Below are 57,671 nucleotides of genomic sequence, written 5' to 3'. Positions count from 1 at the left end.
CAAAAAGTAATGCCTAACAGATAGCATGAAGCTAAAAGCATAAAGTTAAAACAGCCCCTCCTGATTTCCAGAAAGAACGAGTAATGCATCTTTGCACGCTCTTTTCAAGGGGAAGGAGCAATTTCGGAAATCAGGAGGGCCAAAAATATAGCCATGAAACAGGACTTCAAACGCACCTTCACAGCCTTACTCCTACTGCTCAGCGCAAGTGCCCTGCACGGGCAGACCTACTTCAGCCTGCGGCTGGGTGGAGGGTTGACGGATATAAAAGGAGGGGATTATCACATAGCAGAGCCTCGTTCAGATTTTTACATTGTGGAGGAGCAGTTTCTGCCACACTGGTCGGTTGGTTTGAGCGTAGAACAACAAATATATAAAGCGCTTTTTCTTTCGTGGACAAATAGTTATTACTTCAATCGGGTATTTAGAATGGATGTATTATCATTAACTCACGTTCCTATTAGTTTTCACCGCTTCAATAGCTGGCGTACGGATTTTGCTGTCAAGCGATCATTTGCTGATGCATTCTTAATCGGGGCTGGGCTCGGTCTGAATTACATCCATAACCCTGAGATAAGCGTAAATGGTGAAGATTACTGGGAAGTCAGGAATTTGGGGGGCAACGCTCCTGATCATCGTTATTTCGAGTACACTTCACACCTGTCGCTCGCCTACTGGTACAAAAGGTATATGGTAGAGCTTTCCTACATTCATGGCCTGGGGCTGAGGAACAGGGAGCGGGAAATGCTCCGCCCCATCAATGAGCTCAACCTCACGCTGATTGTTCAGTTCAAGGCGCCGTGGTCTGGCAAGGGGCGTAGGGGGATGGAGCTTCGGTTTTGAGGTGTAGCATAAAAAGTGTGCCTGCTGTATTCAGCAGTAGTTTATATGCTTTTTCACAATGCATGCTTGTCTTTTTGGTAGCATTGTTGTAATTTAGAAGCATTATCGTATCTCTTTAAACCAAATAACACTTATGAACCATTCAATAAACGGTAGTGTGACTGTACACACACACATTACATCCGCCGAAGCCAATAGGCGAAGGAGGGCACACACACATTCCATCCGCCGAAGCCAGAGGTCATTCCGGATTTTTATGGCGTTCTGGAAGCCGGAGAGCCGGTGCCGGCTGTAACGTATCAGGTCCTGGAAGACCTGGTTGTCCCTCCCTACGGAACCCCATTGACCGCTCGTGCCTTTGAGCAGGTTGGCGGCCTTTCATCCTATTTTGAAGGGTTGGGCGGCACCGGTGTCGGCGCCATACCGGACCCCTGCGGGCAGGAGTGCCCGAATTACCCCAATTGTTTTTACTTCCCGCAGCACTTTGGCTGTTCTGGCCCGCCGACTTACAACGGGGACTGCACGCCAGACAGCCCGGACTGGCCTGACTGTTTGGTGATTTACGACGATGAGGAAGAGGAGCTCAACGATTGCGGCTGCCCGGTGCCGGGCGATGTACGGATGCCTGCGGGCTGTATACAGGTGCAGGATGTTGAGCGCAACGGGCTATTTCCGGTAGAAGCAGTGCGGGTGGTCTGGTGGAATGGCTGGTTCACTTTCAAGACGGCCGAAACAGATGCACGGGGCTGCTGGCAGATCAAAGACCACCGGGAGCATGGCAAAGCCTATATGTGGGTCAGCTTCCGGAACGACCGGGCGAGGCTGCGGGGCTTTGTAGGAAATACGGTGCAGGTTTGGCGCCTGTTGGCGACCGTGACCGATTACGGCGGGGAGCTCGGTGGCGGCTCCTACAACAACATTCAAACTGAATACAACCTCTGGAACAATCAGGGCGGGCGGGACCACCGCAACTGGTCGGCAGCCACTGTCATGAATGCCCTGCACCATTTCCATACGGAATCCCAAAATGACGGCATCAATCCACCGCCGATGGGGCTGGATATTTACCTGACGGCGTATCGGACAGACGGCATTGCGCTGATGACCTCGCAGATACCCGTGCAGCTATTAGAACAGTGGATCAACCAGGGATTATTCAACTCCCAGCTGCTTCCAAATGTTATAAATAGCCTTCTTGTAATACCGGACGTGGCCATAGGCTGCAACTTTCAAAACTCTGACGAGCAATGGGCCATTGCGCAGCATGAACTTGCCCACACCTCTCATTTCACCAATGTAGGAGCAGAGTATTGGTTTCAGCTAGGCTTGGCTACGATTACTGCGTGGTACGTAACTGAAGATAATGACCCCTGGGGTGATGAAACTGTGCCCGATGCCGGCCGCCTCGCCATTTGCGAAAGCTGGGCTTCTCATCTGGAGCATGTGTATACGGATAGGGCGTATGGGGGGAACTTTAGTGGAGCATTTAGTTGGTTAGACAGGTTAGATAGATGGAGGAACCACCGGCCCAATCACGTGCCAATTGGACTTCATTTAGATTTAATCGACAACGTAGAACCGATGGTTTCATTTGATAGAATTGGAGGAGGCAGTGGCGCAGTAATTGATAATGTTACGGGCCTTACAAACGGGCAGCTGTTTTCCGTTTTAGATGCTTCAACTGATAATCCTCAGGTATACCGACAGCGGATTATCAATGATTTGTTGCCTGGCTCAGGGATCGCGGTTGGCGATGTCGACGCACTTTTTAACAGCTATTAAAAAATAACGGGCGGCATTGATTGCCGCCCACTTTTCTTCTGCTTATGAGATATTTAATCATTTTACTCCCTTTCATCCTGCTCCTCTGCTGGGGCTGTCCCCGCAAAGAATGCCGCGATGCCGACTTCGGCGGTGCCTATCAGTTCGTTATCCCGGCTACGCTGAGCCCGGCGAGGGACACCTTTCGGATAGGGGACACGATCCACATTTCTTCTGTGTTTAGCGACGAAGTATACGAGCGGCAGACGCAGCAGTACTATAAGCTAGAGAACTGGCGGTTTTATCCTGGTACCGCCATTGACCGAATTGATTTAGCTGATACTCCACTTGTTCGAGACGCGCTGCTAAGTTTTGATGTAATTGTACCGGAAGGTTTTGACTATAGCATTTATAACTTTATATCTGGTACCGTGGGGCTGATAGGGCAGTATAACTACGAAAACGGAGTGTATTCATTAGAATACAATATTGTACCAAGAGACACTGGACTATTCTATTTTTTTCACGGAGCAGAACAGTCATTCGACGACGACCAAGACTTCCCTGGTCGCTGCCCTCGAGTACCTTCTAATACCAATGTGGAGTTGAATGGAGGTGAAGGGAATAACATTGAGTTTTTGTCTGCCAGCCCTGACCCACACTACAACGATTGGGTGTTGCAACGCCCGCAGCAAAGGTTTCATGATAATGGCGGCTACTGCTTCTACGTGGTAGAGTGAGATGGAATCTTCATGGGGCGGCAGCGTCATAATCGGTCATCCGACGCTGGCCGCATCGCCATCTGCGAAAGCTGGGCGGAGCACCTGGAGTTAGGTGTATACGGATAGGGCGTATGGGGGGAATACGAGTATTAATGAGCCTTGGGTAGACAGATTGGATGGATGGAGGAACCACCGTCCCAATCATGTACCCATTGGGCTGCATTTAGATTTACTCGACAATGCTGAGCCAGTGATTTTAGATGATAGATTTGGAGGAGGCAGTGGCGCAGTAATTGATAATGTAACGGGCCTGACAAACGGGCAGCTATTTTCCGTTTTATACCGACGACGAAGTAGTTTGGGACCAACCATGACTTCGTGTCGGCATATACTCGTGCGTCGGGTTTGTGCATTACGCCCAAACCTCTCCGTTCCGAGTATAGATGCAGCCACTGATGATCCTCAGGTATACCGACAGCGGATTATCAATGATTTGTTGCCTGGCTCAGGGATCACGGTTGGCGATGTCAACGCACTCTTTAACAGCTATTAAATAAGAACGGGCGGTACCTATTGTCGCCCACTTTTCTTCTGCTTATGAGATATTTAATCATTTTACTCCCCTTCACCCTGATTGTTTGTTGGGGCTGTACCAGTAAAGAATGCCGGGATGCTGACTTCGGCGGTCCCTATCAGTTCGTTATTCCGGCTACATTGAGCCCGGCGAAGGACACCTTTCGGGTAGGGGATACTATTTACGTCTCCTCCGTTTTCAGCGACGAGGTGTTTGAACGGCAAACGCAGCAATACTACAAGCTAGAAAACTGGCAATTTTTTCCAACAACCCGAATGGATAAGATTGATGTAGTCGACTCCAATTTTGTGCAGGATGGCTTGGCTGATTTTGAATATATTATCCCTGTACAATATGACTATGACCGCTTTGATTATGGGTCAGGATCAATCGGTTTACTTGGTGAGTACATTTATCAAGATAGTGAGTATTACCTTGAATTCAAACTAATTCCTCAACAGCCGGGGCTATATTATTTCACTCAGTTCGCAGCGCAGGGTATTGATGATGACCAAGACTTTCCTGGGCGTTGCCCTCGAGTACCTTCTGATACCAATGTAGAGCTAAATGAGGGAGAAGATAATAACATCGAGTTCTTGTCTGCCAGCCCTGATCCTCACTATAACGACTGGATACTGCAACGCCCGCAGCAAAGGTTTTATGACAACAGCAGCTACTGCTTTTACGTAGTGGAGTGAGATGAAACCTTTATGGTACAGCAGCGTCATAATCGGTCATCCGACGCCGGCCGCCTCGCCATCTGCGAAAGCTGGGCGGAGCACCTGGAGCATGTGTATACGGACAGGGCGTATGGGGGGAACTTTAGTGGAACAATTAGTTGGGTAGACAGATTGGATGGATGGAGGAACCACCGTCCCAATCATGTGCCCATTGGGCTGCATTTAGATTTACTCGACAATGCTGAGCCAGCGATTTTAGATGATAAATTTAGGCGATGAGGGTTTGGTGTTAAGAAAATAAATACTCGATTAAAAATGTCTTTTATTGCTACTCCGGCGACGATTGTGGAATCGTAGCCTGAGAACGTGGTCCAGAGTTGCTTGTCCGGTCGCCCCGTATAGCTATCGGACTAAAGTCGCCACCTGACTAGAAATGGAAACCGGGCTTAGCATCAACAACCCGCCCTGCCAGGCAGTTATTCAAAGTAAAAGCTTATGGATAAATGGTCAACTTCCCGCCGCCACTTCCTCCGGCAGTCCGCTATGGCAGCTGGTAGCCTGCTGGCGGCCCCTGCACTCCTAGGCTGCGAGGCTCCGAAAAAACGCCTGGGCATTGCCCTCGTCGGGCTGGGCAGCTACTCCCGCGGACAACTCGCGCCGGCCCTCCAAATGACGGAGCACTGCTACCTCGCTGGTATCGTGACGGGCAGCCCGGAGAAAGTTCCCACCTGGCAGCAGCGGTACAGCATTCCGGATAAGAATGTCTATTCCTACGATACCATGCACGAAATTGCGGATAACCCGGATATTGATGTGATCTACATCGTGGTGCCAACCGGGCTTCATGCCGAGTATGCCATCCGCGCGGCCAACGCCGGCAAGCATGTCTGGTGCGAAAAGCCCATGGCCATGAATGTGGAGGAGTGCCAGTCGATCATTGACGCCTGTAATCAAAACGGGGTGAAGCTCAGCATCGGCTACCGTATGCAGCACGAGCCCAATACGCAGACGGTCATTGAATATGCCCGAACAAAACCCTATGGTGCTATCCAATCCGCTGAGGCACTGGCGGGTTATGCGGGGTCCGGGCAGGGCAGCGGCTGGCGCTTTCAGGCCGATATGGGCGGTGGCGCACTCTACGATATGGGCGTGTACACCATCAACGGGCTCCGCTACGCCACAGGCATGGAGCCGGTGCAGGTGCGTTCGGCTTCCCGCAATATCCCCAATGAAGTCGATGTGACCACCACCTTTGAGCTCGTTTTCCCGAACGGGATCAAAGGTTCCGGTAAAACCAGTGTGGTGGAAACGATAAACCGCCTGCGGGTAGACTGCGCCGATGGCTGGTATAAGCTGGAGCCTATGCAGTCCTACAGTGGCGTGCAGGGTGTCACCAGCGATGGCAAGCGGCTGGACAAACCGATCAAAGACCAGCAGGCCCGGCAGATGGACAACGATGCCCTGGCTATTCTGAATGGTACGCCGGTGCTGGTCCCGGGCGAGGAGGGGCTCCGGGACATCCGTATCGTGCAGGCGATTATGGAGGCGGACCGTACGGGAGAAGTAGTGGATTTGTAGGATGGTGCCGGGGGCAGTGGCAATGCGTGAGACTAGGAAAAGGCTGAGGATAAGGTTGAGGTTGAGACCACCCGGGGTCCTCCGCAGGGAGCGACAGTTCACTGTCGCCGCCAGGGAGACCATGCAAGGTCCTCAACCTTAACCTCAGCCTCAACCTCCCCCGGGACAGCACCCGTCAGCCCTCCACCCGGTGCCGTTCCAGTTCTTCCAGCGTAGCACGGATGTTCTCCTTTCTGCGGTGATGCTGCAGTACGGTTGGCGGCACTGCCCGCGCGCCGCAATCCGAAATGCCGCAGCGCTCGCAGGTAGTGTGCACGTCTTTGGTGACCAGTTTCGGGTCATTCAGAAAGCGGAACAGGCGTTTGAGCTTGTCATTCACCAGCAGGCCGATAGTGACGCTTGAGCTGTTGTCGGCGTGGTTGTGGCCGGGCTTGGCAATAGTAATGCACAGGTAAGCATTGGGCGTGCCCCAGTAACGCGAAATCTGCGCCCCTGCAATAGGCCCTTCCGTATTGCTAATGCCCTGCTGCGCTTTCAGCTGACGGATGAGGTTGATGCTGATCCAGCGGCGGCAATAGTGCTCGTCCAGTTGATTGGCATGGGGGTTATGGAGCTGAGAAAGGTGCATCTCCTTGGTCATTTCAAACTTCTGCAGGTCGGGGCGTGCGAAAAAACGCAGGAAGAACAAATCCTGAATGTTGAAGTGCCGGGGCAGGAGATTGGTCAGGCGCTGTATGAGCATCTCAGAAGTCACATCGTACTTGGCAAACAGCTCCAGGAATGCTTCTGCGTCCCAGGTCCGCCAACGGGCCATCGTTTCAATATCCTCGATCATTTCCTTTTCGTCCATCAGCAGTGCAACGGAGAAGTAGGAGGCCTTGAAGTTATTGAGGAGTTTGTCGAAGGAGTCGACCTCCATCATGCGGGTCTCGTAGGGGCGTTCCTCCAATTTTAGGAACTGAAAGCCGATTTCCTTGCCCAATAAGGCCTTTTCCTGAGCAGAACTCAGCCCGCCGTTGAGGTACAGCACTTTGTTTTTCACAGAATAGTAGGAACGCACTTCCGTCAGGTCCGGCCGGCTGCTGAGGAAGTCACGGTCTACCCTGACCTCGAAGTTTTTGTGCAGGAGGTGCTCCAGTTCCGGCGTTTCGAACCCGGGCTGTTGCTTCAGCGTGTTTTGGGATTTGAACTCCCGGACGGCCAGTTCCAGGTCATCAAAGTAGTTGTCATGCAGATCCTGATAGGAGCGAAGGGCGGCTTTGTAGAAGTCCTCGCCCTGCAGGTGGTGGTTGCGCACAATCTTGATCACGGTGCTGATGAAGGCGTTCACCTTGTCCGGCGTAACCGAAAGCAGTTCAATCAGCTTGGGGGTATTGATGCCAAAGAGCTCAAGAGGGAAGATTTTGAGAAAATCCGAGTGGATCAGGTCAATGATGGGCTTCAGCCGCTTGTCTGCATCCAGAGAAACGAGGTAGTTATATTCCGTATTCAGGGCACGGGCGAGGGCCAGAATTTTGTCGGCCTTGGGGTACTTTTTGCCTTTCTCGATGTTGTGCAGGTAAGAAATGGCCAGCCCGGTGCGGTCGGACAGTTGCTGATAGGATAAGTCCTGCTCCTGCCGCAACTGATGCACCTTGAGCCCAAAAATGAGTTTTACCGTGTCGATTTCTCTTAACATAGGTGCAAATTTAAGCATTTGAAAAAAAATCTGTTAGAGAAATTTTCTCTAAATGCGAAAAACATCTTTCTTTGCCCCAACGTTTCAAGTTTGTACTGCCAACAGGCAACGCAAATTTTTCCCGAATAGCAAAACTAACCTTCCTACAATGGAGAAGTTTGAGATTAAAAACCCTGCTGCAACATTGGAAACACTGGGCATCAAGCAGGTCAAAAATGCCCACTGGAATCTAAGCCCGGAGGCGCTCGTACAGGAGACGATCCGGCGCGGACAAGGCTTCCTGACTGATCTGGGCGCTATCGCTATAGAAACCGGTGAATTCACCGGCCGCTCTCCTCAGGACCGTTTCATCGTGGAGGACGCCGAAACGAAAGATACGGTCGATTGGGGCAACATCAACAAGCCTATTGACAACCGGTACTTTCAGCAGCTCAAGGGCAAAATCATCGACTACTTCGCAGACAAAGATGTATTCGTACGCGATGCCTACGTTTGCGCAGATGATGACTACCGCATGAACCTGCGCCTGGTAAGCGAATATCCATGGAGCAATCAGTTTGCCTACAATATGTTCCTGCGCCCCACCGGAGCTGAGCTTGAAAACTTTGAGCCGGAGTGGAGCATTCTCTGTGCGCCGGGCTTCCACGCCGACCCGGAAGTGGACGGTACCCGTCAGCACAATTTTGCCATCATCAACTTCACAGAAAAGCAGATCATCATCGGCGGTACGGGCTACACCGGAGAGATTAAGAAAGGCATTTTCTCTGTCCTGAACTATGTCCTGCCCAAGCACCGTGATGTATTGTCCATGCACTGCTCTGCCAACGTAGGGCAGGAGGGCGACACCGCTGTCTTTTTTGGGCTGAGCGGCACCGGCAAGACCACCTTATCTGCCGACCCTAACCGTAACCTGATTGGCGATGATGAGCACGGCTGGTCTGAAAACGGCATTTTCAACTTCGAGGGCGGCTGCTACGCCAAAACGATTGACCTGTCGGAGGAGAAAGAGCCGGAAATCTACCACGCCATCAAGCACCGGGCCATCCTGGAGAACATCAAGTGCTACCCTGGCACCCGAACGCCGGACTTTGAGAACAGCGATATTACCGAAAATACCCGGGTCTCTTATCCGATTTACCACATCGATAATGCCCTTGAGCCTTCGCGCAGCGGGCACCCTACCAATATTTTCTTCCTGACTTGCGATGCATTTGGCGTACTGCCTCCGATCAGCAAACTGACGCCTGGTCAAGCCATGTACCACTTTATGTCAGGTTATACCGCAAAGGTCGCCGGTACAGAAGCGGGCATTACGGAGCCACAAGCGACGTTCTCGGCTTGTTTTGGTGCGCCCTTTATGCCGCTGCACCCGGCGGAATACGCTGAGATGCTGGGTGAAAAAATGCAGGCCCACAACGTCAATGTCTGGCTGGTGAATACCGGATGGACGGGCGGCGCTTACGGTACTGGTCACCGCATGAGCCTCAAGTACACCCGTGCGATGATCACGGCAGCCCTGCGCGGCGAACTGGATGACGTGGATTACCACACCCACGAAATCTTTGGCCTGAGCATGCCGGTAAGCTGCCCCAACGTGCCTGATGAGGTCCTCGACCCGAAGCGGACCTGGGCAGATGCTGATGCCTATGACGCAAAAGCGAATGACCTGGCCGAGCGTTTCAATAAAAACTTTGAAAAATTCGCTGCGAAAACCAGCGATGAAATCCTTGCTGCTGCGCCAAATGTACTGGCTAGCTAGTAAGTTTGTCCCTCAGCCTTACACTACTTTTACCAAATTGAACCAAGTTGAACTTATGCCCCGGCAGTGACCGGGGCTTTTTTATTTTCGCCCATCCTACAAGGATAGTGGCGTTAAAGTCCCTGATAGGCAAATTGCCGCCTTAGGTGTTTCTTTCCGCGAACTTATTGTATAAAGGGTTCGTCCAGTTTTCAATTGAAATATCTGATATCCGGCTAAGGTGCTTTTCATTATTTGCAACCATAATCAAGCTGCGCTCCACAGCTGTAGAACCAATCAACAGATCAAAATCTGGAATAAGCTTGCCAGCGGTTTTAAGTTTCACCTTTTCCAGTGCAAATCTATCATAAACCGCTTCAATAGGGATTACGGTAAATAGCGTCTCAATTACTTGAATATCTTTGATATGTTTTTCGTATTGCTCGCTTTTTCTTCCGCCATAAATCAGTTCCAGGATCGTGATCTCACTCACAAAACAATGCTCTGGCTTTACTTCCTTTATCTTCTCGTTTATCGAGTACTTTCCTCTAAGGTAGAATCCACAAATATCTGTATCGATTAAATATTTCATGGCTAAAATCAAGCGTCCAGGTTAATGTCTCTTTCCGAAAAAGTCCTACTTTCAAGAATGCTCTTGAAAATATCTTCGTCAATATCTTTCCAGGCCCCGTACAGACGGTCTACCAAGACCGATTTTGCAACAGGGTTGCTTTGAGGAGGTATGTCTGACTTTATTTCGCTGGAAAGCCTGCTCATTATTTCTAACTTGCCTTCCAGGCTTAGTGCATGAATAAGCTTCATGATATTATTGATTTCCAGCTTACCTTCCATAATTTATATTTTGACTTGTAAACAAAGCTTTTTTTAACTTGGTTTCCAAAGGAGGTGCTTTCTGCATCTTTCAGGTTTAGATAACTCAGATCATTTTATCTTTCTATGGCGCACTTGCTACATTTGCTAAAAAGCTAGCTCAGGCATGTCAGACCCTTCCATCAGCCTCAACAAATTCATCAGTTCCACCGGCATTTGTTCCCGGCGGGAAGCAGACCGTATGATTGAGGCCGGGCGGGTACAGCTCAATGGCACTACTGCCAAAAAAGGCAACCGCGTCAATCCCGGCGATGAGGTCCTGCTGGATGGTGCGCCCCTCAAAGCTAAACCCAAAGCGGTCTACCTTGCCCTCCACAAGCCTCCCGGCATCACCTGCACCACTGACCGCAAGGATAAGTCCAACATCATCGACTTCCTCAACTACCCGGAGCGCATTTTCCACATCGGCCGCCTCGACAAGGCTTCCACCGGGCTGATTTTTCTGACCAACGACGGCGACATCGTCAACGAAATCCTGCGCGAGCAAAACGAGCACGAAAAAGAATACATCGTCACCGTCAATAAGCCCATCAACCCTTCCTTTGTCAGGCGGATGAGCGAGGGCATTCCCATCCTGGGCACCGTGACCAAAAAGTGCCAGGTGGAAAAAATCGGGCGGCAGGCCTTCCGCATCGTGCTCACGCAGGGGCTCAACCGGCAAATCCGGCGTATGTGCGACTACCTGGGCTACGATGTCGTGACCCTCAAGCGGGTGCGCATTATGAACGTCCATCTGGGTGGGCTCAAGCCCGGTCAGTGGCGGTATTTGACGGACGAAGAGCTAAAGGAGCTGAGGCGGCATTTGGGATAGTTGGGTCCCGTACATTGGTCGATAAACTACGTCCAATTACCTACACAATTAGGAAAAGCGATATGCCTTTAGCAACTTCAGGGCATCACCTAATTGTTAGCCGCCTATGCTATTCCGACGAATATTCAACCGAATCGCTGCTGCCCGGGGAAAGTGGGGCGTTTACCTGCTCGAAGTGGCGCTTATCGTGCTGTCCGTCCTGCTGGCCATACAGGCAGACCGGTACAATCAGGAGCGTAAAAATGAGGCAAAGTTGAAGGCCTATATTCAGGCGCTGTACCAGGATTTGAAGGATGAGCAATTCGCCAACCGGAATAATCTATTGGACTGCAAAGAGGACATTGCTTCGATCGCAAGCTGCATCCGGCTATCCCAATACGACCATAATGACAGCATAAACATGGCTTTAGACCATTTCCGGCAGGTTTTTTCCAGGGGCGTATTCCGGGCTTTCCCGCCCACGACTTTCGACATTATGACGAACTCAGGGGATATCGCATTGATCAAAGATCTGGCCTTGCGAAAACAACTGGCCGCGACCTTTGCATTCCGGGATAACTATATAAAACAGGACTTACGGAATCACGATCAGCTCACCAAAGATATCGCTTCCCGGATGAGCCCTTATCTGGACTTCCTTTGCATGAAAAGGTCGGATGGGCTTCACCAATGCCTTACCGACCGGCACGGGTTTGCAGCCAATGGGCAGAATGACCTTTTTCTTTTTCAGCAAACTGCAGAGGCCCGGGCTTTTCACCTGATGGTAGGCATCAATTATTTTGAAGCTTGTATTGGGGAATTGGAGGGGTTGTATGGGGCTGTGCTTGCTGTTGAGGATGTGTATTCGGAATAAGAGCGCTTTCTGATTCTACCGATACATTGACGTCAGCAGTCCTCATCGCTCCAGCCCCCGCGTCATCTCCTCCAGCTGCTTTTGCAATTCCTGTACATGCTCCAGGGAAAGATTGTCAGGGACTTTCAGGGAGAGTTCGTCAATCGTATCCAGGTAGAGGGTTTCCAGTTCCATATCCGAGCGCAGGGCTTCCATGTCTGCCAGGTCATCGTAGTGGTGCTCTTTGAGGCGGCGCAGTTCGGCTTCTTTGTCGGCCAGTGACTGTGATAGCTGGTGGTTGTGCAGCAGGCGGTTGAGTTTGTGTTTAACGGTTTTGTAGAAGGAGGATTTGGCCCGGCGCAGCTCCAGTTCGGCTTCAAATTCCCGGATGAGGTAGTTAGCGTCGGTCCGGTTTTTGGTGTTCAGGGCGTCCTCATCGTGTAGCTCGCGCCGAAGCTCCCGCAGGTTTTTGCGGATGGACTTAATCTCCTTTTCATTGCGGGCAAGTTGGTCCTCCACTTGTTCCAGACGTGCGCCAACACCGGCAGGCACACTGCCCCGGTTGCGGAAATTGCTATTCTCCTGACGGATGTACTCGTAGACCAGGTAGCCCAAAAAGCCAATGCCGCCCAGTATGGTCAGCGTCAGGATCATAAACCGTAGCGGGCCCGCAAAACGGAGCAACAGAATGATTCCTACCACGATCAGGATTATACGAAACGGACTAAGCCAATTGTTTTTTTGCTGCGGCATGAAATTTTTTTTGTGTTTTGTTGAACCCTTTTTTATTTGCCCTGTTAGGCTCACAGTTTTATGAATCGCTAATGTTTTTTGTTTGTTTATAGTTTATGCAGGTACTCCATCCGGAGTACCTTTTTTTGTTCCGGCCTGACGCTTCCCGAAAAACCAATATCTTTGTTCCTTCATTCGACAAAACAGAAGCATGGACCTGATCCAGAAATTACAGGAACAATATATACAGGAATTCTCGAATAACGTACCGCTGGACGAATTCCTGCTCAATGTCATCGTCACGGCCATCCTTGTAGCCTTGCTGCGGCTGTTCTATATCCACTTTGGCAACGCCATTTCCAACCGCCGCCGTTTTGCCAATAACTTCCTGCCGCTGGCCCTGGGCACCCTGCTCATTATCATGATCGTCAAATCTTCCATCGCCTTGTCCCTGGGCCTGGTCGGTGCACTGTCTATCGTGCGCTACCGGGCAGCTATTAAGGATCCGGAGGAACTGACCTATCTCTTCATCGCCATCGGGCTGGGGCTCGCCGGCGGTGCGAATCAGCCTATTCTGGCGATTGTGGCTTTTGCGGTCATCCTCGGCATTCTCTACCTTAGTAAACTGCTTGGGCGGCAACAAGTGTTTCGTCAGGAAAATCGTTTGTTTGTCAATATTCAGACCGACCAGGAAGATGTAGAGGCCATTGCCGGTATTTTGGCACAGCACCTGCCTTATGTGGAGCTTAAACGCATGGACACCCTTGAGCAGGGCATGGACTTGTCCTTCGTCTGCCGCGCAAAGGAGCTGGGCGATATTGCGCGTTTAAAAACAGCCATGCAGGAGCTCTCGCCCGCCACCCGCCTCTCGGTCATCGACCAGCCAGATCTGATTGTGTAACTATGATCATCAAAGACCAGGAAAAACAACAGCGAAAGAATGCCGGCCGCCTGCTCCTCGGCGTATTGGTGGGTGCCCTTGTGCTCATCCTCAGTGTCAGCCTCTGGCCGGAGCCCTCGCCCTATGATTACCTGCCCGATGGACAGGTGTTTTGTGGTGCGGAAAAGGTCCGGGGTGAAACCTTTGTACATAATGGCGTGCCTTTCAAAGGCGGTGCCACCCAATCGGCCCAATACGCCCGCCACGGAAAACACAGCTGCTACCTGCCCCAGGCATCCGAACCGCAGTATGGCATGGAATATCAGCTGGAGGCGCCCCGGCCGGGCTCTGCCTACCGGGTAAGCGTCTGGCGCAAACAAACCGGGCAGCAGCAGTCCTACCTGGCAGTGAGTGTGGAAGGCCCGGAAAAACGCTACCATCAGGAAAATGTACCGGCCACAGCAGACACCCTGGGGTGGGAAAAACTGGAACTCCACTTCAGCGTGCCATTTGGTGCCCCCAGTGAGCGCTTCAAAGTCTACGTCTACAGTACCGGGCAGGAACCGGCCTGGTTTGATGATTTGCTCATCGAGCCTTTATCAGCGGATAGTGCCTTTGTGCCGGAGGTCTTACAGTTGGAAATCAAGCCCCGCCACCTGCAAAAGCTGGAAGCCAAGCGGCAGGAAGCCCTCCGCTCCGGTATTCTCGAAACGGACGGGGGCGACTGGGTGCCTGCTAAATTCCGCAGTAGTGCTCACGGTGACCCCATCTCCGTTGAAGTCCGCCTCAAAGGCGACTGGCTCGACCACCTCAGTGGCGATAAGTGGTCTTTTCGGGTGAAAGTCAAAGGCACGGAAGCCTGGCGACGTATGCGGGTCTTTTCTCTCCACACGCCTCGCGCCCGCCACTTTTTGCACGAATGGCTACTGCACCAGTTTTGGGAGCAGGAAGACGTGCTCACTACCCGCTATGATTTCGTAGAGCTGCAGCTCAATGGCGAAAGCCTGGGCGTGTACGCCTACGAAGAGCACTTTGAGAAACAACTTGTGGAATCGCGCCGCCGCCGGGAAGGCCCGATCATGAAATTTTCGGAAGACGGCTACTGGAAGACCATCCGGCGGCAGTTGCAGTCGCATGGCTATGTCAAACCGAACGCCCGCTACGGGGCTGCCGAATTGGAAAGCGCCCCCATTGAGGCCTTCGACGATCAGCCCACTGAAGACAACCCTGGCATGGCGGCTCAAACACAGGCCGCCCGCCAACTCATGCAGCAGTACCGTGACGGGCTGCAACCAGCAGGTGAGGTCTTTGATTTACCGCGTATGGCGAACTATCTGGCCTTCTGCGATGTCTTCAACGGCTACCACGGTATCGCCTGGCACAATCAGCGGTTTTACTACAACCCCATTACCGGCAAACTGGAGCCCATTGGTTTTGATGGCTTTGGCGGCCCGCCGGCTAGTCAGTACGAAGTGTTAGGCAGCGGCGCCCTGAATCCGCACAAGGAGGCTTACCACCCGCTTCTCGGCAGCCTGTTTATGGATGAAGACTTTGTACGGCTCTACCATAGAGCCCTGCACCGGTACAGCAGCCGCGGTTACCTGCTGCCAGCCCTGGATAGCCTGGCTACCGCCTGGTATGCCCGTTTGGAATACCTGCAGCGGGAATTTCCGGATTATCAACCCCGGCTGGACGATTTTATCCGCAATGCGCAGTACGTGCATTCCCTGTTGCTCCCTTTTGGTGCTTACAGCCTGACCGTTTATACCCTCCAAAAGCAAGGCCCGGAACAGCAACTGCAGGTCGTCAACCGCCACCACCTGCCGCTGCGCATCCGTGGCTATGGCCGTAGTGACAAACAAATGCGCGGTGGGCTGGAACACCCGGTGATGCTCCCGGCCCGTATGCCCCGGGTGTACGATATGCGGCTGCGAAGGGATAGCACGCTGCGCAATCCCGGTTTTCTGGAACAAAAAGCAATGGCTGTGCAGGCGCCTCCGGGCAGTACGAGCGTGACGATAGGGTCGGCTGCGGAATACCTGTTCTACGAAGTGCCAGGCATCGACAGCTTATTTGCAGCGCCCATTTTAGCACAAACGCCTCCCGGCCATCTCACCGGGCGGCAGCTGCTGGCGGAGGAAGCTGTACTGGACGAGAACAGCACCTATAGCGTCGCTGCCGATGCGGTGGTTTTCCCATCCGGTGTGCATGAAATACGTAAAACGGTTATTGTTCCCGCTGGCCGGCAGCTGATCCTGGAGGCCGGTGCGGATATCCGGTTGTACAACGGTGCCAGCCTGTTGAGCTACAGCCCGCTGCAAGCCCTGGGTACCGAAGATGCCCCCGTTCGTATCAGCGCGCCCAACCGCGATGGGGGAGGAGTGGCTGTTTTTGGCGCACCGCTGCCTTCTTCCGTTGCCTATCTGGTGGCAGAAGGGCTGGATGCTCCTCAGTACAAAGGCTGGTCCCTGACCGGGGCTGTAAATTTCTATGAGTCCGAAGTCCGGATGCACAACAGCGCCATTCTCCAAAACCGCAGTGAGGATGCCCTGAACATCATCCGGTCTGAATTCAAGTTGGAGCGCTGCTACATCGGGGAGACCTTCTCAGATGGATTTGATGCCGACTTTTGCAAAGGCGAGGTCGTCGCCTGCCGGATCGAAAACACCGGCAATGACGGTCTGGACTTCTCCGGAAGTACAGTTATAATCCGCGATTGCCAGTTGCAAGGGAACGGGGACAAAGGCATCAGCGTAGGGGAGGAGAGCGATGTGACGGTCTTCAGCACGAGCATCAAAGGCGCCCCCATCGGCGTGGCGAGCAAAGACTTATCGGTATTGCGGGTACGCGACCTTTCCCTGAGTGACTGCCGGCAGGGTTTTGTAGCTTACCAGAAAAAGCCCGAATTTGGCCCGGCGACCATCATCGTGGAATCCCATCAGGCAGAGGGCGTGGACCGCCTGACCAATATCGCAGAAGGGAATACATTACTAGGTTTGTAAAAAGTAGACTATGGCTTATCGTTTTTTAGCATTCTTGTTACTGATCACCGGCGGGCTTTGCGCTCAGGAATTGCCCGAAGATTTTTACGATGTCACTTACCTCACGGAGCTGGATAACCCCATGGGGATGACCTTTGATGAGAACGGGCGCATGTACGTCTGGGAAAAGAAAGGTGTGGTGCGGGTTGTGGACACTGCGGGTAATCTCTATCCGGAGCCCCTCATCGATATCTCAGAGGAAGTCAGCAACTGGAAAGACCACGGGCTGATGGGCTTTACGCTGGACAACGATTTCCTGGCCAACGGCTATTTCTACCTGCTCTACGCTCTGGATTTACACCACTATGAATATTACGGCACACCGGAATACAGCCCCGACAGCACCGTCACCTGGAAGCCAACGATTGGCCGGGTGGTGCGTTACCGGGCCGATCCGACTACGGCTTACCTCCGGGTTTTGGAGGGTAGCCGGCATATCCTGCTGGGCGAAACGATTGAAGATGGTATCCCCTTGATGTACGAATTTCATGGGCTGGGTGACCTGGTGATGGGACAGGATGGTACCCTTCTCATTAGTGCCGGCGATGGGACGAGCAATGGCGGCCCCGATACCGGCGGTGATGAGTACGGAACGATGGCGAGTGAAGCCATTGCTACCGGCATTATTACCGAAGATGAAGACCTGGGCTCTTACCGGGCGCAGTACCTGGCCAATTACAATGGCAAAATCATGCGGATAGACCCAGAAACCGGCGATGGGCTGAGCAGTAACCCTTTCTTTCAGCTGGATGCGCCCCGGTCGCCCCAATCGCGCATCTGGGCCTATGGTTTCCGCAATCCCTACCGTATTCAGGTCCGTCCCAATACCGGAAGCCATTATTCGGAGGACGGCGATCCCGGCACCTTATATATAGGTGATGTAGGCAATGGCGCCTGGGAAGAATTAGATATTGCGCCAGAAGGCGGGCTCAATTTCGGCTGGCCCATGATGGAAGGCTTTGGTAGCCACTGGCCCTATATCAATGAGCCTGCTCCTGCCAATCAGTTGCACCCCAATCCGCTCTACGGAAACGGAGGTTGCGATCAGCCTTTTCTCAATTTCAAAGACCTCTACGTGAACCCACGGGAAGATGGCCACCGCGTACCCTCCAACCCCTGTGACGATAGCGTGCCTATTGAAGGCTACACGGTAGGAACGATGCCCACACTGCAGTGGAGCAATGCCCGCTGGAACCCGCCCACCCGGGCGCAGGTAGCAAGCTTTGATGATAACGGCTGGTACAAAGGCCTGAATGTTGATGCACCGGAGTCCAGCCTGGAAGACACAGAGCTGTTTGATGGCTTCTCCTCTCTGGCAGGCGTATTTTACGAAGGCGATCAATATCCGGAGGAATACCACGGCAAGTACTTCATGGTCGACTTCAGCGGCTGGATCAAGGTGGCAGATTTTGATGATGCCGACCAATTGCACAGAGTTAAGCCCTTCCACAGCAATGCCAAGGATATTATCCACCTGGCGCTGAACCCGGCAGATGGCAAGCTCTATTACATCAGCCTTGAAGGTACCGTACATCAGATCAGCTATGGGGGGAATCCACCCCCGGTGGCAAAGATTCAGGCGGAGCAATTTTTCGGCCCCGGACCGCTTACGGTCGAATTTGATGGGAGCGCGTCCTACGATTCTAACCTCCCTATTGTCAGGTACGAGTGGGATTTTGGCGACGGCACAACGGCTGAAGGCCAAACCGCGGAGCACACCTACACCGGCACAGGCCAGCAGCGTTACACCGCTGTACTGACCGTTTACGACAGCCTGGGCGCCTCCGCCACCGATGAAGCCGTAGTCGCGCTTAACAATACCCCTCCACAGGTAAATATCATCAGCTTTCAGGATGGCGACCGCTACCCGCTCGATCAGAGTACCACCCTGCTCCGTCTCGAAGCCGAAGTAACGGATGCCGAGCATGCTGACGAAGAGCTGATGTACGAATGGCGTACTTTCCTTCACCACAACGACCACTTCCATCCCGACCCTGTGGACTTTGAACACCTCAGCTTTGCCCTCATCAGCCCGCTGGGCTGTCAGGAAGAGCTCTACTGGTACCGCATTCAGCTGACCGTTACAGACCCTGGAGGGCTTAAGACTTCGGTGACGCAACGGGTGTACCCTTACTGCGGCGACCCGTTTCTGGAGTGGAACGAACTGGCAGGAGCAGCTGCAGAAGGCGGCGTCAACCTGATGTGGGATACCCAGTTCGAGGACAGTCTGGCCTACTTTGAGGTGCAGCGCAGCCCGGATGCGTACAAATTCACCGCACTAGGCCAGGTCGCTGCTAAAGGCAACGGGCAATACACATTCTTCGACGATGGCCCGAGAAGAGGTACCAACATCTACCGGGTAAAGGCCGTAACGGAAAACGGTGCTTACCGCTATTCCAATCCTTTGCGCATAGGCTATCCGGAGCCGCTGGCCATTAATGTTTTTCCGAATCCGGCGCGGGATGCCTTTACGCTTGAGCTTCTGGAAGCACAGGCAGGGCAGGTCCGTCTGGAATTGCTGGACGAGACCGGGCGTGTGGTGCTGGAAAAGTCCTGGGAAACGGATACTGGAGTGCCCTTTAGCGAGCGTATCCTGCCCGGGCAACTGCCCAACGGTGCCTACTTCTACCGGGTGACTAATGGGGCGCAACGGCACTACGGGCAGCTCATGCTCCTCCGCTAAATTAGAAGTTGAAGACAAAATAATATGAAAAACTTCTTCACAAGCATGGCCCGGTTCTGGATGCGGTATTATCTGCTCATCCTGTTGCTGTTTGCCGGTTACCGGGCAGCAAATACCCCCGGGCGTTTCATCAGGGGTATGATTTGGTCAGACGCAGAAGGCTACTATTTGTACCTGCCGGCTGTGCTGATTCAGGGGGGCTTTGAAGACTTTCAAGTCCGGACAGAGGCTCAGTTTCCCAACTATGAAGGGACCAATAAGCGCTTTACCAAGTATACCTGCGGGGTGGCTATGCTGGAGCTTCCATTTTTTCTGATCGGGCATTTCTGGGCAAAGGTGTTGAGCATGCCTGCTGATGGATATAGTTATCCTTATATCGTTGCCTTACAACTGGCAGGCCTCTTTTACGGCTTCCTGGGCCTGCTGCTGCTGAAGAAAATACTCGCCCGGTATTTTAGGCCCGTAGTGGTCATGATGACAGTGACTGGTTTTTTCCTGGGCACCAACCTTTACCATTACATTCTGCAGGAACCGGGGATGTCGCACGTGTACTCCTTCTTCCTGTTTGGGCTTTTCGTCTGGCTGACGCCCCGGTTTTATGAAAAGCCCGGCTGGAAAACCTTTGGAGGTATGGGGCTGCTGGCGGGACTGATTGTGCTCATCCGGCCCACGAATATTTTATTGTTGCTTTATTTGTTGTTGTTCGGGCTGCGCTCCTGGGCGGATGTCAGGGAGCGGTTGCTCTTTTTCAGGAAACACCTGGGCGCATTACTCCTGGCACCAATAGCAAGTTTTCTAGTCTTTATACCCCAGTTTTTGTACTGGAAGCACATCTCCGGCGACTGGCTCATTTATTCCTACGGGGAGGAAGGCTTCAACTGGCTGGAGCCCCGGGTTGACATGGTCCTCTTTCACATCAAGAACGGCTGGCTGCTGTTCAGCCCGATGGCAGGCCTGGCGATTATCGGCTGCCTGGTTGGGATGTGGAAAAACCGCTACAATATTGCTCCTATATTCCTCATTTGGCTGCTCCTCCTCTACATCACCTCCTGCTGGTGGTGCTGGTGGTTTGGAGGCGCTTTCGGGCACCGGCAGTTTGTCGAGTTTTATGTGCTCCTGGCGGTTCCCTATGCCTGGCTGTTTACGCAGGTGCTGGAGAGCAAAGTTTTAGTGCTGAAGATTTTCTTGGTGGCGCTTTGGCTGCTGCTGGGGTACTACGGGTACATGCTCGCTGTGCACTTCCGGGGCCCGCATTATGAATGGTGGAGCTGGAAAGAAGTGGTGGAGTACATGTGGCAGTTTAAGTTTGATAAGAAGTACTGACGCGTTCTTCCACGACTGAAACAACGAAAAACACCATTGCCCTATGCCTGTACTGGCCACCGTACTCAGCATTTTACTCCTTTTGCTACTCATTCTGAAATGGCGCATCCCTGCTTTTCTCGCCTTGCTGATTGCTGCCATTGCGGCCGGTTTGGGCAGTGGGCTGGAAGGCCCCGCTGTGATAGAAGCCATGCAGAACGGCATGGGCGGCACCCTGGGCTTTGTGGCTACAGTAGTGGGGCTGGGCGCGATGTTTGGAGCCTTACTGGAGAATGCCGGTGGCGCACAGGCGATTGCGCAATACCTCATCCGTAAGCAAGGGGTGGAACGGGCGCCTGCCGCGATGGCATTCACGGGCTTCCTGATTGCGATACCGGTATTTTTTGATGTGGCGTTTATCATTTTGATTCCGGTACTCTACGCGCTCAGGGAGCGTACCGGAGCCTCCCTGCTGAAGTTCGCCCTGCCCCTTCTTGCCGGATTGGCGGCCACCCACGCCTTTATTCCACCCACGCCCGGCCCCATTGCGGTGGCTGAAATCGTTGGCGCCGACCTGGGGTGGGTCATCCTGCTGGGCGCCATAGCCGGACTGCCTGCTGTGCTGGTGAGCGGGCTGTGGTTTGGTCAGCGCGTTGCCCGCCGCATTGATCCCGAGCCACCTGCTTTCTCGGAAGCGAAAACCCCGGACACTTTGCCACCAGTAGGTTTGATCCTGGTGATTATCGGTATGCCTATCGTACTGATTGTGCTAAGCACGCTGGCGCAATCGGGCACATTGCCATTGCCTGCTGCTGTGTTGCCGGTGCTTCAGTTCTTGGGGCATCCTTTCACGGCATTATTACTGGCCAACCTTCTGATCTGGTACCTGCTGGGGTTGCGCCGTGGCTACAGTTCGGAGGTGTTGCTCAAAGCCACTACGGATTCCATGTCCACTGCCGGCAGCATACTCTTGCTCACCGGCGCAGGCGGCGTCTTCAAGCAAATGCTGGTGGATACGGGCGCAGGCCAGCAGATTGCCGCTTCTATGACAGCAGCAGGACTGCCCGTGGTAGTCTTTGCCTTCATCGCTGCTGCTTTGATCCGGGTGGCACAAGGCTCCGCTACGGTCGCTATGATAACCGGAGCCAGCCTGACTGCACCGCTATTGAGCAATGGTGTACATTTTAGCGCCGGGCAGCTGGGAGCGGTAGTCATTGCAATTGCAGCTGGCGGCACGGTGCTGTCCCATGTCAATGACAGTGGCTTCTGGCTGGTGAAATCCTACCTCGGGCTCAGCGAAAAAGAAACCTTCCGCTCCTGGACTGTGCTGACAGCCGTACTGGGAGGGGTAGGGTTTGGCATAGCCGCCCTGCTTTTCTACTTATTCTGATGCCTGAAATTCCCATTTTGGGAATCCCCTCTACCTGTTAGATCAGTTTTTGAATTTTACTTTGTTTAAGGTGTTGATTATCAGTGTTTTTTAGTTTTTGGCACAACTTTGGCATATATGTAGATGTAACTGACAATCAAAAGCTTAGCCCAATGAAATATGCACTAACAACGATTCTGGGAATTTTGATGATTGCATTTGTTACTGCAGGCAATCATCAGGGGTCTAACCAAACACACTACATCTACGACACTAAGAACATTGAGGAGCGTAACACACCAAAAGTAGAGCCGGACGGCACATTAGTGTACGGTTTCTATCAGGTTGAGGACTGCCTCAGTGAAGACATAACGCTTTAAGCACCAAGATTTAGGGAGTTTTTTTAACATGATTAATGGATTGTTTTGGGTATAGCAGCAGCCTTCGGGCTGCTTTTTTTTGCTCCTGCTCTTGTGCAGTTTCCAAAATAAATTTACCTTTGCAATCGCTTAAGAAAAATCAACCGGAGGAGTGGCAGAGCGGTTGAATGCACCGGTCTTGAAAACCGGCATGGGTCACACCATCGGGGGTTCGAATCCCTCCTCCTCCGCAAAAGCTGAAGGAAAAAGCCGCCTTGAAAAAGGCGGCTTTTTTTATGCCCTTTGCCGTGGGAAGGTTGCCCTTCCCTAAGGCAGGAGGGCATAAAAAAGGAGCACGTAGTGCTTTTTCCTTCAGCTTTTGTTTCTCCCCGCCTTAGGGAGGGGCGAAGCCAATCCCTCCTCCTCCGCCTCCGCCCGACGTAGCTTTATGCGCCAAAATCCATTTTAATGGATAGGCCCGTAGGGAAGTCGGGCTTTTTTTTGCCCATATTTATCCTCCTAAATTAAAAGCATATTCTCCCATCGGGCTACGGCGGACAGCGTCCGCTCCCAGCGCTCCAACCTCAATGAAACATGGAACAGCAGCAGTTTTACGTATACACGCTAAAGTGTCGGGACGGTAAATATTATATTGGGCGTACCAAGAATTTAGAAGACCGATTGTCCCGGCATCGAGCTAAGCAGGTCTCTTACACTGCTCCCCGCTTACCTGCTCACTGCCGTTAACGCTGAATCACAAACCGTCCAGCAGTATGTCCAGTGCCGAAGCGGACGTCATAAAAATAAAGCCCGGCGGGCCATTGATCCACAGGGATCTGCTTCTCGGCTGTCTGGAAAGGGTATGTACCAAGGCGCTGCCCATTAGAATTGTAAATGACAATCAGGGCGGATGAGTTTTGTTCTTCCGTTTTTTCGAATCTGATGACCTGGGAAGCCGGATTGGGAGCTACCTGAACCTTACCCGTATACAAGTGAGTCTGCTCTGTTGCGGCAAGTAGGTTTTCCAGGAAGTCAACATTCACCCGGTGCACGGTCTTATTGGTGATTATCGGGGCATTGAAATCAAAAAAGATGGCGGCCTGGTTGTGGATAGCGGTGGCAGGTTGCGTATTGGTTTTTAAGTCTATGCCAAATTTTACAAATCCATGGGAAGCCGGCTCATTTACGTTGCTATCAGGCAGCATTATATTGGCAAACTCAAAAAGCAGGGTGCCATCCTGTGCCAGTTGCCACGTATAAGGATGGCTGCTTGCACCGGGAGAAATAGTAGCAGGGTTCAACCATGCTGACAGCGTATCCTGAATAGCTACATTGAAGGCTGTATCTGTACCCGTATTTTGGAATCGGATCAGGTACTCCAGACGGGTACCTGGCTCAATGAAGTGCTCGGGGCCAGCACCTTTAGGGAAGCCCTGTTTATCATTGGGGTCGTAGGCACCAATATTCGCCCGGCATTCCAAATCGGTGAAACCGCCGTTGCCGTACAAGGGGAAGCTGTTGAAAAAGCCCAAAGAAATCACCTGATTATCGGAGAGACAACCTTCCAGCGTGGAGCTGATCAGTTCTCCCGGGGCAAAGCCGGGCCTGCGGGGCGCCTGCAGCCGGTAGGTGACACCGGTGGCAGGGCGGAAGATTTCGATAGAATCTCCCTCTCCCAGCTCAAAGGGCTGGGTAAGGAACATAACGTCGTCTTCAATAACGATATAGGGCGCGCTATCAGCCATGTCTGCGTCGCCAATATTGCGAAGGGTAAAAATGACAGAGTCGCCATCGCAACGGCTATCCGCTTCAATGAGAGGGGCAGGGGGCGTGGACACACAAAGGGTGTCAGGAAAGACGAACGCTTCCACACAATGGGTCTGCCCGAGCTGTGTTTCGTCGCAATCCAGATGTGCCGTAAACCGGAATTGCCCGCAGGTAGTCGGGGGGAGGTCGCCCAGCTCGAATCGGTACGTCTGATCCCCGGTTTCCGAGTAAGGAAGCTCAGCCGACTCCAGGGTAAGGTGTTCGTTCAGTTGAATTTCCACGGCAGCGTCGTTAGCAACAGCAGTGCCTTCGTTGCAATAGCGGACCGAATAGGTGTTGGGGAAACAGCGCCTGAGAAAGGGGACAGACACATCTACGGACATTAACGGACAATCGACCTGGGTTTGTACCGGGAAGTTAACTACTGTCTCCTCATAGAAATTTTTCAGTACGGTATCTATAACCGCCTGGCACGGGACCCACAGCGCATTCGGGGGGGTAATCGAAATCGAATAGCTTCCGGTATCCACGGTCATGGAGTAGAAACCGTTGGAGTCGGTCGTCGCATAATAATCGGTCGTGCCATTGGAAACGATAATGTTCCAACCTGACAGCGGGAGTGCCGTAGAATCGAGTGCGCAGTCCGCATCTTCGTCGCGCTGCACGGTGCCCTGCAAGGTATGGGTGAATACATTGCCCATGCTGTCCAGTTTGACAGCGTAAGCTTGCGAGTTATTGATGCCTGCTGCCACGCAACTGGCATCTGTTCCCGTTGTAATTGCAGCAAATCCGTGAGAGGAAAAGGAGGGCAAGTCATGAAAACTCCAATTGCTATCCCCATTTTCACGGAAACTATAAACAAAGCTTCCGAAAAGATTTGAACCCCAGGCGTACTCCCCGAACCCTCCTGCAATGAGATAATCGCCAGTAGGTGTTTGTTCAATATCAGTTGCCGGTGCAGGGCAGTTCCGATTCCATATTTCCAGACCTTGAGGCGTAATTTTTTTTACAAATCCGGGCGATATGAAGTTGCCGTCCGAGCTTCCGCAAACGATATAATTACCATCAGTAGTCTCTTTCACGCGATGAGTATAAATTTCATCTGAAACTCCCATCAGGTTAAATTGTGAAAGCATTTCACCGTTATCATCCAATCGGATGATATGAGAAGACTGCAGGCCAAGCGTTGAAATATAACTTCCGGTTGCAATATATCCCCCGCTACTCAATGGCGTGATATCCGCCACATAGGGAAGCAAAACCTCATCCCAATAACTAAAACGAGGGTAGGTCTTCTCCCAAACTACATTGCCCTGCTGATCGATTTTGTGCAAATGAATGAGTAAGCTGTCGCCAGTCAGGGTTTCACTGCCAGTGATGAAGTGCCCGTCAGTGGTGGGAGTAAATGCTGTGGAGAGGGTGGTCAGCGTATCACTAACATAGTAGCGTTCGAGCCATTGCACTTCTCCCTGCATATTGAGGCGCATGACCCCGTGCTGAGGTGAAAGTTGATCAGCGTCCGAAAAACGTCCGCTGATGTATATTGCACTATCGCCCAAGAGGTGCATATTGCTGGCGTAGCCATAAGCTTCGGCTCCTGCTCCAAATGTCTTTGACCATTGAGTGTTCCCGTAGGTGTCGATTTTCCAAAGCGCGAGCTGATTACTGGAAAATGCCTGTCCATACAATAAGTAACCGCCATCAGCGGTGGCTTTTACATCTCGGATCAGGCTGTATGAAGCAGTGCCGGTAGTGTCTTCAATGCTGAAGGTTTTTTTCCAGCCTTGTGCATGCAGAAATTGGGCAGAATAAGTCAGGCCGAGGAGTACAATGAGTAGTAGGGAACGCCGCATAGCTTTCTTTTTTAACAAAGATTAGGATTGCAGGGACGGAATACAAATACAAAAAATGCCATTTGTCAAAGGCAAATATTTAGATTTAAGCCTAATTGCTTTTATTGAAAGGCAAGCAATGATTTTTTATCAAATACATATAAATTAATTTAACTTGAAAGGAAGCCGGCTCCTCATGATATTAGAGCAATTAAGCAGAAAAGAGGTAACAGCCTTTGGCAAAATGGTCCGCTCTCCGCTGTTCAATCAACGTCAGGATGTGGTTGCATTTTGGGCGTTTTTGGAGGAGCGGCTTTACTGGATAGGAGAAATACCCACTAAAGAAGCCGCTTTCCATCATCTTTTTCCGGATCAGCCTTATGATGCACAGCGCATCCGCTACCTGATGAGTTGGCTGATGAAGTTGGTAGAGCAGTATCTGGCGCTTGCCCCCCATCTGCTCTCCTCTGTCCAGCAGCGGGTGTCACTGTCGTCAGCCTACCGGGAAAAGCGGCTGTCAAAGCACTTTCAGCAAACCATCCGAAAGGCCCGTCAGGAGATAGAGGAGCAGCCTCTTCGTCACATAGAATATTATCAGTGGCAGTATCAGGTGCAATGGGAGCATTACCTCTTCTCGGCCGGTCAAAAACGAGTCAGTAGCCTTAACCTGCAGGAAATATCCGATACCACAGACATCGCTTTCATTGCTCAAAAATTACGGCAGACCTGCTTTCTGCTAAGCCATCAGGCGGTCTACAAAGCGGAATATGATTTTGGCTTGCTGCAGGAAGTGCTGGCTTTCGCCAAACAGCGAAATTTGCTGGACTTGCCTGCCATCGGTGTATACTATCATTGTTATTACGCGTTGTCGCCCGATGGCACAGAGAAGGACTTTCAGGCTTTTAAGGATCAACTGCTTCAGCATTGGGCCTGTTTCCCGGAATCTGAAACGAGAGACTTGCTGCTGCTGGGGCTGAACTATTGCATCCGTAAGTTCAATGCCGGTGGTCTGGAGTTTGCCCGGGAGGGGCTGGACCTTTACCAAAAAGGGCTTTCCTCCGGTGTGCTGCTTTCGGATGGGTTCCTGTCCCGATTTACGTACCGGAATGCGGTGGCGCTTGCGGTTGCTATCGGGGCGCTGGATTGGGCGGCCTCCTTCATTGAAGATTATAAAAAGCATTTGCCTAAAGAGCATCAGGACAGCATGTACAGCTTCAGCCGGGCGAGACTCGCATATGAGAAAGGGCACTACGGGGATGTCCTTCAACTCTTACAGCGCGCTAACTACAAGGACTTACTGCTCAATCTGGCCGCTAAAACCCTGCTGCAAAAAACGCTTTATGTCACCGGGGCATGGGACGCGCTGGAGTCTCAGCTGGAGGCCATGACGTCCTTTCTGGCCCGCAAGGATATCCTGACTTATCATCGTAACAATTATCGCAACTTCGCAGCCCTGCTAAAGAAAATTTTGGTCCTGAACCCACACCTCCTTTCCGCTAAACAGGCGCTTAGGGCAAGGATTGAACAAACCCAGCCGCTTACTGAAAAACAGTGGCTGCTGGAACAATTGGGCAAGGTTTAGCCCTTCCGCTGCTTCCAGCATATCCAGATGGAGCGCAAAACCCTCCGGTTCAACCAGTACCATCAGGCGCTTCTCGCCCTTGCAGTTCAGCTTTTTGAAAAGCAGGTCCAACGTGGTTATTGCTTTACAAAACGGTAAATGGCATTCGGGTTCACTACATAGCCAATGACGGAAGAAGGGAAGGTCACTTCCCCATTGACCAGGCAGCCGCTTTCTTCTGCCACCACGGTCCAGGTAGCGCCTCCGTCTTGGGTTTCGAGTGTCTGCACGCCACTGAGGTAGTTGATGCCGGTCTCTGGCTCCTGGCTGATCACGCTGCGCAGGAAAAAGCCCTGATTCTCATCCACAAAGTGCATAATGCCGCCACCGCCTTCAACGGGCAGGGGCATTTCCTCCCAGTTCTGTCCGCCATCTGTGGTTCTGAATGCGGTGGTCTCGCCCACGACGAAGCCCACCTCAGGCGTAGCAAAGTAGAAGACTTCAATGCTGTTAACTGGCGTAGTCCGCTCTGTCCAGGTTTCGCCCCGGTCATCCGAAAAGCGGAACCGGCGGTTCATTGGGATGAAAATACGGTTGCTGGCCCGCTGGAAACGAGGGAAGCCAAATTCTTCCGGCAGGTCCTCAATCGCCCAGGTTTCGCCACCATCTTCTGTGCGGGCGATGCTGTAATCGCTATTGCTGCCTGCACTTTCGGGCAGGACTAGCGCCAAACCAAGCAGTGGATTGTAGAATTCCAGGTCCATAAACCGGCGCACCTCGTCCACATAGCGGCGCTCCCAGGTCAGTCCCGCATCAACGGTAGAGAGAAAGACTGCACCGGAATCGCGCTCTTCACTAAATTGAGGCAAAATGTCCGACCCGCCGGCAAAGCCCTGGTCTTCTGCAAAGAAGTCCACAGATAGCAAAGCCTGTACCGTAAGCGCATCAGTTTCCTGGCCGGTGAGTTGGACTTCCCATACCGCTCCGTCACCACTGATACGGATTAATGTGCCCAGCTCGCCTACAGCGTAACCCACAGAAGTGGTGGTGAAGTCTGCATTATTAAGTTGTGGCAGGAAGTTGGACGCAATATTTGGCTGTATCACCTCCATGGACCAATTATCCAAAAATTCTTCCGGCTTACATTCTGCTATATTGAAATCGAACCCATCGTCATCGCAGGAACTGAAAACCAGCGTGCCAATGACGCCAAACAGTATCCAAAACTTTACACTATTCATATTCATACCTCAGTTTTGTCAGAAAAATCAGTGTGCAAAGTTATTACTTTCTTCCTGATCGGACAATATTAGAATAGTCTCAACTATTTAGAGTATATTTGCACCTGCATTCATCTCTCAGGGGTAACAGATTACCCGGAGATGGGGAGCGTGCTCCAACAAAAGCCTACTCCCACCTTTTTTTAACTGACCTATCTTTAGTGGGTGAGACGGCAAGGTAAGATACCTTTTATAAATGATTGATACCTCCCATTCCCGTCAAACTGTTTAAGCTTAGGCATTTCAATTTATTCGATGACTTTTCAAGATCTCGGGATTATTGATCCCATTCTTAAAGCACTTCGTGCTCAGGGCTACGAACAGCCCACACCTATCCAACAGCAAGCTATTCCAAAACTACTTAAGGGGAAAGACCTGCTTGGCTGTGCGCAGACCGGCACCGGCAAAACTGCAGCTTTCTCCATTCCCATCCTGCAGCAAATGTACGAGGACCAAAGCTGGGACCGCCGCAGGCGTGAAATCAAATGCCTGATCGTTGCGCCTACGCGGGAGCTGGCTATTCAAATTGATGAGAGCATTTCGGCATACGGGCGGTTTCTCGACCTACGCAATACGGTCATTTTTGGTGGCGTAAAGCAGGGGGCGCAGACTCGTGCCCTGAGCAAAGGCATTGACATCCTTACCGCAACTCCCGGGCGTCTGCTTGACCTTATGGGACAGGGTTACATTAGCCTGAAACATGTGCAGTTTGCGGTAATGGATGAAGCCGACCACATGCTCGACATGGGCTTTATCCATGACATCAAGAAAATCGTGAAGCAGTTGCCGCAAGACCGGCAGTCTCTGTTCTTCTCTGCTACGATGTCACCGGAAATCCTGAAGCTCTCCAAGGGCATTCTGGGGCATCCGGAGCGCATCACCATCAAGCCGGAACAGGCAACCGCCGAACGGGTAGAGCAGAATGTCTACTTCGTCACTAAAAAGGACAAGCGTAAGCTGCTCCTGCACCTGCTCAAGGAAAATGATGTGGATTCAGCCCTGGTGTTTTCCCGCACCAAGCACGGAGCCAACCGCATCGCCAATCAGCTGGATAAGGCAGGCATCAATGCCGCCGCCATCCACGGCAACAAATCTCAGGGTGCCCGGCAAAAGGCTTTGCAAAAGTTCAAGGACGGCAACCTGAATGTACTGGTCGCCACCGATATTGCGGCGCGTGGCATCGACGTAGACGAACTGTCCTACGTGGTCAACTTTGACCTGCCCAATGTACCGGAGACCTACGTGCACCGCATCGGCCGCACCGGACGGGCAGATGCAAGCGGCGTAGCCCTTTCCTTCTGCGATGCGGAAGAGCGCGCCTACCTCAAAGACATTCAAAAGCTCATTGGCCAGTCTATTCCCGTTGTCAGCGAGCATCCTTTCCCGGATGATGGTGCTACACCGGAGCCTGTCAGCAGCAATGGGCAAAACCGTGGCGGCGGCCAACGTTCCGGTCGTTCTTCCGGGGGCGGCAACCGCAATAACCGGCGCAATAATAGCCGGCGCCGGAACTAATTGCGAGCTGTAATACAGCGTTAACAGGGCCGCCAAGGCTACCTGAGAAAGCGGGGGAACCCGTTCTTTGGTGGGCTTGGCGGCTTTGGTTTTTTCGGATGCTGCCGCAGCGGGGAATGCCATCAGGCAGGAGTTTCAGGGTATGCTTAGTGATGGGGGGAAGGCAAATGAGTTATTTGCCACACTTGGAGAAACAAAATTTCAACAAATTTTCGGTGTGGATAATGTTGATGATTTTCTTGATGACATAATTCCAATTTTGGATGACTTTCTTGATTTAATCATTAAGGTTGAGTAATCAATTAATTGAGATCGAGGAGGAAAAGAATTAAGTTAGATAATCATTCAGTACTGCGGAGTCTTTCAATGATTATGGTTTTACGAGTTGTGTTTCTTTTACAGCAAAAATTTATAATATGGACTACAAGCTGGTTCACCAAGAGATAATAGAAGGAAAACCAAAAGAGGTTGATTTCTTTGATAGCATTTTGGCTTTTCCATCTTCAGATCAATTAATTAAATTTTATAGTCTGAAGAATTTGGAGACACCCAAAGGTTCTTTTTTATCGAACGATAAATATTCATCATGTTTTTTTGTTGAAAACTTTTTGGTGGTGAGGGAGAATCATTCAATAGCTTTAATGAAACCTGATGGAACGGTAAGTAGAGTAAAAAGAAAGCTAGCTGCGTCACACCTTCATTGTGGGAGGATGATTTTCGTAAAAGTAAAGGATGATGCGACAATCAGCTTGGGAGCTATATTATGCGACAATCCTGAAGTTATTTTATGGAAAACTAATACAAGGATAGGGCAATTTCGTATTTGTAAGGGAGAAACTTTGTTTGCTACAGGTTACTTAAAGAAAAATCTTGTCTTTTGTGTTGATGTGAATACTGGGGAATTGATTTGGCAAATCAATTTAAAGCAAACATTGTCAAATACGGGGATTTCATATTCCGAGTGTAGCGGTATATGTGGAGTATATAGAAAAAAGTTAGTGCTTTCAACTAAAGGGATTGATGGAATCATCTGTTTGGACCCACTAAATGGGGAAATAATTGAAACCTGGCACGAGCTCCCCACCGGCACCACCCTTGGCCCTCAGCAGTCCAGAGTATTGCCGAACCCCGCGCACAGTGTATTGCATGAGGAAGCAGGCAAGATACTGGGGCTGACCGGTTACTACTACTGGGAGATCGACTTGCAGACCGGAGCCCTGCAGGCACAGGACTGTACCTCCGGGTTTAAATCGCGGCGCTTGCGTGCTATGACCCCGCCGGTGTGTCAGGGCGACCACCTGTACTTTTCCTCAGACGAGGTATTCGAAAAGCCAGACGGGACGCTCGGGCACGATATCAAGCTCGCGGCATTCAACTGGCGTACCCGGCAGATAGACTGGGAGTGGGCTTTTGATCACCCCGGCGAAGGGCTATACCAAATCGGCATGCCCAAAGTACATGGCGATTACCTGGCAGCCGCCGATACGGGCGGGCAATTACATCTATTCAAGAAAACAAGCTAAAACGGTCATCCACAGCGTGTGTATAACCAATTGCACAAAAAACAGAAAGTGACCACGGCTATCAATCCTAGAGGACAACCCTCTGCAGTTAAGTGCGATAGCTGCTGGGGTGGAGCTTCCCGCTTTGCTCCAGCTTATCCATGAATGCTGCCGGGCTATTCAAGCAGTACAATTTATTACGCATACATCATCAGCTCCCGTTTTGCACGCTCACCCAAAGTTCCGTATTTTGAGGTAGAAACCTCAGCTTATGAAAACCCTACTTCCCCTGCTGTTCTGCTGCTCATTGGCTCTTTGCGTTGCTGCGAGCGCTGCATCTTCCCTGGGCGGTCATCGTTCCGCTATGACGATTGAGGAGCCAATAGCTCCACTGGAAGGGTCCATCGTGCCCCTGCCTGCCGATACCCTGCCTTATACAATGGAAGAAGCCCGTCGCAATATTCAGACCGCGGGGCTTTTTTTGCTAGTGGGGCTTGTATCCGTATCCCCTCCCGTGCTATACCTTGCCGCTTTGGTTGGCGCCCCGGTTTTGCCACAACTGCTTTTCGTCTTAGGGGCACTTTCATTGGTTTGGGGTGGGCTGAAATTCATTCAGGGGCGAATTCGCCTGCGCCGCCTCCGAGCTCACCGGCGGAACTCCCCGGGTGGCTGACCGCTCAATGCCTTAATCTCTGGTTCATCAGCCGGGAGCGCTTTGACGAGAACGCGCTATCCTGATGACCCAAAAGATCCTCGTGATTACCGTTGTGCTGGGGTGGTAGGTCTCCCGCCAAAAAAACACCACGGTTACTTTTTGCTGTAAAAATCCTCTATATTAGGCAAGCCAATTGCCCACCCCAAAGCCGGAAAAGCCCTAAGTATGAACGTGAATTACCGCCTCGCCTGGCTGCTAGCCCTACTCTGGCTGTCTGCCTGTACTCCCGACCCTGAGCTGCCACCGGAGACAGAACCGGAGCCTGAGCCCGCTCTGCCCTTCACAGCCATGGATCTATCGGACTTCTCCGGCTTTCAGTCGGGCCCGGAGAACTGGGCCATCGCCGGAGGTGCCTACGCCGACCGCTCCAAAGCACTGACGATGGAGCCCCTCGAAGGCACGGGCGTGGTGGTGAATACTGCTCCTCCAAGGTCCGGAGCGCACCTGTTCACTGCCTTTGAACACGGCGATATTGAACTGGAGCTGGAGGTGATGACTGCGAAGAATTCCAATTCCGGGATTTACCTGCAGGGGCGCTATGAGATACAGGTGTTTGACAGTTGGGGAGTGAAAACACCGCAGCATTCCGATATGGGCGGCATTTATCAGCGCTGGGACGATGATGCACCAAAGGACAAGCGTGGATACGAAGGCCACCCACCGGCAATGAATGCAGCAAAAGCGCCCGGGCTGTGGCAGCAGGTGCGCATCCTGTTCCATGCGCCCCGGTTTGATGATAACGGGCAGAAGGTACAGAATGCCCGCTTTAAAGAAGTCTGGCTCAACGGCATCAAAGTGCACGAGAACGTGGAACTGACCGGGCCGACCCGCGCTGCGCTCTTTACGGATGAAGCCCCCACCGGCCCCATTATGCTGCAGGGCGACCACGGGCCGGTCGCTTACCGCAATATCCGGTACAAACGGTACGATAATCCGCCGGTTGAAACCCGCAACCTCACCGTAGCACAATATGAAACCCGGCAGGAGGAGCTACCCGATTGGGATACCCTGGAGTTACAGTCCAATACACCGGTAGATTCCATTTCCTTTTATCAGGCAGGTACCCGGGCTGGATTTTCCCTCATATATGAAGGCGTATTAGCTGTGCCGGCAACCGGCGATTATCTCTTCACCACTTATGCCAACCACACCGCCATCCGGTTTATTGTTGGTCAGGATACCTTATTCGACCGGGATAATAGCTATTCCATGGGGCCCAAAGCAAAGGCGATTACCGGTCTCTCAGCGGGGACGGTCCCGTTTCAACTGGTCCTTCACAAACCCGGGCGTGGCTGGCGGCGGGGCTTTGGGCTGGAAGTGGAAGGCCCGGGTATCGAACGGCATGCGCTTACGACCCCTGCCTCTGTAAAACAAGGCCCCAAACCTGAGCCCATTATCATAGCTGCCGAAACAGAGGCTACACTGCAGCGTTGCTTTATGCTGCACGAAGGCAAAAAACGTACGCACACCGTAGCCGTTGCCACACCGCAGGGCATTCACTATGCCTACGATGTAGAGCGGGGTACCCTGCTTAGAGCCTGGTCGGGCGGCTTCATGGATGCCACCGATATGTGGCACGAGCGGGGAGAAGCACAACTGGGGCAGCCCCTGGGCATGGCCATCGCCTTCCACGGCGACCCTGAATTATACGCATTGGAAGATGAAAAAGCCGTCTGGCCAGACACTCTGACTACCGGCCAAACCTATCGGCAGAAGGGCTACGAACTTGACGCTGAAGGGCACCCCACCTTTTTGTATCAGGTGGATGGTACTTCCGTGAACGTACAACACCGTCCTGCCGCAGGGGAGCGCCGATTAACCCGCATCCTAACGATTAGCAAAGGCGATGGCTTGTGGCTGAAATTGGGCGATGGCAAAATGATCGAGCAACTGCCCGACGGCACTTATGCTGTCAATAACCATCAGTACCTGGTCGACCTTGGGGGAAAGGAAGCTACCCTACGGCAGTCCAACGGGCAAATGGAGTTGTTGCTCGCCCTCAGCCCTGGTGCACAAACCATCGAATACGACATCATCTGGTAAATTTACAGACCATGAGAGCCTTTTTGACCTTCGTATTTTGCAGCCTGCTGGGCGTTCTGTTTGCACAGCAAGACCCCATGTCTGCCTATTATAAAATCGTGGATGTCCCCATACCGGATGAGGTTGTGCTGGAAGTTGGCGGGCTGGCCCTCAATGATCAGGATCAGCTGGGCGTCTCCACCCGCCGGGGCGAGGTCTGGCTCATTGACCGCCCGTACAGCAAAAATCCAGCCTACAGCTTGTTTGCCAAAGGCCTGCATGAGCCCCTGGGGCTGGCTTTCCGTGACAACGGTTTCTACGCCACCCAGCGCGGCGAGCTGACCCGTCTGGAGGACCGCGATGGCAATGGCAAAGCCGATGTCTTTCGCACGGTCTACTCCTGGCCCCTTTCGGGAAATTACCACGACTACTCCTACGGGCCGAAGTTCCTGCCCGATGGCGATATGCTGGTGACCCTCAACCTCTCCTGGATTGGGCACGGCGCGAGCCTGTCCAAATGGCGGGGCTGGCTGCTGAAGATCACCCCGGAGGGCGATATGGAGCCTTTGGCTACCGGCTTGCGTTCTCCTGCGGGCTTTATGGTGAATGAAAAAGGCGATATCTTCTATACCGAAAATCAGGGCGACTGGGTCGGCTCCGGGCGGATGACGCACCTGGAAAAAGGCGATTTTGCCGGCAACCCGGCCGGGCTGCGCTGGGCCGCTGAGCCCAATTCACCGGTCAAGCTGGCTGCGGAAAGTATTCCGGACTATCCGGGCATGTCCCTTTTCGAATACGCCAAAAAAGTCCCTGCGGTGAAAGCGCCCGCCGTGTGGTTCCCGCACACCATTCTGGGTATTTCCACCTCTGATATTCTGGTGGACAATACCGGTGGCCAGTTCGGCCCTTTCGAAGGACAGTGGTTTGTAGGCGATCAGGGGCACAGCAAAATCATGCGGGTGTACATGGAAGAGATTGACGGGGTCTATCAGGGCGCGGCATTCGGGTTTATCGATGGCTTCGCTTCCGGCATTCTGCGGATGATCTGGGGTAGCGACAACAGCATGTTCGTAGGCATGACGAGCCGGGGCTGGCCCGCTACCGGTAAGGCGCCCTATGGGTTGCAGCGGCTGGTGTGGTCGGGCAAAACACCTTTTGAAATCAAAACCATGCAGGCGCAGCCCGATGGTTTTCTGCTCACCTTCACAGAACCGGTGAGCAACAGCACGGGCAGCGATCCGGCTTCCTACGCCATCACCACCTTCAATTACGAATACCACAAGACCTACGGCAGCCCCATCGTTGATCAGCAGGACGGGGAGGTGTACCAGGTGGAGCTTAGTGAGGATGGGCTTTCTGCCCGTTTGTTTGTCAAAGGCATGCGCCTGGGCTTCATACATCAGGTAGCGGCGGAGGGCGTGCGCTCCCGTGCCGGTAAGCCACTGCTGCACAATACCGGCTATTACACCCTCAATACGGTGCCGGGCGGGCAACTGAAATCCGCAGCTGTGGGTTCGGCGGAGGATGAGGCTGCCGATGCTGGCCCTACAAAGCGCCCCAATACCATGCCCACTTCCTGGACAGATGGGCCGGAGGTGGAACTTAATTTGGGGACCAAACCCGGCCTCAAATACGATGAAACCGTACTTATGGTGGACGCCGGTGCCAAAGTCAAACTGACCTTCAGCAACAGCGACGATATGCTGCACAACCTCGTTATCGTCAAGCCTGGTGATGCGGTGGACAAAGTCGCGGAGTTGTCTATGCAACTGGGCTTGAAAGGAGAGGAGATGAACTACGTGCCGGAGTCGGACCTGATTTTGTACCACACGGGTATCCTGCAGCCGGAGACATCCGAAACGCTGTACTTTACCGCTCCCAAAGAGCCGGGGTACTACATGTACGTCTGCACTTTCCCCGGGCACGCACAGGTGATGCGGGGCACGCTGATGGTGGAGTAGGGGCTATTCAAACTTTAGGCCGTAGCCTATCAGCAAGCGCCATGCTTCCTGCCGGGCGAAACGGGCCCCTTTCAGGTCATTGTGGGCCGGATGGATGGTGAAATTTTCTGCCGTCCGGAAGTCGGCATTTTGCAGTTGGGCATTCTCAAAGCGGGCATCCTTCAGGTCGGTGCCGCTAAAGTCAGCTCCTTTGAGTGAGGTGCCGGTGAAGTCCGCCTCCCGTACCGAGCAGTCCGAAAAGACAGTGCCTTCCATCGGTAGGGCGCCAAAAACGCCGTAGTCAAGCTGGCATTTTTCAAACCGGAGTTGCAGCAGCAAAGGCTTGCAGTCTTCCCATGCGACCCCCAACAATCTGCACCCGGAAAAAGTGACTTCCTGGAAAGCCGTGCCCGCCACCTCCGCGTTGCTTAGGTCACAATCCTCAAAACGACATTCCGTAAAGCGGCAATCCATAAAATTTGCATTGGAGAACTGGCAATTGCGGAATACACAGTTGATGTAAATACCGATGGGCAAGGGCTCCGTGGCGGTATCCCGGTGCTCAAAGGTTTGATCTTCAGTCAAAGGTAGGCTCATGAGGGTTAGTGTTAGTTTATACTGACGATTAAGTGGTTTGCCATAGCAAACCTACTCAATGTCAGCATTTACGCTGGGAAGTGGCTTGCTCCGATGTCGCAAACCACTTCGTTGTGCGTATAACACAAACATAATTGTCTGTGGCTTGGACAAAGGTAAAAAAGCTTTACCTTCGCGCCTTCCTTTTGAGAGCTTGCCCTAACCTTTCCAGAAAAATACTAATGTCCCGGTCGGCTGCCGGGCACCAAACTACTGTGTACTATATGAAAAAGTTATTCAATCTTTTTGACCTTTCTCAACGTGTAGACTATAAAACCGAAGTCCTCTCGGGCCTGACTGTTGCGATGGCGCTCATCCCCGAGGCGGTGGCTTTTGCCCTTATTGCCGGGCTTTCTCCGCTGACGGGGCTTTATGCCGCCTTTGTGATGGGGCTGATCACTTCTATATTTGGCGGCCGTCCGGGCATGATCTCCGGAGCGACAGGTGCGGTGGCAGTGGTCATTGCGGCGCTTGCGTTGTCACATGGTGTAGAGTATGTCTTCGCTACCGTCATTCTGGCGGGGCTGATTCAGGTATTGGCGGGCGTGCTCAAATTGGGTAAGCTGATGCGTTTGGTCCCTCACCCGGTCATTTTTGGATTTGTAAATGGCCTGGCGATTATCATCTTCATGTCGCAGCTGGAGCAATTCAAGACACCGGAAGGCGCATGGATGGCGGGCAACAGCCTCTACCTGATGCTCGGGCTGGTCCTCCTGACGATGCTCATCATCTGGGGGCTTCCGAAGATTACTAAGGCCGTGCCTTCTTCTCTGGCGGCTATCCTTACCATCTTTGGCGTGGTGGCTTTCTTTGGGCTTGATACCCGTACGGTAGGCGATATTGCTTCCATTCAGGGCAGTTTCCCACCCTTTCATATTCCAATGGTCCCCTTTACCATGGAGACCCTGTTGATCATTTTCCCCTATGCCGGTATTATGGCAGGTGTAGGCCTTATTGAGAGCCTGCTTACCCTGAATATCATCGATGAGATTACTGAGACCCGGGGCAGCGGCAATAAAGAAGCCGTAGCTCAGGGCACGGCGAATATCCTTTCCGGGCTGTTTTCCGGCATGGGCGGCTGCGCGATGATCGGGCAAAGCCTGATTAACGTATCGGCAGGTGCGCGCGCCCGGCTGTCGGGCATCGTTGCTTCCGTTATGCTGCTGGTATTTATCATGTTTGGTGCCGGATTGGTGGAGAAGCTCCCCATGGCAGCTCTGACTGGTCTGATGATCATGGTGGCAATTGGCACCTTCGAGTGGGCCAGCCTGAAGACCTTTAACAAAATGCCGCCTTCTGATATCTTCGTGATGGTGTTGGTCACCGGCATTACCGCCGTCCTGCACAACCTGGCACTAGCGGTGCTCATCGGCGTGATTATTGCTGCTCTGGTTTTTGCCTGGGACAATGCCAAGCGCATCCGTGCCCGCAAGCGCATTGATGAGGATGGCGTAAAGCACTACGAGATATACGGTCCGCTCTTCTTCGGTTCGGTCGCCGTCTTCAATGAAAAATTCGATGTGCTGAATGACCCGGATGAGGTCATCATTGATTTCGAGGAAAGCCGGGTAGTAGATATGTCGGCTATCGAAGCCCTCAATAAAATTACAGAGCGCTACCGCAAGGTGGGCAAAAAAGTACACCTGCACCACCTGAGCCCCGACTGTCGAAAACTGCTGAAAAATGCAGAGGAGATTATTGATGTGAATGTGGCAGAAGACCCAACCTATAAGGTGGTGGTGGATGAGGTTTGAGTGGGGGCTTTACGCGGTTTAAAGTGACTGCGTAGGGAGGCGGCTTCACGCGAAGATCGCGGAGGGGTTTCACGCAGAGGTCGCGGAGGTGCATTGGAACACGGATTAGACTGATTGCGCGGATTTACACTGATTTCGAGCGGGGACATGCTTATGTGGCGGCACCGGATTGCCAGGATCAGCGTCATCAGTCAGATCAGCGTCATCAGCGTACCCATGTCATGCGTGGCAGGTTTGGAACACAGATTAGACTGATTGCGCGGATTTTCACTGATTGCAGAGAGTACCTCCAGCGGGGCGGGCCCAGCAAAGCAGATCAGTTCGATAAGTCAGATCAGTGCTATCAGTGTCCTATTGGCGTGGGAGGATGATGGTAACACAAGATTTGAGTTTAGAGCTTTTCCTGGGGAATTTACAACATAAGCGGGGCGGGGTTTCAGTAATCACCAAAAAAACCATGTCAAGGAATTTTGTTCTGGGGTAAGCTCAAATTGAATTTTTATTAGCCCCCCACTTAGCTGCTCAGATCAATAATTTATCGTTACTTTTCCCCTGTCAGAGCGCTACCGCAGATCAAATTGTTGGGAATATTATGCAAAACCTTTGCAATAACACTGGTCCTAATGAATTTATCTCTATGTTGGATTTTGAGGAAGCCCTTTCCAACTACGCCTATGTTGATATGAGTTTGCTTTGGTCTGATCCAGAGGCGTTTGAAAACAGCTACATTGAATCGGCTTGCGATTGTTCTGGCAGTCAGAGTAATTGTGAAGAATCTATAATTCCGTATAGTTGTCAATCTTTTGAATTCGAAGATTTAGGACTATTTCAAATAGCAAGGTTACGCGATGTAGAGATGAACTTCTATAATACACAAAACAAAACAGATGCAGAATGTCAATTTAATGTTCAGGTGTCTGCCCCACTGAATATTGAATTGAGTAATGGTGAGTTGCTTCCTGTTTCGGCTGGACTTGCTGCAAACGCAGCAGCTGAAGCTTTAAATATTTCTATAAATGCGAATCAAGAGCAAACTAAAACGTAGAAGCAAGTTGATTAAGTTTGTGGAATGCGACTTCTACAACTTATCGAGCTATACTTCTACGTGTGCGAAATATACGAACAAGAACTACAATGGTACTGTATGCGGCACACAAAAAACCAGTCACCGCCTAAGTTTACAGACTCTGAGCTTTTATGCAGCTACCTTTTTAGCCTTGCCTACGAGCGCAAAACAAGGGTTAAGGACGCCTATGAGTATATAAAACACCATTGGGCTGACTGTTTTCCGGAGCTTCCAAGTTACCAGGCTTATAACGCCCGGCTTAACCGCCTAGCTAGTGCATTGCCTCATTTGGTAGCCCATTTAGCTGCCCGTTATTCTTTTGCCTGCACAAAAGGCAGGGCTTCTTTTTTGCTTACTGACTCCATGCCTATCATAACGTGTAGTGGCAAAAGGGCTGGCAAGGTAGCCAGAGAGCTATGCGACAAAGGCTATAATTCGACCAAAAAGATGCACTACTTCGGTGTTAAGCTGCACGGGCTTGGTTTTTCACGCTCTGGTGCTCTACCTGTAATAGAGTCTATGCAAATTGGGCCGGCTTCAGAACATGACTTACAAGCACAGCGGCAGTTGTTGGAACAGTATGCCCATTTCCCAATTTTTGGGGACAAAGCCTTTAACGACAGCGAACTGGAGCTAATTTGCCAAGACCAGGGCGGAGAGTTGATGTGCCCAGTCAAATATAAGCGAGGGCAACCTCAGCAAGACAGGCAGCGCCACAAGGCGGCTGACGACCTTTATTCAAAAGCTGTTTCTAAGATTCGGCAGCCTATTGAATCCTTTTTTAATTGGCTTATCGAACATACTGATATTCAGAGAGCTAGCCAAGTTCGGTCATTGTCAGGGCTTATCGTCCACATCTTCGGCCGTATCGCAGCAGCTCTAATTTTGATAACTCAGCTAAATTGACATTTAGCTCTTGATTTGCATTATAAGTAATACCGTTGCGTTTTATGGTGTATCACATAATTACAATGATTCGAATTGTGAACTGTACCAAAATACCTTTTCCACGATATTTGATGGTTTATTTATCGCAGAACTAGCTGAGCAAGTTGAAGGATACTATGATTTAAACTCATCTCAGTATGAGTTTGAAATTGAACCTTCAGCTCATGAAGGGTATCAAGGGGATTGATTATCAAGGAATTACTGAAACAGAAAAGGTAGGAGATGTGCTACGATATTTTGGATTCGGAGATGACTGTATAGAATAAAACTCGCTAAGGTTAGTTTTGTAACTAATTTTTCTATTGCGAAAGATTAGTTAAGATGAATATGACTGCTTTAGTTATATTTAATACTTGCTTATTTGCCTTGCTAAACTACTTCGTAACGCATAGAAGCTTATAGTATGGTGGTTTAGAATTTGAAAACCAATCTGTTTTATAAAAAAACATGAATACACCGTTTTCAAAGAGAGCACTTCCGTTTGAACAGTAATGACTCCGTACAATTTGCACCCATGGATAAGTTGCTTTTTATCACTTTTTTACTCCTGTTAAGTAGCTCTTTAAACGCTCAAAGTATGATCATTGCTCATCAGGAAATAGCGCCCGATGAAGCTGTTCTTCCTCTTGGTGTGTTCTCAACCAATTCTATGGGGCTGCATATGGAAGATAGCTTGAGTATGGTATTGAGAAACTTATATGCACTTTACGGTGAACCCATCAGCGATGATCAGATTTCATTAAAGCACAATCCTCTTTTTAGACTTCAAGTAGTAAGCCGGATGCCACGACCCATTTCGCACTACATTGAGCACGGTCTAAAAAGACTTCTTCAAGATTATTTGTTATCAGAATTAATGGAGAACGATACGTTAATTGATGTAATAGTCATAACGGGGTTAGAAGAAGAACGCTTTGATAAGCTGAGGGGCCAGTCAGGTTCGGGCCTTAAAAGCACAGTTTTTGATAGCACATCCTTGTCTACGCTATGTTTGAAATTGATCAATAGGGGGGTACGTATAAAGGTTTTGGATAAGTTGTTGCTGAATGAAAAAATATTCATGAACCTTTCTGATGAAGTCTTTTCCTATAGTTCTCCTATAGAAAAGGTAGTTGCCATTATGAAAAGTGCGGGTGTGATTTGTAGTATAAAGCGGTTGCCGGTTCAGAAAATTAGTGATTAATTAGGGATAGATTTCAGATTGCCTGGCTCACCGGGTTCGGCAATGAGATATAAAAGGTAGTAGAGGATGATCCAACACTGCATAGCTTTCATAATAGCCATATTTATTATTCTTCCTATGAAGAGCAAATGTCAAACAATATTTATCCAGATAGAAGAGATTAGTTATGAAGATTCCAGTCGTTATATGGGAGGAGGAAACTTTGTTTTTACCGCTCAATATCCACTTCGGGATGTTCTCTACCACTGTCTGGCAAGAACAGGATCAGGCATATCAAAAGACTTAATCGAATTAGAGAAGGCCCCCTTAATCAGAATAAAAGCGGGCAGTAAGTCTGAGCTAGCTGAATATGCTCTTTTTCACCGGATAGCTAAAGAACTGATGAATAGATATAACCTTGAACTTCAACTGAAACAGGTTGAAAAGAAGACACTGATATTCCGTAGCGTGGAACAGGCACCAAGCCCCAACCAAAAGAATAGTGGGACCGAACTACATTCAAATGGGGATGTAACCTTGAGCAACGCTTCTTTGTCAACTGTTTGTTGGTGGTTGGGGCATCATGGGGTTGGATTGAGGGTAGATCAGAAAGAGCTGTTAGATGATATTAGGGTTACCTTGGATTTTCCAGCCGAAACCATAGCCCAAATGCCAGATAACATCTCATCAATACAACACCTGTTAAACAATCAAGGTGTTATTTGCGAGCTGGTAAAGGAGCCTATTCAGATTCCGGTAGAGACTTCAGAGTAATCTATTCAGCCATTTAACTTCGGCTGCTACTTACGGAAGGTAGCGATGTTTCAAGCCAACAAATACCCCCGAGCCACCGCCTGAAAATCAGCCACCTCTTTTTCATACCACGCATCGTCCCTGCCCAATTCCTCTTGCAGGATTTTGCCTACAGGCGCTGCCATATCCAATGCAGCCTGAGCATCCATAAACAGGGTACGCAGACGGCGGGCGAGCACATCCTCTATACGCTGCGCCATTTCGTGCCTTGCCATCCAAACGACCTCGGCTTTGGTGTTAGGATATTTGGGGTGAAGGGGTTGCTGTAATTCGGGCTGTTCAGCGATCAGCGCCTGAATGGCTTTCGCCTCGCTGCCGTAGACCCGCCAATGACCTTCCGGGGGGTGCCCGTTGGGATAGCCGTGGAGCCGGATTTGGGCTGAAGTGCTACCCTTGGCGCTCATCTTCTTGACCTTCAGGATTTCATCCACCATATCTTCCCCCATTTGCCGGAAAGTCGTCCACTTGCCACCGAGTATAGAGAAGAGGTCACTGTCGCTCACCACAATTTTATGGCTGCGGGAGACTTCCTTGGTCGCAGCGCCTTCTGTTTTGGGCGCCGCAAGGGGGCGTAATCCGGCAAAAACTGAAAGCACATCGGCCCGCGTCGGCGGTTTGACCAGGTAGTCAGCAGCAGTTTCCAGGATGAAGTCTATTTCTTCTTCCAGGGCCTTGGGCTCTGCCTCTGCTTCAGACCGTGGTGTATCGGTGGTACCCAGGATAAGCGTGCCAAACCATGGGATGCCAAAGAGCACCCGCCCGTCCGGTGTCTCCGGGATCATCAACGCATCTTTACCGCCCAGAAAGGACAAGTCTAATGCCAGGTGAGCACCCTGACTCGGAAGGATGGACTTTCGAACGCCCGGCTGATCCATTTTCAGGATCGTGTCGGAAAATACCCCGGTGGCATTCACGACCGACTTGGCGGGGATAGAAAAAGCTTCTCCTTCAACAAGGTCTTTGGCTTCCACACCATTGATTTTTCCATCGGCAGCTTTGCTCAGCCCGGTCACTTCGGTGTAATTCACCACGCAGCCGCCCATATCCGAACAGGTTTGCGCAACCGCAACCGCCAAGCGGGCATCATCAAACTGCCCATCGTAATAGACCACGCCCCCCAGTAACCCCTCTTGCTTAATGGTGGGAATTTTCTCGACCACCTTCTTCCGGGAAATGATGTGAGAACGCCCAATGCGCAACCGGCCAGCCATCAGGTCATAGACTTTAAGCCCGACCCCGTATTTCAGCTGATCCCAGCGCGTATAAATCGGGATAATGAAGGCTTGCTTACCGGAAAGGTGAGGTGCATTTTTCATCATAAGCCCCCGCTCTTTCAGCGCTTCCAGTACAAGAAAAACATCCCCCTGAGCCAGGTAGCGAACCCCACCGTGCAGCAGCTTAGTACTCCGGCTTGAGGTACCTTTAGCAAAGTCGGCCTTCTCCAAAAGCACGACCGAAAGACCACGGGAAAGCGCGTCAAGCGCAATGCCCAGCCCCGATGCACCACCCCCGATTACGGCAAGATCCCATGGCTCAGACTGATTTTTTATTTTTGCTATATTTTCGTTTCTTTTCATTTTATTTCTTTTGTCCTTCAAAAGTGCATAAAAAAGAAAATAAAAGCAAGTTTAGTTTTCTTTTTTTACCTTTGTTTGAAACTTAGACAGCATCCTATGCAAATTGCGGAACGCCATCGGTTCATTTTGGAGGCCTTGCGGCAAAAAGGGGCAGTCAGTGTGGCGGCACTGAGCGAAGCCATGGACGTCACCACCGTCACGGTGCGCAAAGACCTGCGCCTGCTTGAGGAAAAAGGGGCGTTACTGCGTTCCCACGGGGGGGCAAGCCTGCCGGACACCTACGTTAATGACCGCTCCATTGACGAGAAAATGCAAATCCGGGTGGAGGATAAGCAGCGGATTGCCGTCCGGGCAGTGGAATTGCTGCAGCCGGAAGAAGCGGTCATCATTGGGTCTGGTACAACTGTTCGCGCCTTTGCCCAGGCCATTCCCAAAACGCTGAAGCTCACCGTGCTCACCGGTGCCATGAATGTTAGCCTGGCTTTACTGGATCATCCGGAGGTAGAGCTGGTGCAACTGGGCGGTGTGGTGCGTAAGAGCAGTGCGTCGGTAGTGGGGCACTACGCGGAAGGCATGCTGGCTGATTTTGCCTGCACTAAACTATTCCTGAGTGTAGACGGCATTAGCCCTGATTTTGGGCTCACCACTTCTAACATGATGGAAGCCCACCTGAATGCAAAGATGATTAAAGCCGTTCCTCAGGCAGTCATTCTTGCAGACTCCGGTAAATTTGGCAAGAAAGGCTTTGGGAAAATTTGTGACATTGAAGCGGTCCATACCATTATCACGGATGCGGGGCTGCCGGATGCGGCCCGGCGGGCCATGGAAGATAAAGGGGTAAAGGTGCTCATCGCCTGATCAGTCGTAAAGCAACACCGCTGCCCGCTGCTTCATATATTCCGATCTGCCTTGCAACTCAAGTTCCCGGAGTGCCTTCAGGGGCTCACGGTTCTCCACCCATAGCCTGACCTCGTTGCTGCCATTAAGGATGTCGATAGGCAGTAGCTTGTATTCGTACTCGAAGGGGGGCTGCCGCCACCGGAGCCGGGCTTCCGGCAAATGGAACAGGTATTGCAGAATACACAGCCCGGACTGCCAGGGCCGGAAATCCTGGAGATTCAGCAGGTGCAGCTGATAGCCCCCGCAGCGCTCGCCTGCATGTTTTTCGAAGGTCGGCTCAAAGTAGATGGGCCGTAGCCGAAAGCCACGCAGCCCGCTCTTCAGCAAAGCAGATTCCAGGCCGGGCAGGGCCTGATAAGGATCAAATCCCGGGTAGCCAAAGACTTCAAACGGGCGGGTGGTACCCCGGCCTTCCGACCAATTCGTACCTTCCCAAAAGACCATACCCGGAAAAACCTGGGCGGTCAGCAACGCAGGCATATTGGGCGAGGGGTTAGCCCACAGCAGCTCCGTTTTTTCAAAGGCCATAGCCCGGTGCCACCCGGTCATGGCTACCACCTTAAGGTCGCAGGATGTTGCTGTGGCTCCATTGACCAGGAGCGCAAATTCTCCAATCGTCAGTCCATGCCTCGCGGGCAAAGGGGACAGCCCGATGAAAGACCGGTATTCCAAATCCAGCAGATTGCCTTCAACCCGTATCCCTCCAAGGGGATTGGGGCGGTCGAGGACCCAAACGGGGATGCGGGCTTTGGCGCAGGCTTCCATCATCAGTTGCAAAGTATAAATGTAGGTGTAGGGGCGCGCGCCCACGTCCTGCAAGTCCACAATAACCTGGTCCAGCCCCTGCAGCATGGCGGGGGTAGGGGAGCGGTTGGCCTCATAGAGACTATGTACCGGTATCTGGAAGAATGGGTGGATGTAGTGGGGGCTTTCGATCATATTGTCCTGCGCTTCCCCAAACAGGCCGTGCTGAGGCGAAAAAACAGCCCGCAGCCGGGGGGCGAAAACCCGGTGCATAGCAGATAGCCCATCTTCCCCTGTAGCTGTTATGGAGGCATTGTGGCATAGGTAGCCGATGTGCTGCCCGCATGCTTGTTGAAGGGCGGGAGTACGCAGAAGCTGGTCGAGGCCGGTTTGTACGGGCATAGTTAAAAGGTTAGAGTAACGTAAGGCCCGGAATCCGGAAGGGCGTGAGGAAAGGGTCGGCCGGCGGGCGCTCCGTAATGAGGTACTGCAGTTCGCTGAGTTGGCAGACCCGCATCTTAGTGCTGGTGTTAAGCTTCTCAGAAATAGCAAGTGCGGCGGTTTGGCCCGAGACTTCGCGCATCGCCTGTTTGACTTCCACCACTTCCCAGTCGCTATCCGTCAGGCCGTTGATGGGGTCAATACTGTTGGCCCCAAGCAGGCACAAGTCCGGGCTGAGGCTGAGCAACTTTTTGATGACTTCCCCTCCGGTACTGATCTGCGCATCGCCCGAGATACGGCCACCGATGAAGAGCGTCTCGCTGTCGCTATGCCGGGCCAACTGCATTGCCACAGGCAGGCTTACGGTAAAGAAGGTGACTTTCAGCCCGGAAGGCAGAAGGCGGGCTACCTCCAGGTTGGTTGTGCCACCACTAATAAGGATGTGCATGCCGTTGCGGAAAAGGCTTATTGCTTTGCGGGCAATAGCCGTCTTTTCGGCATAGGCGTAAATTTCACTCTCAATAGCACCCACCATCCGGAAAGAGTTGGATATGGCGCCTCCTCGTACTTTTTTAAGTTTGCCATCTTCTGCAAGTTCTTGCAAATCTCTTCGGATAGTGTCCTCCGATACTTTCAGGAGTTCACTTAAATCAGCTTGCAGGACCTTATTGTGCACATTGACTTCCCTTAAAATTAGCAACTGTCTTTCCGGTTTTAGCATGCTTTTATTTCTTCAGTTTGGGCTTTCTTGAAATAATTGAATAGCCTGATCCCGAGTGTAGGGGCACTATGTTTTCTTAAAAACTTGCATAAAGTTGCAAACAAAATGGCATTAAATTTAATTATTTGCTGTATTATGCATTGAAATTGGCGGTATGGCTCAATAAAATACCGCATTTCGGGCAAGGCTTAGAATCAATACCAAATAACACTTTACACCAATCGCTATTAACAAAAACAACAGATTATGAAACAAAGCCTACTCAAGGCGAAGATGCCGCTACTGATGCTCCTCATGCTGGGGCTGCCACTTCTGGCATTTTCGCAGAAAATCAACTTCACGGTTAGTGGCACCGTACAAGACTATGACGGCAACCCGCTTATTGGTGCTTCTGCTTTTGTGGAAGGGCTGGCGATGGGCGCGGTTACCGATATTGACGGGCAGTTTGCCATTAAAGGAGAAGCCGAAGCAGGGGAGTACCAACTTCAGGTTACCTATGTGGGCTTCACACCGGTAAGACGAACGTTTGCCATCAGCGCAGCGGCACCAGAAGTTACGCTGGAGATCAGCCTGGCCGATGATGTCATGGACATGGAGGAGGTCGTTGTAGTAGGCTCCTCCGTAACCACTAAGCGCAAGCAGCTCGGCAACGCGGTCAATGTGCTGAAGTCTGATAAGCTCACCGTCGCTAACCCACAGGGGGTGACGGGCGCACTGCAGGGTAAGCTTCCAGGCGCACGTATTACGCAAAACTCTGGAGACCCTGCCGGTGGTTTCAGCGTGCAGTTGCGGGGGGCAAGTACACTCCTGGGGTCTTCGGAACCCCTTTACGTTATCGACGGTGTTATTATCAGCAACAATACCACCAATGTAACCAATATCAATGCCGGCGGCGGCGCTTCCCAGCCGGGCACCAACCGACTGGCAGATATTAACCCGAATGATATCGCTGATATTACGGTTATCAACGGTGCCGCGGCAGCGGCTCAGTACGGCTCACGGGCGTCCAATGGGGTGGTGCTCATTACCACCAAGCGGGGCAAGGCCGGTAAGCCTTCATTTAGCTATTCTTCCGGTTTTAACGTTAACGAGCTACGCAAGCCGGTTTACGTAAACCTGAGGGGCGAACAGTTCGGCAGCGCTGATCAGCGCCTTTACCCTATTGCAGGGACAAACGCGGACGGAAACCTTACCGTTGGCGCCAATTTCTCCACAGAGAAAGTACCAGTGACCCGCTACGATTACCAGGATCAGATCTTTGATACCGGCTATGGCACTGATCAGCACCTTTCGGTACGCGGCGGCAATGAGCAGTCCAATTATTATGCATCGTTGTCGTATACCCTCAATGAGGGCATCATCCGCAATACGGATTTTCAGCGTTATGGTGCCCGCTTCCGCTTCAATCAGTCGGTAAACGACTGGGCGAGCTTCTCCATCGGGCTGAATTATAACAACTCGTTTTCCAACGAACGGCCGGACGGCAACGTCTTCTGGTCCCCAATCAATGCCTTCAATATTACCAACAACATCTGGGATATCACGCAGCGGGATGAGCTGGGCAATCTGCAGTCTGTGGAGCCTACCCGGGTGAACCCACTCAGCGTTATCGAAGATTTTGACATCACACAATCGGTCAACCGGGCTATTTCTGACTTCCAGCTCAAACTTTTCCCGCTTAAAGGCCTGACAATCGACTACATAGTCGGGGTAGACGCGTACAATCAGGAGGGTAATATCTTCATCCCTCCTTATCCATACGCTCCGGTCAATCCTACTTACTTCGACGATGGCTATGCTTCCACGGCGAACAACAACGTCTTCCTGATCAACAACGACATCAATATCTCTTATGAGAAGGAAATTAGCAGCAGCCTGGTATCCATTACCAAAGCAGGCTTCTCTGACCAGTATTCTCAGAATGCGTTCTCGGTGGCCCAGGGCCGCGGGCTGGCGCCATTTGTGGAAACGGTCAATGGTGCGAGTATCATTCTCAACCCGGCGGCCAATACTGACCGCTTGCGCATCTGGGGTTACTACCTGCAGCAAACCTTTGGGCTGAACGACCGCCTGTTCCTGACTGCGGCAGCCCGGGTGGATGCAGCCAGCTCCTTTAGCGAAGACAACCGCAATATTATTTACCCTAAGGTGAGTGCCAGCTACGTCTTATCCAGTGAGCCTTTCTGGCAGGAAAGCGGACTGGGCAGGACTATCAGCCTCTTCAAGCTCCGTGCTTCCTGGGGGCAGGCAGGTAACCTGACGGCCATCGGGCCTTACGCCCGTTTCTCTACCTATAACACCGGTAACCTTGCAGGCAGCGTAGCTATCAACCAAAGCAGCACTCTGGCCAACCCGGATGTGCGCCCCGAGGTGAATACAGAAACAGAAATCGGAGCAGATGTCTCCTTCCTGAAAGACCGTATTGGTATGTCATTTACCTGGTATAATCAGGATATTGACGACCTCCTCGTGAGCCGTTCGCTGGCCGCTTCTCAGGGTGGTAGCGCCATTACAACTAATGTAGGGTCGCTTGAAAACAAAGGTGTGGAAGTCCTGCTCTATGGCTCGCCTATCCGCAAGCGCGATTTCAGCTGGGATATCTCCCTCAACTTCTCCCGCAACCGCAACCGCGTCACGAACCTCGGGCAGGCGCGTACGGCGGTGCCTAACGTAACCGGTGCACCGATCTTCCTGGTTGATGATCAGCCGCTGGGCGTATTCTTTGGAACATATATTGCCCGTGACGACAACGGTGACCCTCTGCTTACCCCCGAAGGCTTCCTGCAACAGGAGCGGGGTGATGCTGCTACCAATATGCCACAGCGGGATGCTAACGGGCAGCCAACAGGTACGCCTCTTCAGCAGGTTATTGGTGACCCTAACCCCGACTACATCCTGGGCGGTAGCACCACCTTCAACTACAAGCGCTTCGGAATTACAGCTGTAATCGAGAGCGTACAAGGGCAGGACGTATTCGACGCCGACAAGCGGACCCGTCAGGGCGTAGGTATCGGTGAATACGCTGAGCAGGAACTATCCGGCGAACTGCCGCGTGGCTGGATTTGGGCCATGTACCCCATCCTGGAATGGCGGATTTCTGACGGCTCCTTTACTAAGCTCCGGGAGTTGTCTGTGAGCTACACCATCCCGGATATTGGCGGTGTGCTGAGCAATACCACCATTTCTGTGGGGGGGCGCAATCTCTTCTCTATTGACAACTTCACCAGTTACGATCCGGAGACCAATGCCGGTGGGCAAAGTAACCTGATGCGGAACGTCAACTTCGGTAATGTGCCCATTCCACGGGTATACACCCTGAACATCCGTACCAATTTCTAAACCTGTAGAACCAGAAAAAGCAAACTATGATGATTTCAAGATATAAAACCCTCAGCAGCCTGTTAATGGCCCTGATGCTTTTAGCCAGCTGTGAGACAGACTTTACCAATCCCGGCGCTGCCACCGAAGATCAGGTGCTGAACAGCCCTGATGGCCTCATCGGCCTGGCAGTAGGCATTCAAAAACGCTGGAGTGTGGGGCGGCAGAGCCCGGTTTATACTACCGTGACAGCCGCTGGTTTTACGACCTTCGAGCTGCGCCTCATCAACCCGGGCAACAGTGAGGAGAACGCCTTGTCCATTGGTAAAGATGAGCTGATCGGTACCAACGGCGTGGTGTCCAATCTCTGGGAAGAAGCCCTGCTGGTCCGCAATGAGTCAGATCAGATCCTGGTGAATGCAGAAAAAATCCCGGATGCCGGGGTGCGCTCCGGGCTAATCGCAACTGGTGCGATTTTCAAGGCGCTGGCTAATGGCACCCTGGCTCAGTTTTTTGAGCAGCTGCCTTTGGCAAATGCGGAGAATGCGGTGTTCAGCTCCCGTGAAGCGGCGCTGGAAGATGCGATCGCAGCCCTGGAAGCGGCACGCAGCACAGTCAACGCAGCACCGGTGTCCGCTGCGTTTTTGGACAAAACCCCTGCTAGTATTGACGCTATCAACACCATCAATGCACTACTGGCGCGTTACCATAACATGCTCGGCAACCACGACGCGGCTATTGAAGCCGCGAACCGGGTCGACTTGTCCTCCATGTCCACTTTTGCTTACGATGCGGTCAATACCAACCCCATCGCTTTTGTCTCTATCCTAACCAACAACGTCTATCAGCCGGTCGACCTCACCCTCGGGCTGCCTGATGGGCTGGCACCGGATGCTGGCGATCAGCGCCTGCCGTTTTACTTTCAGAACCTGACCCCTGACAACAACGATTTCCGTGCGGCGGCGTTCTGGGATGCACCAGATAAGGCTATCCCGGTGTACCTGCCTGGGGAAATGGCCCTCATCCGTGCCGAGGCGCTTGCCCGCAAGGGGATGGTAGGAGAGGCTATTGATGCGCTGAACGAGGTGCTGACCAAACAGCCCACCGAGGATGCTTTCGGGGTAGGTGCCGGCCTTAATGCTTACACTGGAGCAGAAACGCAGGAGGCGGTACTTGATGCCATCTATGCCAATCGGTGTATTGAGCTGATGATGTCCGGGCTGCGCCTGGAGGACAGCCGCCGCTTCGGCCGCCCGGCTCCCAATACAGACAATGAAGAGCGCAACCGCAATTTCTATCCGTATCCGGACAGTGAGCGGGCCAACAACACCAACACACCGGAAGACCCCGAGATTTAAACAGCTGTTTTTTTAGAAGGGACTTCACAATATTTATAGGTTAAAAGGCGGGGAACAGTGGCGTTATTTTCGTCCGCTGTTCCTCGCTCTAATGCTACCAATATGGCGTATTCTGAAACAGACATCCTTAAAACCTGGCAGCTTAATGCCAAGCCATGGATTGAAACACTGGAGAACGGAGATATCCCCTCCCGTGCACTGGCAACGAATCAAGCGATAGTGGATGCCTGCCTTAGCCTGAAACCCCAACGTGCTTTGGATATTGGGTGCGGGGAAGGCTGGCTGTGCCGGGCCCTGGCTGAAGCTGGGGTGGAAATGACCGGCCTGGATGGTGTTCCGGGGCTGATTGCAAATGCACAGCGCAAAGGCGGAGCTCAATACCTCACCTGTTCCTATGAAAAATTGCTCAGTGGGCTGCCTGAGGGGCTGACCCCCCCCTATGACCTGGCGGTTTGCAATTTCGCCTTGTTTGGAAAAGACCTGACCGTTGCGCTCGCAGAGGTGGTGCACAGCCTGCTTACAGCGAAAGGCCGCTGGGTCATCCAAACGTTGCATCCGGATTACCCCATGGCTGCACCGCCTGGCAGCTGGGCCACTGAAGACTGGTCGGCTATGAAGCGGTCTTTCCAGTCGGGTTACGCCTGGTACCGTTGGACTAAAGCGGGCTGGCAGGAAATGCTACAACGTGCTGGCTTTAAAGAATTTAAATGGGAAGAGGTATACGTGGGTGAGGCTTCCTCTCCCCTTTCTCTGCTTATTGAAGCTGGAAAATAAGCCTGGGTTTAGCGGAGGATGCTTACATTTGCCCTTCGCAAAAAACCGATACCGAATGATATCCGATATCCTCCTGAAGCTGGTGGCCGAACGCACCGGGCTGCCCATCCGCAAAGTCAAAAACACCCTGGAGCTCTTAGTGGACGGGGCTACCATCCCCTTCATTGCCCGTTATCGTAAGGAAGCCACAGGCTCGCTTGATGAAGTGCAGATTGCTGAAATACAGCGGGAGCACAAGCAACTGGAAGACCTCCAAAAGCGCAAGGAAACCATCCTGTCGGCTATTGAAGAGCAGGGCAAGCTCACCGATGACCTGCGCCGCCGCATTGAGCAGACTTATGACAGTACTACGCTGGAGGACCTTTATCTGCCGTATAAACGAAAGCGCAAAACCCGGGCTTCTGTGGCTCGCGAAAAAGGATTGGAGCCATTGGCAGAGCAGCTCTTCCGGCAACAGGACCGGGATGCAGAGCGGGCCGCATCGCCTTTCCTGAATGATGAGGTGCCCAATGTGGAAGAAGCTTTGCAGGGCGCGCGGGATATCATTGCTGAATGGATAAATGAAGATGAAAAGGCCCGTAATCTCGTGCGGGCAGCCTTTCGCCGGGAGGCGACCATCCGCTCTAAGGTGGCGCGTGGCAAAGAAGAGGAAGGCGCGAAGTACCGCGATTATTTCGATTTTGAGGAACCACTGAAGAAATGCCCTTCCCACCGCATGCTCGCCATCCGCCGGGGAGAGGAGGAAGGTATCCTGCGGGTGTATGTGACGCCCGATGAAGACGATACCATTTACCGCCTGGAGCGCAAGTACGTTGAGGGCAACGGCAGTGCTGCCCGGCAGGTGAAGGAGGCGGTGCAGGATGGATACAAGCGCCTGCTGAGCCCAAGCATAGAAACGGAATTCCGGAATCTCTCCAAAGCACAGGCCGATGAGGAAGCGATTGGCGTATTTGCTACCAACCTCCGGCAATTGCTCCTGACTGCTCCCCTCGGGCAAAAGCGTACCCTGGGTATCGACCCGGGGTTCCGTACCGGCTGCAAAGTGGTGGTGCTGGATGCAAGTGGCAATCTGCTGGACAACACCGCCATCTATCCTCACCCGCCTCAAAAGGATCAGTACCAGGCGATGGAGACTCTGAAGCATTTGGTGCGGCAATTTGAAATAGAAGCTATTGCTGTGGGCAATGGTACGGCGGGGCGGGAAACCCTTAGCCTTTGCCAGGCAACTGATTTTGGGCGGAAGCTGGATATTTTCTCAGTTAATGAAGCCGGAGCGTCCATTTACTCCGCCTCTGAAATCGCACGCGAGGAGTTCCCGAATGAGGATGTGACCGTGCGCGGCGCAGTCTCTATTGGCCGACGCCTGATGGACCCGCTGGCTGAACTCGTCAAGATTGACCCCAAAAGCATAGGCGTAGGCCAGTATCAGCACGATGTCAATCAGACCCGGTTAAAGGAAAGCCTGGATCAGGTCGTGGAAAGCGCGGTGAACTCCGTGGGCATCAACGTGAATACGGCCAGTCAGCACCTGCTTACTTATGTATCTGGTCTGGGGCCAACGCTAGCCAAAAATATCGTGACTTACCGGTCTGAAAACGGACCCTTCCAGTCCCGCCGGCAGTTGCTCAAAGTGCCGCGCATGGGGGAAAAGGCGTTTGAACAGGCGGCGGGCTTCCTGCGCATACGGGAGGGTAAGCATCCACTCGACAATACGGCTGTGCACCCGGAGACGTACCCGATTGTGGAGCAGATGGCTAAAGATTTGGGCTGTACGGTACAAGATCTGATCGATCAGCCAAAGTTGCGGAAGCAGATCGACCTACGGCGCTACACTTCCGAGACGGTAGGCCTGCCGACACTCAACGACATTATGAAGGAATTGGAAAAGCCGGGCCTTGATCCGCGTGGTACCGCCAAAACCTTCGAGTTCGCCAATATTCATACCATCAATGACCTGGAAATCGGCATGGTGGTGCCGGGCATCGTCAATAACATCACCAATTTTGGTGCTTTTGTGGATATCGGGATCAAAGAGAGTGGCCTGGTGCACATCAGTCAGCTCGCCAACAAGTTTGTGAAAAACCCGGCCGATGTGGTCACCCTGAATCAGGAGGTTATGGTCAAAGTGATGGACGTGGACCTGAAGCGGGGCCGGGTGCAGTTGTCGATGAAGGCGGTGTAGGTTGTTAGTTCAGAGAGGGGAAGAATACTGCCTAATAGGTATTTTGATCTAAATCATTAATTACGTTTTTCACATAGTCTTCATCAACTTCAAGGGCTTCACATATCAAGTTAATTTCCATGCCAAGCCGAATCATATTTATGCAGGTTTGCCTTGTCTTTTTATCAGCGCCCCTGTTTTCATAAGCATCTAGCGCGCTGATAAATTCTGGTTGCTGTGCTGCGGGAATTTCACTCATAATGACTTCAATTTTTTCTATTTCGCCTGGTATTTTATTCAGATAATAAACGATTAATGGTTTGTACAAGTTCCCATCTTCATCTATACTTCCTAAGAGAAAGAATCTCATCCGATCTACCAGATAGGCTCGATTATGGTAATGCTTGAGAGCAAGAAAACTTGCAGCTGTTACTGAATCAAATCGTTCTTCGATGTCTTTATCTGATTGCCGTTGCAGATCATGATAAATATAATCAAAGTTGGGTAAATAGCAGGACAAAGCGTCGCTAAGTTCAGGAAAGTGGTCAAAGATGGTTTGATATTTCCACGAATCTTTACCATGATAGAATAAAATTGGGAGGATTAGCCTCTGTGGCTCTTTGTTTTCTGCTCTTCTTAGCATTGCACTACTTACATAATGCAGCATTTGGAATGGAGCCTTTTCATCAATATAGCTTTTATGTTCGAATAGGAAGCAGAGATTTATTCCTATACCAGCATCCGTTTCAGCTTTGAAGACCACGTCAGAAAAAGATTGTTTTAACTTCTCATCAATGTAAGAGTCATTGTCAAGTTCAAGTGTATCGAAAACAATCATCCTTTTGATGGGCTCAGGCAAATAGGCATTAAGGTATTGCTTTACCCTGGATGTTTCAGACATCAGTTTTCGAAAGAAACCGTCGTGGGAGCGAGAGAGCTTTTCCATTCTGCAAGATACGAAAAGGAAACAAATAAAACCATATTATTTGATTTTATTTGTTTTTTAAAGTGTTTTTTATCCACTCAGGAAGAAACAGATACGAGCACTTACCGTAGAACCTGTTCTTTTAACCGCTCCACCAATACCTCCGGAGCCGCATCAATACTCAATACCACCGCATCAGCAGGCGGCTCAAGCGCATCAAATTGAGATTGCAGCAGGGCCGGGGGCATGAAGTGGTCCTTTCGGGCTTCCATCCGTGATTTGATCAGGTTGTAGCTGCCTTCCAGGTAGACCCAGGTGGTTTGGGCTTCAATACCGGCGCTGAGGGTGGCCCTGTACCGGGCCTTTAGGGCAGAACAGGCCAGCACAAGGGACTGCCCCGCTTCGAGTTTTTCGACAACGAACCGGTGTATGGCTGCCAGCCAGTCTGCCCGGTCTTCGTCCGTCAGCGGCTGTCCTGCGGTCATCTTTTCGACGTTGGCATCGGGGTGGAAATCGTCCCCGTCGTAGAAGGGGAGACCTGTGGCTTCGGCAAACTGCCCGCCAATGGTTGACTTCCCGCTTCCTGCAACGCCCATGATGTAGATGACACGGCTCATATGTTCAGTAATGTGTTGAGAACAAAAGGGCTACCAAAGCTGGTGCACAAGCGGCTTGATATCCGCTTCGTAAAGCCCCTGTATCTTTTTTAGTACGTCATCACTTAGCGGTGCTGCTTCGGCTGCCGCCAGGTTGCTGTCAACTTGCTCGGCACGAGATGCACCGGGGATGATGGTGCTCACCTCCGGGCGGCTCAGGATCCATTGCAGGGCCGCATGGGTGAGGGGGTAGCCTGCCGGCAAAAAGCCTTCGATTTTGTCTACCGCTTCCAGCCCTGTTTCGAACGGTATGCCCGCGAAAGTCTCCCCTTTGTCAAACCATTCCCCATTGCGGTTGCCGTGGCGGTGGTCGCCTGCTCCGAAGGTGGAGGATTTGGAAAACTTCCCGGTCAGCAGGCCGCTGGCCAGGGGCACACGCACGATGATTCCAACATTTTTTGCCTTCGCCGCTTCGAAAAAGTGTTCCTCCGGGCGCTGCCGGAACATGTTGTAAATGATTTGTATGGTAGTGACGTTGTTGTACTCCAGCGCTTTCATTGCTTGTTCCACCTTTTCCACACTGACACCGAGGTGAGCAATTTTCCCTTCCTTTTTTAAGTCTTCAAAAAGGCCGAATATTTCCGGGCGATAGTAGACTTCCCAAGGTGGACAGTGGAGCTGTATGAGGTCGATTTGCTCCAGCCCAAGGCGCTGCAGAGAGTCCTCCACGTAACCCCGCAGCGCTTTTGGCGTATAGCCTTCGCTGACATGAGGATTGATCTGCCGGCCACATTTGGTGGCCACGTAGATGCGCTCGCGGGATTCGCGGACCGCTTTGCCCACAGCTTTCTCACTTTCACCGGCTTCGTACACATCGGCAGTATCGATGAAGTTGACGCCCTGATCGATGGCACTGCGCAGGATGGATTGTGCGAGGTCATGGTCGAAACCGCTTCCCCATTTCCCACCTACCTGCCAGGTGCCCAGGCTGATGGTGGAGATGTTGAATCCGGTCTTTCCCAAGGTTCGGTATTGCATATTTCAAGGTTGTGTTTGCCCGGTCATCTCCAGCAACTTTAGGATGGTTTTCCAGTTGCGGGTGGTGGCGGGCACTTTCAGTTTGCGTTCTATAAAGTTGTTGTTGAGTTTGGCACGACCGTAGCCTTTTG

The 57,671-nt window shown here is 51.9% G+C and carries 46 protein-coding genes and 1 tRNA gene (1 of these 47 only partly in view); 33 read left to right on the top strand and 14 right to left on the bottom strand.

Going from position 1 to position 57,671, the window contains the following annotated elements; all coding sequences use genetic code 11:
- The first annotated feature begins 153 nt into the window (after window positions 1-153).
- The 5 genes from ACO08I_RS09575 to ACO08I_RS09555 all read left to right on the top strand — a co-directional run bounded on the left by ACO08I_RS09575 (window position 154) and on the right by ACO08I_RS09555 (window position 6,158).
- Window positions 154-843 carry a hypothetical protein gene (locus ACO08I_RS09575; protein WP_421949186.1) on the top strand — a complete coding sequence of 230 codons (690 nt, stop codon included), beginning with the start codon at window positions 154-156 and terminating at the stop codon, window positions 841-843.
- 282 nt (window positions 844-1,125) lie between these two features.
- Entirely contained in the window at window positions 1,126-2,625 is a 1,500-nt protein-coding gene (locus ACO08I_RS09570) for a hypothetical protein (RefSeq protein WP_421949185.1), read from the top strand.
- 44 nt (window positions 2,626-2,669) lie between these two features.
- Entirely contained in the window at window positions 2,670-3,344 is a 675-nt protein-coding gene (locus ACO08I_RS09565) for a hypothetical protein (protein ID WP_421949184.1), read from the top strand.
- A gap of 579 nt (window positions 3,345-3,923) precedes the next feature.
- Window positions 3,924-4,598, top strand: coding sequence for a hypothetical protein (locus tag ACO08I_RS09560; RefSeq protein ID WP_282775429.1), 675 nt, complete (start codon window positions 3,924-3,926; stop codon window positions 4,596-4,598).
- Window positions 4,599-5,075: 477 nt separating this feature from the next.
- Window positions 5,076-6,158 (top strand): Gfo/Idh/MocA family protein, encoded by a 1,083-nt coding sequence (locus ACO08I_RS09555; protein ID WP_421949183.1) that lies wholly within the window; start codon window positions 5,076-5,078, stop codon window positions 6,156-6,158.
- Window positions 6,159-6,333: 175 nt separating this feature from the next.
- Here ACO08I_RS09555 and ACO08I_RS09550 read toward each other — a convergent pair whose 3' ends face one another.
- Window positions 6,334-7,836: an XRE family transcriptional regulator gene (locus ACO08I_RS09550; protein ID WP_282775427.1), complete on the bottom strand. Its 1,503-nt coding sequence runs from the start codon at window positions 7,834-7,836 to the stop codon at window positions 6,334-6,336.
- Window positions 7,837-7,984: 148 nt separating this feature from the next.
- Between ACO08I_RS09550 and pckA the strand changes: the two genes are divergently transcribed.
- On the top strand, window positions 7,985-9,595 hold the full coding sequence (gene pckA / locus ACO08I_RS09545) for a phosphoenolpyruvate carboxykinase (ATP) (protein ID WP_421949182.1): 1,611 nt from the start codon (window positions 7,985-7,987) through the stop codon (window positions 9,593-9,595).
- Window positions 9,596-9,737: 142 nt separating this feature from the next.
- Here pckA and ACO08I_RS09540 read toward each other — a convergent pair whose 3' ends face one another.
- Together ACO08I_RS09540 and ACO08I_RS09535 are read right to left on the bottom strand one after the other, a co-directional pair.
- Window positions 9,738-10,166 (bottom strand): PIN domain-containing protein, encoded by a 429-nt coding sequence (locus tag ACO08I_RS09540; RefSeq protein WP_421949181.1) that lies wholly within the window; start codon window positions 10,164-10,166, stop codon window positions 9,738-9,740.
- A gap of 8 nt (window positions 10,167-10,174) precedes the next feature.
- The gene (locus ACO08I_RS09535; RefSeq protein ID WP_282775424.1) at window positions 10,175-10,426 is read right to left on the bottom strand and encodes a hypothetical protein; all 252 of its coding nucleotides are present in this window, start codon (window positions 10,424-10,426) and stop codon (window positions 10,175-10,177) included.
- A gap of 145 nt (window positions 10,427-10,571) precedes the next feature.
- On the opposite strand from ACO08I_RS09535, the gene rluF reads away from it, so the two are divergent.
- Together rluF and ACO08I_RS09525 are read left to right on the top strand one after the other, a co-directional pair.
- Window positions 10,572-11,276 (top strand): 23S rRNA pseudouridine(2604) synthase RluF, encoded by a 705-nt coding sequence (gene rluF / locus ACO08I_RS09530; protein ID WP_421949180.1) that lies wholly within the window; start codon window positions 10,572-10,574, stop codon window positions 11,274-11,276.
- Window positions 11,277-11,382: 106 nt separating this feature from the next.
- Entirely contained in the window at window positions 11,383-12,129 is a 747-nt protein-coding gene (locus ACO08I_RS09525; protein WP_421949179.1) for a hypothetical protein, read from the top strand.
- A 42-nt stretch (window positions 12,130-12,171) separates the two neighbouring features.
- On the opposite strand, the gene ACO08I_RS09520 is transcribed toward ACO08I_RS09525, so the two are convergent.
- Window positions 12,172-12,861, bottom strand: coding sequence for a hypothetical protein (locus tag ACO08I_RS09520; RefSeq protein ID WP_282775421.1), 690 nt, complete (start codon window positions 12,859-12,861; stop codon window positions 12,172-12,174).
- A gap of 190 nt (window positions 12,862-13,051) precedes the next feature.
- Here ACO08I_RS09520 and ACO08I_RS09515 point away from each other — a divergent pair, with 190 nt between their 5' ends.
- The 8 genes from ACO08I_RS09515 to ACO08I_RS09480 all read left to right on the top strand — a co-directional run bounded on the left by ACO08I_RS09515 (window position 13,052) and on the right by ACO08I_RS09480 (window position 23,221).
- Window positions 13,052-13,741, top strand: coding sequence for a DUF4956 domain-containing protein (locus ACO08I_RS09515; RefSeq protein ID WP_044222492.1), 690 nt, complete (start codon window positions 13,052-13,054; stop codon window positions 13,739-13,741).
- 2 nt (window positions 13,742-13,743) lie between these two features.
- A complete protein-coding gene (locus tag ACO08I_RS09510) occupies window positions 13,744-16,722 on the top strand; it encodes a CotH kinase family protein (RefSeq protein WP_421949178.1) in 2,979 nt (992 codons plus the stop codon).
- Between the two features lie 10 nt (window positions 16,723-16,732).
- Window positions 16,733-19,444, top strand: a complete 2,712-nt coding sequence (locus ACO08I_RS09505; RefSeq protein WP_421949177.1) for a PQQ-dependent sugar dehydrogenase — start codon at window positions 16,733-16,735, stop codon at window positions 19,442-19,444.
- 24 nt (window positions 19,445-19,468) lie between these two features.
- Window positions 19,469-20,767, top strand: coding sequence for a hypothetical protein (locus tag ACO08I_RS09500; RefSeq protein ID WP_421949176.1), 1,299 nt, complete (start codon window positions 19,469-19,471; stop codon window positions 20,765-20,767).
- Between the two features lie 43 nt (window positions 20,768-20,810).
- On the top strand, window positions 20,811-22,136 hold the full coding sequence (locus ACO08I_RS09495; RefSeq protein WP_421949175.1) for a GntP family permease: 1,326 nt from the start codon (window positions 20,811-20,813) through the stop codon (window positions 22,134-22,136).
- Between the two features lie 152 nt (window positions 22,137-22,288).
- Window positions 22,289-22,495, top strand: a complete 207-nt coding sequence (locus tag ACO08I_RS09490; RefSeq protein WP_421949174.1) for a hypothetical protein — start codon at window positions 22,289-22,291, stop codon at window positions 22,493-22,495.
- 145 nt (window positions 22,496-22,640) lie between these two features.
- Window positions 22,641-22,725, top strand: a tRNA-Ser gene (locus ACO08I_RS09485).
- 343 nt (window positions 22,726-23,068) lie between these two features.
- Window positions 23,069-23,221 carry a GIY-YIG nuclease family protein gene (locus tag ACO08I_RS09480; protein ID WP_421949173.1) on the top strand — a complete coding sequence of 51 codons (153 nt, stop codon included), beginning with the start codon at window positions 23,069-23,071 and terminating at the stop codon, window positions 23,219-23,221.
- Here ACO08I_RS09480 and ACO08I_RS09475 read toward each other — a convergent pair.
- Entirely contained in the window at window positions 23,218-26,094 is a 2,877-nt protein-coding gene (locus ACO08I_RS09475) for a DUF7619 domain-containing protein (protein WP_421949172.1), read from the bottom strand. The genes ACO08I_RS09480 and ACO08I_RS09475 overlap by 4 nt on opposite strands.
- A 154-nt stretch (window positions 26,095-26,248) precedes the next feature.
- Between ACO08I_RS09475 and ACO08I_RS09470 the strand changes: the two genes are divergently transcribed.
- Window positions 26,249-27,655 carry a hypothetical protein gene (locus tag ACO08I_RS09470; protein WP_421949171.1) on the top strand — a complete coding sequence of 469 codons (1,407 nt, stop codon included), beginning with the start codon at window positions 26,249-26,251 and terminating at the stop codon, window positions 27,653-27,655.
- 116 nt (window positions 27,656-27,771) lie between these two features.
- Here the strand turns inward: ACO08I_RS09470 and ACO08I_RS09465 are convergent, their stop codons facing one another.
- Window positions 27,772-28,875 carry a WD40/YVTN/BNR-like repeat-containing protein gene (locus ACO08I_RS09465; RefSeq protein WP_421949170.1) on the bottom strand — a complete coding sequence of 368 codons (1,104 nt, stop codon included), beginning with the start codon at window positions 28,873-28,875 and terminating at the stop codon, window positions 27,772-27,774.
- 294 nt (window positions 28,876-29,169) lie between these two features.
- On the opposite strand from ACO08I_RS09465, the gene ACO08I_RS09460 reads away from it, so the two are divergent.
- The 6 genes from ACO08I_RS09460 (at window position 29,170) to ACO08I_RS09435 (ending at window position 36,629) form a co-directional block, all read left to right on the top strand.
- Complete coding sequence (locus ACO08I_RS09460) at window positions 29,170-30,429, top strand: DEAD/DEAH box helicase (protein WP_421949169.1); 1,260 nt, start codon at window positions 29,170-29,172, stop codon at window positions 30,427-30,429.
- Between the two features lie 76 nt (window positions 30,430-30,505).
- The gene (locus ACO08I_RS09455; protein ID WP_421949168.1) at window positions 30,506-30,727 is read left to right on the top strand and encodes a hypothetical protein; all 222 of its coding nucleotides are present in this window, start codon (window positions 30,506-30,508) and stop codon (window positions 30,725-30,727) included.
- Between the two features lie 118 nt (window positions 30,728-30,845).
- Window positions 30,846-31,952 carry a hypothetical protein gene (locus ACO08I_RS09450; protein ID WP_421949167.1) on the top strand — a complete coding sequence of 369 codons (1,107 nt, stop codon included), beginning with the start codon at window positions 30,846-30,848 and terminating at the stop codon, window positions 31,950-31,952.
- Window positions 31,953-32,202: 250 nt separating this feature from the next.
- On the top strand, window positions 32,203-32,604 hold the full coding sequence (locus tag ACO08I_RS09445) for a hypothetical protein (RefSeq protein WP_421949166.1): 402 nt from the start codon (window positions 32,203-32,205) through the stop codon (window positions 32,602-32,604).
- Between the two features lie 207 nt (window positions 32,605-32,811).
- Complete coding sequence (locus ACO08I_RS09440; protein WP_421949165.1) at window positions 32,812-34,689, top strand: 3-keto-disaccharide hydrolase; 1,878 nt, start codon at window positions 32,812-32,814, stop codon at window positions 34,687-34,689.
- Between the two features lie 11 nt (window positions 34,690-34,700).
- Window positions 34,701-36,629 (top strand): plastocyanin/azurin family copper-binding protein, encoded by a 1,929-nt coding sequence (locus ACO08I_RS09435; protein ID WP_421949164.1) that lies wholly within the window; start codon window positions 34,701-34,703, stop codon window positions 36,627-36,629.
- A gap of 3 nt (window positions 36,630-36,632) precedes the next feature.
- Here ACO08I_RS09435 and ACO08I_RS09430 read toward each other — a convergent pair whose 3' ends face one another.
- Complete coding sequence (locus ACO08I_RS09430) at window positions 36,633-37,205, bottom strand: pentapeptide repeat-containing protein (protein ID WP_421949163.1); 573 nt, start codon at window positions 37,203-37,205, stop codon at window positions 36,633-36,635.
- Between the two features lie 263 nt (window positions 37,206-37,468).
- Between ACO08I_RS09430 and ACO08I_RS09425 the strand changes: the two genes are divergently transcribed.
- The 5 genes from ACO08I_RS09425 (at window position 37,469) to ACO08I_RS09405 (ending at window position 42,948) form a co-directional block, all read left to right on the top strand.
- Window positions 37,469-38,998, top strand: a complete 1,530-nt coding sequence (locus ACO08I_RS09425; RefSeq protein WP_421949162.1) for a SulP family inorganic anion transporter — start codon at window positions 37,469-37,471, stop codon at window positions 38,996-38,998.
- A 592-nt stretch (window positions 38,999-39,590) separates the two neighbouring features.
- Complete coding sequence (locus tag ACO08I_RS09420) at window positions 39,591-40,043, top strand: hypothetical protein (RefSeq protein WP_421949161.1); 453 nt, start codon at window positions 39,591-39,593, stop codon at window positions 40,041-40,043.
- A 99-nt stretch (window positions 40,044-40,142) separates the two neighbouring features.
- Window positions 40,143-40,970: a transposase gene (locus tag ACO08I_RS09415; RefSeq protein ID WP_421949160.1), complete on the top strand. Its 828-nt coding sequence runs from the start codon at window positions 40,143-40,145 to the stop codon at window positions 40,968-40,970.
- Window positions 40,971-41,526: 556 nt separating this feature from the next.
- Entirely contained in the window at window positions 41,527-42,195 is a 669-nt protein-coding gene (locus ACO08I_RS09410; protein ID WP_421949159.1) for a hypothetical protein, read from the top strand.
- Window positions 42,196-42,261: 66 nt separating this feature from the next.
- Window positions 42,262-42,948: a hypothetical protein gene (locus ACO08I_RS09405; RefSeq protein WP_421949158.1), complete on the top strand. Its 687-nt coding sequence runs from the start codon at window positions 42,262-42,264 to the stop codon at window positions 42,946-42,948.
- A 50-nt stretch (window positions 42,949-42,998) separates the two neighbouring features.
- On the opposite strand, the gene ACO08I_RS09400 is transcribed toward ACO08I_RS09405, so the two are convergent.
- Window positions 42,999-44,564 (bottom strand): glycerol-3-phosphate dehydrogenase/oxidase, encoded by a 1,566-nt coding sequence (locus ACO08I_RS09400; RefSeq protein ID WP_421949157.1) that lies wholly within the window; start codon window positions 44,562-44,564, stop codon window positions 42,999-43,001.
- 96 nt (window positions 44,565-44,660) lie between these two features.
- Here ACO08I_RS09400 and ACO08I_RS09395 point away from each other — a divergent pair, with 96 nt between their 5' ends.
- Complete coding sequence (locus tag ACO08I_RS09395; protein ID WP_421949156.1) at window positions 44,661-45,422, top strand: DeoR/GlpR family DNA-binding transcription regulator; 762 nt, start codon at window positions 44,661-44,663, stop codon at window positions 45,420-45,422.
- Here the strand turns inward: ACO08I_RS09395 and ACO08I_RS09390 are convergent, their stop codons facing one another.
- Together ACO08I_RS09390 and ACO08I_RS09385 are read right to left on the bottom strand one after the other, a co-directional pair.
- Window positions 45,423-46,610, bottom strand: a complete 1,188-nt coding sequence (locus ACO08I_RS09390) for an exo-beta-N-acetylmuramidase NamZ family protein (protein ID WP_421949155.1) — start codon at window positions 46,608-46,610, stop codon at window positions 45,423-45,425.
- Between the two features lie 10 nt (window positions 46,611-46,620).
- Window positions 46,621-47,349 (bottom strand): DeoR/GlpR family DNA-binding transcription regulator, encoded by a 729-nt coding sequence (locus ACO08I_RS09385; RefSeq protein WP_293564118.1) that lies wholly within the window; start codon window positions 47,347-47,349, stop codon window positions 46,621-46,623.
- A 267-nt stretch (window positions 47,350-47,616) separates the two neighbouring features.
- On the opposite strand from ACO08I_RS09385, the gene ACO08I_RS09380 reads away from it, so the two are divergent.
- From ACO08I_RS09380 to ACO08I_RS09365, 4 genes are all read left to right on the top strand, one after another.
- Window positions 47,617-50,709 (top strand): SusC/RagA family TonB-linked outer membrane protein, encoded by a 3,093-nt coding sequence (locus ACO08I_RS09380; protein ID WP_282780749.1) that lies wholly within the window; start codon window positions 47,617-47,619, stop codon window positions 50,707-50,709.
- A 26-nt stretch (window positions 50,710-50,735) separates the two neighbouring features.
- Window positions 50,736-52,046 (top strand): RagB/SusD family nutrient uptake outer membrane protein, encoded by a 1,311-nt coding sequence (locus ACO08I_RS09375; protein WP_282780747.1) that lies wholly within the window; start codon window positions 50,736-50,738, stop codon window positions 52,044-52,046.
- Window positions 52,047-52,148: 102 nt separating this feature from the next.
- A complete protein-coding gene (locus ACO08I_RS09370; RefSeq protein WP_421949154.1) occupies window positions 52,149-52,820 on the top strand; it encodes a class I SAM-dependent methyltransferase in 672 nt (223 codons plus the stop codon).
- A gap of 55 nt (window positions 52,821-52,875) precedes the next feature.
- Window positions 52,876-55,002, top strand: a complete 2,127-nt coding sequence (locus ACO08I_RS09365; protein WP_421949153.1) for a Tex family protein — start codon at window positions 52,876-52,878, stop codon at window positions 55,000-55,002.
- A 31-nt stretch (window positions 55,003-55,033) separates the two neighbouring features.
- On the opposite strand, the gene ACO08I_RS09360 is transcribed toward ACO08I_RS09365, so the two are convergent.
- The 4 genes from ACO08I_RS09360 to ACO08I_RS09345 form a co-directional block, all read right to left on the bottom strand.
- Window positions 55,034-55,927 (bottom strand): Rpn family recombination-promoting nuclease/putative transposase, encoded by an 894-nt coding sequence (locus ACO08I_RS09360; protein WP_282780741.1) that lies wholly within the window; start codon window positions 55,925-55,927, stop codon window positions 55,034-55,036.
- Window positions 55,928-56,028: 101 nt separating this feature from the next.
- On the bottom strand, window positions 56,029-56,523 hold the full coding sequence (locus ACO08I_RS09355; RefSeq protein ID WP_421949152.1) for a gluconokinase: 495 nt from the start codon (window positions 56,521-56,523) through the stop codon (window positions 56,029-56,031).
- A 30-nt stretch (window positions 56,524-56,553) separates the two neighbouring features.
- Window positions 56,554-57,540, bottom strand: a complete 987-nt coding sequence (locus tag ACO08I_RS09350) for an aldo/keto reductase (protein ID WP_421949151.1) — start codon at window positions 57,538-57,540, stop codon at window positions 56,554-56,556.
- Window positions 57,541-57,543: 3 nt separating this feature from the next.
- On the bottom strand, window positions 57,544-57,671 hold the final stretch of the coding sequence (locus ACO08I_RS09345) for a DUF1697 domain-containing protein (protein WP_421949150.1). It continues 424 nt past the right edge of the window; only the last 128 of its 552 coding nucleotides appear in the window; the start codon falls outside the window, past its right edge — the gene reads right to left on this strand; the stop codon is at window positions 57,544-57,546.

The organism is Phaeodactylibacter xiamenensis (genome assembly GCF_965229835.1).
Lineage (GTDB): Bacteria > Bacteroidota > Bacteroidia > Chitinophagales > Saprospiraceae > Phaeodactylibacter > Phaeodactylibacter xiamenensis.
Note: the sequence above shows the minus strand (reverse complement) of the source record. Positions and strands in the feature narration are given on the sequence as shown.

Coding starts and splice junctions, on each gene's coding strand:
- ACO08I_RS09375 (WP_282780747.1), top strand. CDS start 50,736: ATGATGATTTCAAGATATAAAACCCTCAGCAGCCTGTTAATGGCCCTG.
- ACO08I_RS09395 (WP_421949156.1), top strand. CDS start 44,661: ATGCAAATTGCGGAACGCCATCGGTTCATTTTGGAGGCCTTGCGGCAA.
- ACO08I_RS09415 (WP_421949160.1), top strand. CDS start 40,143: ATGCGGCACACAAAAAACCAGTCACCGCCTAAGTTTACAGACTCTGAG.
- ACO08I_RS09560 (WP_282775429.1), top strand. CDS start 3,924: ATGAGATATTTAATCATTTTACTCCCCTTCACCCTGATTGTTTGTTGG.
- ACO08I_RS09390 (WP_421949155.1), bottom strand. CDS start 46,610: ATGCCCGTACAAACCGGCCTCGACCAGCTTCTGCGTACTCCCGCCCTT.
- ACO08I_RS09450 (WP_421949167.1), top strand. CDS start 30,846: ATGGACTACAAGCTGGTTCACCAAGAGATAATAGAAGGAAAACCAAAA.
- ACO08I_RS09535 (WP_282775424.1), bottom strand. CDS start 10,426: ATGGAAGGTAAGCTGGAAATCAATAATATCATGAAGCTTATTCATGCA.
- ACO08I_RS09440 (WP_421949165.1), top strand. CDS start 32,812: ATGAACGTGAATTACCGCCTCGCCTGGCTGCTAGCCCTACTCTGGCTG.
- ACO08I_RS09435 (WP_421949164.1), top strand. CDS start 34,701: ATGAGAGCCTTTTTGACCTTCGTATTTTGCAGCCTGCTGGGCGTTCTG.
- pckA (WP_421949182.1), top strand. CDS start 7,985: ATGGAGAAGTTTGAGATTAAAAACCCTGCTGCAACATTGGAAACACTG.
- ACO08I_RS09565 (WP_421949184.1), top strand. CDS start 2,670: ATGAGATATTTAATCATTTTACTCCCTTTCATCCTGCTCCTCTGCTGG.
- ACO08I_RS09380 (WP_282780749.1), top strand. CDS start 47,617: ATGAAACAAAGCCTACTCAAGGCGAAGATGCCGCTACTGATGCTCCTC.
- ACO08I_RS09490 (WP_421949174.1), top strand. CDS start 22,289: ATGAAATATGCACTAACAACGATTCTGGGAATTTTGATGATTGCATTT.
- ACO08I_RS09365 (WP_421949153.1), top strand. CDS start 52,876: ATGATATCCGATATCCTCCTGAAGCTGGTGGCCGAACGCACCGGGCTG.
- ACO08I_RS09420 (WP_421949161.1), top strand. CDS start 39,591: ATGCAAAACCTTTGCAATAACACTGGTCCTAATGAATTTATCTCTATG.
- ACO08I_RS09495 (WP_421949175.1), top strand. CDS start 20,811: ATGCCTGTACTGGCCACCGTACTCAGCATTTTACTCCTTTTGCTACTC.
- ACO08I_RS09575 (WP_421949186.1), top strand. CDS start 154: ATGAAACAGGACTTCAAACGCACCTTCACAGCCTTACTCCTACTGCTC.
- ACO08I_RS09480 (WP_421949173.1), top strand. CDS start 23,069: ATGGAACAGCAGCAGTTTTACGTATACACGCTAAAGTGTCGGGACGGT.
- ACO08I_RS09510 (WP_421949178.1), top strand. CDS start 13,744: ATGATCATCAAAGACCAGGAAAAACAACAGCGAAAGAATGCCGGCCGC.
- ACO08I_RS09465 (WP_421949170.1), bottom strand. CDS start 28,875: ATGAATAGTGTAAAGTTTTGGATACTGTTTGGCGTCATTGGCACGCTG.
- ACO08I_RS09355 (WP_421949152.1), bottom strand. CDS start 56,523: ATGAGCCGTGTCATCTACATCATGGGCGTTGCAGGAAGCGGGAAGTCA.
- ACO08I_RS09370 (WP_421949154.1), top strand. CDS start 52,149: ATGGCGTATTCTGAAACAGACATCCTTAAAACCTGGCAGCTTAATGCC.
- ACO08I_RS09405 (WP_421949158.1), top strand. CDS start 42,262: ATGATCCAACACTGCATAGCTTTCATAATAGCCATATTTATTATTCTT.
- ACO08I_RS09410 (WP_421949159.1), top strand. CDS start 41,527: ATGGATAAGTTGCTTTTTATCACTTTTTTACTCCTGTTAAGTAGCTCT.
- ACO08I_RS09555 (WP_421949183.1), top strand. CDS start 5,076: ATGGATAAATGGTCAACTTCCCGCCGCCACTTCCTCCGGCAGTCCGCT.
- ACO08I_RS09350 (WP_421949151.1), bottom strand. CDS start 57,540: ATGCAATACCGAACCTTGGGAAAGACCGGATTCAACATCTCCACCATC.
- ACO08I_RS09500 (WP_421949176.1), top strand. CDS start 19,469: ATGAAAAACTTCTTCACAAGCATGGCCCGGTTCTGGATGCGGTATTAT.
- ACO08I_RS09430 (WP_421949163.1), bottom strand. CDS start 37,205: ATGAGCCTACCTTTGACTGAAGATCAAACCTTTGAGCACCGGGATACC.
- ACO08I_RS09445 (WP_421949166.1), top strand. CDS start 32,203: ATGAAAACCCTACTTCCCCTGCTGTTCTGCTGCTCATTGGCTCTTTGC.
- ACO08I_RS09400 (WP_421949157.1), bottom strand. CDS start 44,564: ATGAAAAGAAACGAAAATATAGCAAAAATAAAAAATCAGTCTGAGCCA.
- rluF (WP_421949180.1), top strand. CDS start 10,572: ATGTCAGACCCTTCCATCAGCCTCAACAAATTCATCAGTTCCACCGGC.
- ACO08I_RS09460 (WP_421949169.1), top strand. CDS start 29,170: ATGACTTTTCAAGATCTCGGGATTATTGATCCCATTCTTAAAGCACTT.
- ACO08I_RS09475 (WP_421949172.1), bottom strand. CDS start 26,094: ATGCGGCGTTCCCTACTACTCATTGTACTCCTCGGCCTGACTTATTCT.
- ACO08I_RS09525 (WP_421949179.1), top strand. CDS start 11,383: ATGCTATTCCGACGAATATTCAACCGAATCGCTGCTGCCCGGGGAAAG.
- ACO08I_RS09425 (WP_421949162.1), top strand. CDS start 37,469: ATGAAAAAGTTATTCAATCTTTTTGACCTTTCTCAACGTGTAGACTAT.
- ACO08I_RS09505 (WP_421949177.1), top strand. CDS start 16,733: ATGGCTTATCGTTTTTTAGCATTCTTGTTACTGATCACCGGCGGGCTT.
- ACO08I_RS09515 (WP_044222492.1), top strand. CDS start 13,052: ATGGACCTGATCCAGAAATTACAGGAACAATATATACAGGAATTCTCG.
- ACO08I_RS09550 (WP_282775427.1), bottom strand. CDS start 7,836: ATGTTAAGAGAAATCGACACGGTAAAACTCATTTTTGGGCTCAAGGTG.
- ACO08I_RS09520 (WP_282775421.1), bottom strand. CDS start 12,861: ATGCCGCAGCAAAAAAACAATTGGCTTAGTCCGTTTCGTATAATCCTG.
- ACO08I_RS09540 (WP_421949181.1), bottom strand. CDS start 10,166: ATGAAATATTTAATCGATACAGATATTTGTGGATTCTACCTTAGAGGA.
- ACO08I_RS09360 (WP_282780741.1), bottom strand. CDS start 55,927: ATGGAAAAGCTCTCTCGCTCCCACGACGGTTTCTTTCGAAAACTGATG.